This is a genomic window from Ralstonia sp. 22086 (assembly GCF_052045975.1).
GTDB lineage: Bacteria > Pseudomonadota > Gammaproteobacteria > Burkholderiales > Burkholderiaceae > Ralstonia > Ralstonia wenshanensis.
The window spans coordinates 512,072-569,742 of record NZ_JBQEPZ010000001.1 but is presented as its reverse complement, the minus strand read 5'-3'; the positions used below and the strand labels follow the sequence as shown (position 1 = coordinate 569,742).

The 57,671-nt window shown below is 62.9% G+C and carries 46 protein-coding genes (1 of these 46 cut by a window edge); 35 read left to right on the top strand and 11 right to left on the bottom strand.

What is annotated here, in order from left to right:
• Nucleotides 1-19: 19 nt before the first annotated feature.
• Nucleotides 20-1,219 carry a succinyldiaminopimelate transaminase gene (dapC, locus tag ACTJK6_RS02625; protein ID WP_440838288.1) on the bottom strand — a complete coding sequence of 400 codons (1,200 nt, stop codon included), beginning with the start codon at nucleotides 1,217-1,219 and terminating at the stop codon, nucleotides 20-22.
• A gap of 141 nt (nucleotides 1,220-1,360) precedes the next feature.
• Here dapC and ACTJK6_RS02620 point away from each other — a divergent pair, with 141 nt between their 5' ends.
• From ACTJK6_RS02620 to ACTJK6_RS02590, 7 genes are all read left to right on the top strand, one after another.
• The gene (locus ACTJK6_RS02620) at nucleotides 1,361-2,281 is read left to right on the top strand and encodes a DMT family transporter (RefSeq protein ID WP_440838287.1); all 921 of its coding nucleotides are present in this window, start codon (nucleotides 1,361-1,363) and stop codon (nucleotides 2,279-2,281) included.
• A gap of 37 nt (nucleotides 2,282-2,318) precedes the next feature.
• A complete protein-coding gene (locus ACTJK6_RS02615) occupies nucleotides 2,319-3,365 on the top strand; it encodes an alpha/beta fold hydrolase (RefSeq protein ID WP_440838286.1) in 1,047 nt (348 codons plus the stop codon).
• 250 nt (nucleotides 3,366-3,615) lie between these two features.
• Nucleotides 3,616-7,131: a chromosome segregation protein SMC gene (gene smc, locus ACTJK6_RS02610; RefSeq protein ID WP_440838285.1), complete on the top strand. Its 3,516-nt coding sequence runs from the start codon at nucleotides 3,616-3,618 to the stop codon at nucleotides 7,129-7,131.
• The gene (locus ACTJK6_RS02605) at nucleotides 7,132-8,346 is read left to right on the top strand and encodes a cell division protein ZipA C-terminal FtsZ-binding domain-containing protein (protein WP_232042710.1); all 1,215 of its coding nucleotides are present in this window, start codon (nucleotides 7,132-7,134) and stop codon (nucleotides 8,344-8,346) included.
• A gap of 10 nt (nucleotides 8,347-8,356) precedes the next feature.
• Nucleotides 8,357-10,798, top strand: a complete 2,442-nt coding sequence (ligA, locus tag ACTJK6_RS02600) for an NAD-dependent DNA ligase LigA (protein ID WP_440838284.1) — start codon at nucleotides 8,357-8,359, stop codon at nucleotides 10,796-10,798.
• A complete protein-coding gene (gene def / locus ACTJK6_RS02595) occupies nucleotides 10,795-11,328 on the top strand; it encodes a peptide deformylase (protein WP_045204116.1) in 534 nt (177 codons plus the stop codon). Before ligA ends, def begins: the two co-directional genes overlap by 4 nt.
• Before the next feature lie 68 nt (nucleotides 11,329-11,396).
• Complete coding sequence (locus tag ACTJK6_RS02590) at nucleotides 11,397-12,518, top strand: alpha/beta fold hydrolase (protein WP_322016639.1); 1,122 nt, start codon at nucleotides 11,397-11,399, stop codon at nucleotides 12,516-12,518.
• A gap of 76 nt (nucleotides 12,519-12,594) precedes the next feature.
• On the opposite strand, the gene ACTJK6_RS02585 is transcribed toward ACTJK6_RS02590, so the two are convergent.
• The 3 genes from ACTJK6_RS02585 to map all read right to left on the bottom strand — a co-directional run bounded on the left by ACTJK6_RS02585 (nucleotide 12,595) and on the right by map (nucleotide 18,131).
• Complete coding sequence (locus ACTJK6_RS02585) at nucleotides 12,595-14,616, bottom strand: pseudouridine synthase (protein WP_440838283.1); 2,022 nt, start codon at nucleotides 14,614-14,616, stop codon at nucleotides 12,595-12,597.
• Entirely contained in the window at nucleotides 14,600-17,188 is a 2,589-nt protein-coding gene (locus tag ACTJK6_RS02580; RefSeq protein WP_440838282.1) for a [protein-PII] uridylyltransferase, read from the bottom strand. Before ACTJK6_RS02580 ends, ACTJK6_RS02585 begins: the two co-directional genes overlap by 17 nt.
• Nucleotides 17,189-17,306: 118 nt before the next feature.
• Nucleotides 17,307-18,131, bottom strand: coding sequence for a type I methionyl aminopeptidase (gene map, locus ACTJK6_RS02575; protein WP_260802539.1), 825 nt, complete (start codon nucleotides 18,129-18,131; stop codon nucleotides 17,307-17,309).
• Nucleotides 18,132-18,435: 304 nt separating this feature from the next.
• Between map and rpsB the strand changes: the two genes are divergently transcribed.
• The 19 genes from rpsB (at nucleotide 18,436) to ACTJK6_RS02480 (ending at nucleotide 38,190) form a co-directional block, all read left to right on the top strand.
• A complete protein-coding gene (gene rpsB, locus ACTJK6_RS02570) occupies nucleotides 18,436-19,179 on the top strand; it encodes a 30S ribosomal protein S2 (RefSeq protein WP_004626667.1) in 744 nt (247 codons plus the stop codon).
• 250 nt (nucleotides 19,180-19,429) lie between these two features.
• A complete protein-coding gene (tsf, locus tag ACTJK6_RS02565; protein ID WP_024975795.1) occupies nucleotides 19,430-20,308 on the top strand; it encodes a translation elongation factor Ts in 879 nt (292 codons plus the stop codon).
• 291 nt (nucleotides 20,309-20,599) lie between these two features.
• Entirely contained in the window at nucleotides 20,600-21,310 is a 711-nt protein-coding gene (pyrH, locus tag ACTJK6_RS02560) for a UMP kinase (protein WP_009238238.1), read from the top strand.
• Between the two features lie 176 nt (nucleotides 21,311-21,486).
• Nucleotides 21,487-22,047: a ribosome recycling factor gene (gene frr, locus ACTJK6_RS02555; RefSeq protein WP_092970556.1), complete on the top strand. Its 561-nt coding sequence runs from the start codon at nucleotides 21,487-21,489 to the stop codon at nucleotides 22,045-22,047.
• A 52-nt stretch (nucleotides 22,048-22,099) separates the two neighbouring features.
• Entirely contained in the window at nucleotides 22,100-22,876 is a 777-nt protein-coding gene (gene uppS, locus ACTJK6_RS02550) for a polyprenyl diphosphate synthase (protein ID WP_316881217.1), read from the top strand.
• 3 nt (nucleotides 22,877-22,879) lie between these two features.
• Nucleotides 22,880-23,698: a phosphatidate cytidylyltransferase gene (locus tag ACTJK6_RS02545; RefSeq protein WP_440838281.1), complete on the top strand. Its 819-nt coding sequence runs from the start codon at nucleotides 22,880-22,882 to the stop codon at nucleotides 23,696-23,698.
• Between the two features lie 11 nt (nucleotides 23,699-23,709).
• Nucleotides 23,710-24,900, top strand: a complete 1,191-nt coding sequence (gene ispC / locus ACTJK6_RS02540; protein WP_440838280.1) for a 1-deoxy-D-xylulose-5-phosphate reductoisomerase — start codon at nucleotides 23,710-23,712, stop codon at nucleotides 24,898-24,900.
• A gap of 87 nt (nucleotides 24,901-24,987) precedes the next feature.
• Entirely contained in the window at nucleotides 24,988-26,376 is a 1,389-nt protein-coding gene (rseP, locus tag ACTJK6_RS02535; RefSeq protein WP_440838770.1) for an RIP metalloprotease RseP, read from the top strand.
• Between the two features lie 115 nt (nucleotides 26,377-26,491).
• Entirely contained in the window at nucleotides 26,492-28,789 is a 2,298-nt protein-coding gene (gene bamA / locus ACTJK6_RS02530; protein ID WP_232042719.1) for an outer membrane protein assembly factor BamA, read from the top strand.
• A complete protein-coding gene (locus ACTJK6_RS02525) occupies nucleotides 28,789-29,340 on the top strand; it encodes an OmpH family outer membrane protein (RefSeq protein WP_232042720.1) in 552 nt (183 codons plus the stop codon). Before bamA ends, ACTJK6_RS02525 begins: the two co-directional genes overlap by 1 nt.
• 10 nt (nucleotides 29,341-29,350) lie before the next feature.
• Nucleotides 29,351-30,424: a UDP-3-O-(3-hydroxymyristoyl)glucosamine N-acyltransferase gene (lpxD, locus tag ACTJK6_RS02520; RefSeq protein ID WP_440838279.1), complete on the top strand. Its 1,074-nt coding sequence runs from the start codon at nucleotides 29,351-29,353 to the stop codon at nucleotides 30,422-30,424.
• The gene (fabZ, locus tag ACTJK6_RS02515; RefSeq protein WP_232042722.1) at nucleotides 30,421-30,924 is read left to right on the top strand and encodes a 3-hydroxyacyl-ACP dehydratase FabZ; all 504 of its coding nucleotides are present in this window, start codon (nucleotides 30,421-30,423) and stop codon (nucleotides 30,922-30,924) included. The genes lpxD and fabZ overlap by 4 nt, the downstream gene beginning before the upstream one ends.
• Nucleotides 30,921-31,736, top strand: a complete 816-nt coding sequence (lpxA, locus tag ACTJK6_RS02510; RefSeq protein ID WP_232042723.1) for an acyl-ACP--UDP-N-acetylglucosamine O-acyltransferase — start codon at nucleotides 30,921-30,923, stop codon at nucleotides 31,734-31,736. The genes fabZ and lpxA overlap by 4 nt, the downstream gene beginning before the upstream one ends.
• Before the next feature lie 41 nt (nucleotides 31,737-31,777).
• The gene (gene lpxB / locus ACTJK6_RS02505; protein WP_232043001.1) at nucleotides 31,778-32,911 is read left to right on the top strand and encodes a lipid-A-disaccharide synthase; all 1,134 of its coding nucleotides are present in this window, start codon (nucleotides 31,778-31,780) and stop codon (nucleotides 32,909-32,911) included.
• A gap of 4 nt (nucleotides 32,912-32,915) precedes the next feature.
• The gene (gene rnhB / locus ACTJK6_RS02500; RefSeq protein ID WP_440838278.1) at nucleotides 32,916-33,614 is read left to right on the top strand and encodes a ribonuclease HII; all 699 of its coding nucleotides are present in this window, start codon (nucleotides 32,916-32,918) and stop codon (nucleotides 33,612-33,614) included.
• A 22-nt stretch (nucleotides 33,615-33,636) separates the two neighbouring features.
• Nucleotides 33,637-34,419 (top strand): TrmH family RNA methyltransferase, encoded by a 783-nt coding sequence (locus ACTJK6_RS02495; RefSeq protein ID WP_414560597.1) that lies wholly within the window; start codon nucleotides 33,637-33,639, stop codon nucleotides 34,417-34,419.
• A 142-nt stretch (nucleotides 34,420-34,561) separates the two neighbouring features.
• Nucleotides 34,562-35,437 (top strand): M24 family metallopeptidase, encoded by an 876-nt coding sequence (locus tag ACTJK6_RS02490; RefSeq protein ID WP_440838277.1) that lies wholly within the window; start codon nucleotides 34,562-34,564, stop codon nucleotides 35,435-35,437.
• Between the two features lie 17 nt (nucleotides 35,438-35,454).
• The gene (locus ACTJK6_RS02485; protein ID WP_440838276.1) at nucleotides 35,455-37,263 is read left to right on the top strand and encodes an SDR family oxidoreductase; all 1,809 of its coding nucleotides are present in this window, start codon (nucleotides 35,455-35,457) and stop codon (nucleotides 37,261-37,263) included.
• A gap of 30 nt (nucleotides 37,264-37,293) precedes the next feature.
• Nucleotides 37,294-38,190, top strand: coding sequence for a metal-dependent hydrolase (locus ACTJK6_RS02480; RefSeq protein ID WP_440838275.1), 897 nt, complete (start codon nucleotides 37,294-37,296; stop codon nucleotides 38,188-38,190).
• A 69-nt stretch (nucleotides 38,191-38,259) separates the two neighbouring features.
• Here ACTJK6_RS02480 and ppsR read toward each other — a convergent pair whose 3' ends face one another.
• On the bottom strand, nucleotides 38,260-39,111 hold the full coding sequence (gene ppsR, locus ACTJK6_RS02475; protein WP_232043002.1) for a posphoenolpyruvate synthetase regulatory kinase/phosphorylase PpsR: 852 nt from the start codon (nucleotides 39,109-39,111) through the stop codon (nucleotides 38,260-38,262).
• A gap of 230 nt (nucleotides 39,112-39,341) precedes the next feature.
• Between ppsR and ppsA the strand changes: the two genes are divergently transcribed.
• The 3 genes from ppsA to ACTJK6_RS02460 all read left to right on the top strand — a co-directional run bounded on the left by ppsA (nucleotide 39,342) and on the right by ACTJK6_RS02460 (nucleotide 43,296).
• Nucleotides 39,342-41,729: a phosphoenolpyruvate synthase gene (gene ppsA, locus ACTJK6_RS02470; protein ID WP_316868936.1), complete on the top strand. Its 2,388-nt coding sequence runs from the start codon at nucleotides 39,342-39,344 to the stop codon at nucleotides 41,727-41,729.
• A 165-nt stretch (nucleotides 41,730-41,894) separates the two neighbouring features.
• Nucleotides 41,895-42,320, top strand: a complete 426-nt coding sequence (locus ACTJK6_RS02465; RefSeq protein ID WP_260802531.1) for an NfeD family protein — start codon at nucleotides 41,895-41,897, stop codon at nucleotides 42,318-42,320.
• Between the two features lie 49 nt (nucleotides 42,321-42,369).
• Entirely contained in the window at nucleotides 42,370-43,296 is a 927-nt protein-coding gene (locus ACTJK6_RS02460) for an SPFH domain-containing protein (protein ID WP_232042731.1), read from the top strand.
• Nucleotides 43,297-43,317: 21 nt separating this feature from the next.
• On the opposite strand, the gene smpB is transcribed toward ACTJK6_RS02460, so the two are convergent.
• On the bottom strand, nucleotides 43,318-43,764 hold the full coding sequence (gene smpB / locus ACTJK6_RS02455; RefSeq protein ID WP_232042732.1) for an SsrA-binding protein SmpB: 447 nt from the start codon (nucleotides 43,762-43,764) through the stop codon (nucleotides 43,318-43,320).
• Nucleotides 43,765-43,889: 125 nt separating this feature from the next.
• Here smpB and ACTJK6_RS02450 point away from each other — a divergent pair, with 125 nt between their 5' ends.
• Nucleotides 43,890-44,327 carry a type II toxin-antitoxin system RatA family toxin gene (locus ACTJK6_RS02450; RefSeq protein WP_232042733.1) on the top strand — a complete coding sequence of 146 codons (438 nt, stop codon included), beginning with the start codon at nucleotides 43,890-43,892 and terminating at the stop codon, nucleotides 44,325-44,327.
• A complete protein-coding gene (locus ACTJK6_RS02445; protein ID WP_260802530.1) occupies nucleotides 44,314-44,679 on the top strand; it encodes an RnfH family protein in 366 nt (121 codons plus the stop codon). The genes ACTJK6_RS02450 and ACTJK6_RS02445 overlap by 14 nt, the downstream gene beginning before the upstream one ends.
• Nucleotides 44,680-44,686: 7 nt before the next feature.
• Here ACTJK6_RS02445 and ACTJK6_RS02440 read toward each other — a convergent pair whose 3' ends face one another.
• Together ACTJK6_RS02440 and ACTJK6_RS02435 are read right to left on the bottom strand one after the other, a co-directional pair.
• The gene (locus ACTJK6_RS02440) at nucleotides 44,687-45,226 is read right to left on the bottom strand and encodes a DUF4124 domain-containing protein (RefSeq protein WP_232042735.1); all 540 of its coding nucleotides are present in this window, start codon (nucleotides 45,224-45,226) and stop codon (nucleotides 44,687-44,689) included.
• Nucleotides 45,227-45,380: 154 nt separating this feature from the next.
• Entirely contained in the window at nucleotides 45,381-46,325 is a 945-nt protein-coding gene (locus ACTJK6_RS02435; RefSeq protein ID WP_316868940.1) for a DMT family transporter, read from the bottom strand.
• A gap of 154 nt (nucleotides 46,326-46,479) precedes the next feature.
• Between ACTJK6_RS02435 and guaB the strand changes: the two genes are divergently transcribed.
• The 4 genes from guaB to ACTJK6_RS02415 all read left to right on the top strand — a co-directional run bounded on the left by guaB (nucleotide 46,480) and on the right by ACTJK6_RS02415 (nucleotide 53,711).
• A complete protein-coding gene (gene guaB, locus ACTJK6_RS02430; RefSeq protein WP_232042737.1) occupies nucleotides 46,480-47,943 on the top strand; it encodes an IMP dehydrogenase in 1,464 nt (487 codons plus the stop codon).
• Nucleotides 47,944-48,066: 123 nt separating this feature from the next.
• Nucleotides 48,067-48,645: a hypothetical protein gene (locus ACTJK6_RS02425; protein ID WP_232043003.1), complete on the top strand. Its 579-nt coding sequence runs from the start codon at nucleotides 48,067-48,069 to the stop codon at nucleotides 48,643-48,645.
• Nucleotides 48,620-50,239 carry a glutamine-hydrolyzing GMP synthase gene (gene guaA / locus ACTJK6_RS02420; protein ID WP_343619697.1) on the top strand — a complete coding sequence of 540 codons (1,620 nt, stop codon included), beginning with the start codon at nucleotides 48,620-48,622 and terminating at the stop codon, nucleotides 50,237-50,239. The genes ACTJK6_RS02425 and guaA overlap by 26 nt, the downstream gene beginning before the upstream one ends.
• 466 nt (nucleotides 50,240-50,705) lie before the next feature.
• Nucleotides 50,706-53,711 (top strand): DUF927 domain-containing protein, encoded by a 3,006-nt coding sequence (locus ACTJK6_RS02415; protein WP_440838274.1) that lies wholly within the window; start codon nucleotides 50,706-50,708, stop codon nucleotides 53,709-53,711.
• 374 nt (nucleotides 53,712-54,085) lie between these two features.
• On the opposite strand, the gene ACTJK6_RS02410 is transcribed toward ACTJK6_RS02415, so the two are convergent.
• From ACTJK6_RS02410 to ACTJK6_RS02400, 3 genes are all read right to left on the bottom strand, one after another.
• A complete protein-coding gene (locus ACTJK6_RS02410; RefSeq protein WP_440838273.1) occupies nucleotides 54,086-54,697 on the bottom strand; it encodes a 3'-5' exonuclease in 612 nt (203 codons plus the stop codon).
• Between the two features lie 63 nt (nucleotides 54,698-54,760).
• On the bottom strand, nucleotides 54,761-55,489 hold the full coding sequence (locus ACTJK6_RS02405) for a M48 family metallopeptidase (protein ID WP_440838272.1): 729 nt from the start codon (nucleotides 55,487-55,489) through the stop codon (nucleotides 54,761-54,763).
• On the bottom strand, nucleotides 55,479-57,671 hold the 3' portion of the coding sequence (locus ACTJK6_RS02400) for a type I restriction endonuclease subunit R (protein WP_440838271.1). It continues 864 nt past the right edge of the window; the window shows 2,193 of its 3,057 coding nt (coding positions 865-3,057); its start codon lies off the right edge, out of view; it ends in the stop codon at nucleotides 55,479-55,481. Before ACTJK6_RS02400 ends, ACTJK6_RS02405 begins: the two co-directional genes overlap by 11 nt.

Genomic DNA, 57,671 nt, shown 5'->3' with positions numbered 1-57,671 from the left:
GGAAAAAAAGTAAGGGGAGTCAGCGCTGCTGGCAGAACTCGACGATGCGGCGTGCGCCTTCCAGGCATTCGTCCACGCCGGCCACCAGCGCGATGCGCACGTAGTCCTGGCCCGGATTCGTGCCGTGCGCCTCGCGCGCGAGGTAGCTGCCCGGCAGGACGGCGACGTTCTTTGCAGCCAGCAGCTGGCGTGCGAATTCGGTATCCGACAGCCCCGTGCGCTTGACGTTGGCCCACAGGTAGAAGGCCGCATCGGGCAGGGCCACGTCCAGCACCTGGGCCAGCATCGGCGTGACCTGCTGGAACTTCTTGACGTACTGCGCGCGGTTGTCACGCACGTGGGCCTCGTCGTTCCACGCAGCGATGCTAGCGGATTGCACCGACGGGCTCATCGCGCTGCCGTGATACGTGCGATACAGCAGGTAGGCCTTGAGCAGCTTGGCGTCGCCGGCCACGAAACCGGAGCGCATGCCGGGCACGTTAGAGCGCTTGGACAGGCTCGAGAACATCACCAGGCGATCAAAGCCGCGGCCCAGTTGGTGTGCGGCCTGCAGCGCGCCCAGCGGCGGGTTGGCCTCGTCGAAATAGATTTCGGAATAGCACTCGTCCGAGGCGATGATGAAGTCGTATTCGTCCGACAGCGCGAAGAGCTGCTTCCAGTCTTCGAGCGTGAGCACGGCGCCGGTCGGGTTGCCCGGGCTGCATACGAAGACGAGCTGCACGTTGCGCCATTCTTCGGGCGTGATCGCGGCAAAGTCGGGCGCGTAATTGCGCGCCGGGTTGCTATTGGCGAACAGCGGCGTGGCGCCGGCCAGCAGCGCCGAGCCTTCGTAGATCTGGTAGAACGGGTTCGGGCACAGCACGCGGGCGCCGGGCTTGCTGCCGTCAATCACGGTCTGCGCGAACGAGAACAGCGCCTCGCGCGAGCCGTTGACTGGGATGACTTCGGTGGCCGGATCGACCTTCGGCAAGCCGTAGCGGCGCTCCAGCCATGCGGCGATGCACTGTCGCAGTGCATCGGAGCCGAGCGTCGTGGGATAATTCGCCAGCCCGCCGAGCGCCGCCGTCAGCGCGTCTTTCACCAGGGCCGGCGTCGGATGCTTGGGCTCGCCGATGCCGAAGCTGATCGGCGTATGGACGGCGCTGGGCGTGACGTCCTTCACAAGCGCTTTCAGTTTCTCGAACGGATACGGCTGGAGGGCGGACAGACGCGGATTCACGGTGTTGGGCGGCGGTGTTGGGCTGGTCAGCGGGCAAGCTTGGCGCTTGCCGGGAAGCCCGAAATTATACGGCCAACGTGTGCTGGACGCCCCAAGACAATGCTGCATGCGGCGGATTTCCGCCGTTTTTTTATTGCTCAGATGACATCGATAGCCTCCTCGGCGGACGCGTCCGCTCACCACGAGCCGCAATGGGCGGCGGCACTCTTCATTCTCCTGGGCGCTTCGGTCTGGGGCATTTCCTGGTATCCGTACCGGCTGCTGGCCGGCTGGGGGCTCGGCAGCATGCTGGCTTCGTCGATGACGGGTGCCGCTGCGGCCGTGCTGGCCGCCGTAGTGCTGCGTCGTCACTTTTCGACGTTCCAGTGGTCGTGGCTGATCCCGGCGCTCGGGATCGCGGCGGGCATCACCAACGCGGGCTTCGTCTGGGGCACGGTGCACGGCACGGTCATGCGGGTGCTGCTGCTGTTCTATCTGACGCCCGTGTGGACGGCGCTGCTCGCGCGCCTGTGGCTGCACGAGCGGCTGGGCTGGCGTGGCGGCGTGCTGCTCGCGCTGGCGCTGTCGGGGGCGGTGATGATGCTGTGGTCGGGCGAGGCCGGCACGCCGTGGCCCGGTTCAGCGGCGGAATGGGCGGGGCTGATTGCAGGGCTGGCATTTGCGTGCAACAACGTGCTGTCACGCCTGGCGGGGCAGCGTCATCCGACCATGCGCCCGGAGATGCGGACCGTGGTCGTCTTCACCGGCTGCGCGTTGGTGGGTTTTCCGGCTGCGCTGATGCTCGATGGCGTGCGCACGGTGCCGGCGGCTTTTTCCCAGGGCAATACGTGGCTGCTGCTGGCGGGCATGGCCTGCGTACTGGTCGGCGGCAATGCGCTGGTGCAGCGCGGCCTGCAACGCTTGCCGGCCAATCGCGCAGCGCTGCTGATGCTGTTTGAAATCGTGGTGGCGGCCGTGTCGTCGGCGCTACTGACAGCGGAGCGCCTATCCCTCCAGGAGATGGCGGGTGGCGCCTGCATCATCCTGGCGGGCGCGCTGTCGGGGCTGTTGCGGCGCAAGTAGGCTGCAGGTGTTTCGCAAATCAACCGAGGGGTTGCCGATGTTGCTTCGTTCGATTGCCATCGCGCTGACGTTTGCGCTGTCGACAGCCGCTGCGGCCGTCGGCGCCGCTCCTGCAGAGACCGGCCCCGCGTATGGCCCGCGCCTGGAAGGCTTCGATTACCCGGCACCGGTCAAACTCTTCAAGTTCGAGTCGCAGGGCAATGCGCTGGAGATGGCGTATCTGGACGTCGCGCCCAAGCAGCCCAACGGTCAGGTGGCGGTGCTGCTGCACGGCAAGAATTTCTGCGCGGCCACCTGGGAAGGCACGATCGCAGCGCTCACGGGGGCCGGCTACCGCGTGATCGCCCCCGATCAGATCGGTTTCTGCAAATCGAGCAAGCCGCGCGCGTATCAGTACACGTTCCAGCAACTGGCGAGCAATACGCATGCGCTGCTGGCGTCGCTTGGAATCGAGCAAACCATCGTGATCGGCCATTCGACGGGCGGCATGCTGGCGACGCGCTACGCGCTGATGTATCCGAATGCGGTGTCGCGGCTGGTGATGATCAACCCGATCGGCCTGGAAGACTGGAAGGCCAAAGGCGTGCCGTCTCTCACCGTCGACCAGTGGTTCGCGCGTGAAAAGCAGACCACCGCCGAGCGCATCCGCGCCTACGAGCAATCCACGTACTACGCTGGCCAATGGCGCACGCAATACGAACCGTGGGTGCAGATGCTGGCTGGCATGTACCGAGGCCCGGGGCGCGATCTGGTCGCGTGGAATTCCGCGCTGCTGTACGACATGATCTACACGCAGCCCGTCGTCTATGAGTTCGGCCAGTTGCGCCCGCCGACGCTGCTGCTGATCGGCCAAAAAGACACCACCGCCATCGGCAAGGACACAGCCCCGCCCGAAGTACGCGCACAGCTGGGCCATTACCCCGAGCTGGGCCGGGCAGCCGCCAAGGCCATCCCGCGCGCGACGCTGGTGGAATTCCCGGATGCGGGCCATGCGCCACAAATCCAGGATCCTGATGCGCTGCACAATGCGCTGCTCGAGTGGCTCGCCGCCCCGGAACGCTCGCGCACGCGCCGTCCGGACTGACGCTATTTGTCATGAAGGTGAAACTGCTTACAAATCCGCAGCAATTTGCCTTCCCGCGCTGCAAATTTCGTCCATTTTTGTAGCGATTTGATTGGCGGGAGGCAGGGGTGCGAATGGTATGATGGCGCCATCCGCGCCCTTGGGGCGTGCCTTGCCACTTCACGTTTTACGGTGAAGATGTGACGATAAAGGCGCGTTCCTTGGGCGCCCGCTTTATCCCCTTTTCTGATCCCTTCGAGACGAACACAACGTGCGCCTCTCTTCGATCAAGCTCGCAGGCTTCAAGTCTTTCGTCGATCCGACCAATTTTCATGTTCCGGGCCAGCTTGTCGGCATCGTCGGCCCGAACGGTTGCGGTAAATCCAACATCATCGACGCCGTGCGCTGGGTGCTCGGCGAATCACGCGCCGCGGAACTCCGTGGCGAATCGATGCAGGACGTCATCTTCAACGGCTCGACCCAGCGCAAGCCGGCTGGCCGCGCCAGCGTCGAACTCGTCTTCGACAACGCGGAAGGCCGCGCCGCCGGCCAGTGGAGCCAATACGCCGAAGTGGCGGTCAAGCGCGTGCTCAGCCGCGACGGTACCTCCTCGTACTTCATCAACAACCAGGCGGTGCGCCGTCGCGACATCCAGGACATCTTCCTCGGCACGGGCCTCGGGCCGCGCGCCTACGCCATCATCGGGCAGGGGATGATCTCTCGCATCATTGAGGCCAAGCCCGATGACATGCGCATCTTCCTGGAAGAAGCCGCGGGGGTGTCGAAGTACAAGGAACGACGCCGCGAAACCGAAAACCGCCTCTCCGATACGCGCGAAAACCTCACGCGTGTGGAAGACATCCTGCGCGAACTGGGCACCAACCTCGAAAAGCTCGAGGGCCAGGCCGAAGTCGCGCAGCGCTTCCAGGCGCTGCAGGCCGACGGCGAAGAGAAGCAGCACCTGCTGTGGCTGCTGCGCAAGCGAGAAGCGCAAGCCGAGCAGGAACGGCATCAGCGCGCCATCGAACAGGCGCAGATCGACCTGGAAGCGCAGACCGCGCAGTTGCGCCACATCGAGGCCGAACTCGAAACGATGCGCGTTGCGCATTACGCCTCGTCCGATGCGATGCATGCCGCGCAGGGCGCGCTGTACGAAGCCAACTCCGAAGTCAGCCGCCTGGAAGCCGAGATCCGCTACGTGGTGGAATCGCGCAACCGCATCCAGCAGCAAATCGCCACGCTGACCGCGCAGCAGGAACAGTGGCATACGCAGGGCGAGCAGGCGCAGGAAGACCTGGCCGCGGCCGAGGAAGAGCTGGCCATGGCCGAGGAGCGTGCCGCGCAGGCCGCCGAGGACGTCGCGCGCAAAGCCGACGAACTGCCCGCCATGGAAGCGCAATGGCGTGATGCGCAGACTGCGCTGAACGACCAGCGCGCTGCGATCCTGCAATCGGAACAGGCGCTCAAGCTCGAAGCCGCGCACCAGCGCAATGCCGATCAGGCCGTGCTGCAGCTCGAGCAGCGCCGCGAACGTCTGACGCAGGAGTCCTCGGGCCTCGACAAGCCGGACGACGTGCAGCTCGAAACGCTGCGTGCCGAACTGGCGGAGCAGGAAGAGGTGCTGGCCGAAGCGCAAGCCGGGCTGGAAGACGCCGAGACGCAGGTGCCGCAGCTCGACGAGGCACGCCGTGCCGCGCAAGACCGTGTGCAATCCGAAGCCGCCGCCATCGCCAGCTTGGAAGCCCGCCTCGCCGCGCTCAAGCAGCTGCAGGAGAACGTACAGACCGACGGCAAGGTCCAGCCGTGGCTGGCCAAGCATGAACTGAGCGAGCTGCCGCGCTTCTGGAAGAAGCTGCAGATCGAGCAGGGTTGGGAGCCCGCACTCGAAGCCGTGCTGCGCGAAAAGCTCGGCGCGCTCGAAGTCTCCAACCTGGATTGGATCAAGGCGTTTTCGGCCGACGCACCGCCCGCCAAGCTCGCCTTCTATGCACCGCCGCCCGCAGCGCGTCCGGTGGAGGCGCCATCGGGGTTGCGTCCGCTGATGTCGCTGGTGCAAGTGACGGAGCCGGGCATTCGCGCCGTGCTGCAAGACTGGCTGGCCGACGTCTATATCGCCGACGACATGCAGGCTGCGCTCGCTGCGCGCCAGACGCTGCCGGAAGGCGGCACGTTTGTCGTCAAGGCTGGGCATTTGATCGGCCGGTCGTCGGTGCAGCTTTACGCGCCCGATTCCGAGCAGGCCGGCATGCTGGCGCGCGCGCAGGAAATCGAAAACCTGAACAAGCAGGTGCGTGCGCAGATGCTGTTGGCGGACGAAGCCAAGAGCGCCGCTGTTCGCGCCGACGCGGCGTACAGCCAGGCCAGCCAAAACCTCACGCAGGTGCGCGCCCGTGCCGAGCAGGCCACGCGCCGCGTCCACGTGTTGCAGATGGATGTGCTCAAACTGTCGCAGGCGATGGAGCGCTACAACGCGCGCAGCGGCCAGATCGACAGTGAGCTGGAAGAGATTCGCGCGCAGATCGAAGAGCAGCGTGCCATCCGTGCCGAGTCCGAAGCGACGTTCGAACAGCACGACGCGGCGCTCGCCGACATGCAGGCGCGTTTTGAAGACAGCCAGCAGGCGTTCGAAGCGCTGGAAGTTCGCCTGAGCGACGCGCGCAACGCCTTGCGCGATCAGGAGCGCGGCGCACAAGAGGCGCACTTTGCCGAGCGCAATCTGCAGAACCGCATTGCCGAACTGAAGCGCAACATCCAGGTGGCGAGCGATCAGGCGCAGCAGATCGTGCTGACGCTGGAGAACGCACGCGCCGAGCTGGAAACCATCAACGAGCAGACCGCTCACACCGGGCTGCAGGAAGCGCTGGAGCGCCGCGCCGAGAAGGAAGAAAAACTTGGGCAGGCGCGCATGGAACTGGATGCGCTGACCGCGCAACTGCGCACGCACGACGAGCAACGCCTGACTGCCGAACGCGCCCAGCAGCCGCTGCGCGATCGCATTACCGAGCTGCAGCTGAAGGAGCAGGCCGCGCGCCTGAACCAGGAGCAGTTCACCGAGCAGCTTACCGCTGCCAATGTGGACGAAGCCGCGCTGGCCGAACGCCTGACGGGCGACCTGAAACCTTCGTACCTGCAGGGTGAAGTCACGCGCATCAATAACGCCATCAACGCGCTCGGCCCGGTCAACATGGCCGCGCTCGATGAGCTGGCTGCGGCGCGCGAGCGCAAGGGCTTCCTTGATGCCCAATCGGCGGATTTGACCGACGCCATCACCACGCTCGAAGACGCCATCCGGAAGATCGATCAGGAAACGCGTGCGCTGCTCCAAGGCACGTTCGACCAGGTCAACTATCACTTTGGCGAACTGTTCCCGACGCTGTTCGGCGGCGGCCAGGCCAAGCTGATGATGACCGGCGAAGAGATTCTCGACGCGGGCGTGCAGGTGATGGCGCAGCCGCCGGGCAAGAAGAACTCGACGATTCACCTGCTGTCGGGCGGCGAGAAAGCGCTGACCGCCATAGCGCTGGTGTTTGCGATGTTCCAGTTGAACCCGGCCCCGTTCTGCTTGCTCGATGAGGTGGACGCGCCGCTGGACGACGCCAATACCGAGCGCTACGCCAACATGGTCAAGCGCATGTCCGACAAGACTCAATTCGTTTTTATTTCTCACAACAAGATTGCGATGGAAATGGCGCAACAGCTCATCGGTGTGACCATGCAGGAACAAGGTGTGTCCCGGATCGTGGCGGTGGATATGGATGCCGCACTGACCATGGCGGAGGCAGCATAAATGCAGGACAACAACCTGGTGATGGCCCTGCTGGGCGCCGGCGTGGTGTTTGTGCTGGTGATCGTTGTGTACAACCAGTGGCAGATCCGCAAGGCGCGCCGCCCCGAGGCGTACAACCCGCCCGCCGACGAGACCCCGCGCGGCGACGGTTGGACCGAGCGCGCCGAACCCGCCCTGGGTGGCGACCGTGACGACGCCAACCGCGTTGAACCGCGTCTTGAGCCCGGCTTCTCGGCGAAGGCGAACACGCCCGCCACGGGCAGTGCCGAAACCGAAGCCGGCGTGATCGGCGCTGAACTCACGCCTTCGGGAGACGACGCTGCGCTCGAAGCCGCCGAGACGGAAGAGGTTGCAGAACCGGCGCCGGGTTCGCTTGAGCCGGCAAATGGCGTGATCGATCCGCTGATCGATTGCATTGTGCCGCTGCATCCGGACCGCGAGGTGTCGGGCGATCGCCTGCTGCCGGCGCTGGGCAAGCTGCGCCGCGCAGGCACCAAGCAGATCCACGTGGAAGGTTTGAACCCCGCCGCCAATGCGTGGGAAACCATTCGCGCCGGTCAGCGCTACCTTGACGTGCAAGTGGCCGTGCAACTGGCCAACCGCACGGGCCCGCTGAATGCGTTGGAGTTCTCTGAATTCATCAACGCGATTGATCCGCTGTCGGAAGCGGCTGATGCCGTGCCCGAGCTTCCGGATATGAGCGAGACGATTTCCAATGCGCGCGAACTCGACGCCTTTGCCGCCGAGTGTGATGTGCAACTGGGCGTGAGTGTGATCTCCGATGGGGCGCCCTGGTCGGCGGCATACGTGCAGACGGTGGCCACGCAAGACGGCCTCGTGCTTTCGCGCGACGGCACGCGTTTCACACGCTTCCACGCGGGCGCTGACGGTGTGCAGCGCGCACTGTTCACGCTGCAGTTCGGCGATACCAATTTCCTGCGCGATGACCTGACCGTCAAGGCCGGCCGCCAGATCACGCTGTTGCTTGATGTGCCGGTGGCGGAAGAGGCAAGCAAGCCGTTCAAGCTGGTGTGCGAATACGCTTACACGCTGTCGCAGCGCATGGGTGCGCAGGTGGTGGATGACAACCTGCGTCCGCTGACGGAGCAATCGTTCGTCGCCATCCAGAAGCATCTGCGGGTGCTGTACGACAAGCTCGAATCGCGCGGCATCCCGGCCGGTTCCAGCACCGCGGTGCGCTTGTTCAGCCACTGACGGACGCACGATGAGCAAGACTGCGAAACCCGCGTCCGGCGCCACGCCCGAGGCGCGGGCAGCGTGGCTGCGCGCCGAGCTGAACCGCTACGCCCACGAGTACTACGTGCTCGATCAGCCTAGCGTGCCCGACGCTGAATATGACCGGCTCTATCGCGAGCTGGAAGCCCTCGAAGCCAAACATCCTGAGCTGAAGACGCCGGACTCGCCCACGCTGCGGGTCGGCGGGGCTGTCTTGCCCGAATTTGCGGCGGTCAGGCATGTCATTCCCATGCTGTCGATCCGCACCGAGACCGACACCACCGCCAACGGCGCGCGCGCATTCGACGCCAGCGTACGCCGCGAACTGGGCCTCGATGACACGGACCCGCCCGTCGAATATGCCGCTGAGCTGAAGTTCGATGGCCTGGCGATCAACCTGCGCTACGAGCGCGGTTATCTCGTGCAGGCCGCCACGCGCGGCGACGGCACCACCGGCGAAGACGTCACGCAGAACATCCGCACGATCCGCCAGATTCCACTCGGGCTGTCGCCTGTTGGCGGCCATGTGCCCGACGTGCTGGAAGTGCGCGGCGAGGTCTACATGCGCCGCGATGATTTCGAAAAGCTCAACGCCCGCCAGCGCGAGCGCGGCGACAAGACGTTCGTCAATCCGCGCAACACCGCGGCCGGCGCCGTCCGCCAGCTCGATCCGAAGATGGCGGCTGAGCGCCCGCTGTCTTTCTTCGCCTATGGCCTGGGCGAGGTCGTCGGCTGGCAGGGCATGCCCGACACGCATTCCGGCATGCTCGACGCGTTGCAGGCGTTTGGTTTTCCGGTCAGCACGGAGCGCGCTGCGGTGAAGGGAGGAGACGGGCTGGTCACGTTCCATGAGGCTGTCGGCGCCAAGCGCGACAGCTTGCCGTTCGATATCGACGGCGTGGTCTACAAGGTCAATTCACTCGCATTGCAGCGCGAACTCGGCTTTCGCACGCGTGAGCCGCGCTGGGCAGTCGCGCACAAATATCCGGCGCAGGAAGCGCTGACCACCGTCGAATCGATTGGCGTGCAGGTCGGTCGCACGGGCGCCATCACCCCGGTGGCGCGGCTTGTGCCGGTGTTCGTTGGCGGCGTGACGGTCACCAATGCGACGCTGCACAACGAAGACGAAGTGCGCCGCAAGGATGTGCGCGTTGGCGACACCGTGATCGTCCGGCGCGCCGGTGACGTGATCCCCGAGGTGGTGGGTGTGGTGCTTGATCGCCGGCCAATGGATGACGTACCGGGCAGCGATTTGTTCAGTCCGCAGCAGCGGCCGAAGTACCCGCCGTTCGAACTGCCGAAGACGTGCCCGGTGTGCGGTTCGCACGTCGTGCGCGAAGAGGGCGAGGCGGTGGCCCGCTGCTCAGGCGGGCTGTTCTGCTCGGCACAGCGTAAAGAGGCGATCCGCCACTTTGCCGGCCGCCGCATGATGGACATCGAAGGCCTGGGCGAGCGATACATCGACAACCTGGTCGAGCTGGACTACGTACACGGCATCGCGGACCTGTACAAACTCAAGCTCGAAGATTTCCTGGAAATGAAGCGCCGCGCAGATGAGCGCGATGGCGCGACACCGGAAACCGTCGCTGCCGGCAAGATCGCCACCAAGTGGGCTGAGAATCTGCTGGAAGGCATCCAGGCCAGCAAGACGCCGCCGCTGGCGCGTTTCCTGTTTGCGCTCGGCATTCGCCACGTGGGCGAATCGACCGCCAAGACGCTCGCGGACTGGCTCGGCAGTCTGGCCGTCATCCGGCGCGCGCCGGCGCCGCTGCTGCTGGCGCTGCCCGACGTGGGTGCCACGGTGGCCGAAGCCATCGCCGATTTCTTTGCCGAACAGAAGAACCAGCAGGCGCTCGATGCGCTGCTGGAAGCCGGTGTTGCACCGCAGGGCGAGCACGCGCCAAACGCGAAGCTGCGCGAGAAACTGGAGACAGCCGAGCTGTACGCCACGCTTGGCGTGCCCAAGCTGACAGCCGCGCGTGCCAAGCAATTGGCTGTGGCAGCGCCAACGCTTGCCCGGTTGGCCAGCGTGGAGTCCGATCAGTTGGCCGGGCTGCCGGCGGATGTGTCTGCATCGCTGCTCGAATGGCTGGGCTCGCACGACCATCGCACGCAGTTGGAGCGGCTCGACGCACTGCGCGACGAACTGCTTGCCGCCATGCCGGCTGAAGCCGCCGAAGAAGGCGTGCTGGCCGGCAAGACTGTCGTGTTGACCGGCACATTGCCCAACCTCACGCGCGATGAAGCCAAGGCCATGCTGGAAGCGGCGGGCGCCAAGGTATCGGGTTCGGTGTCGAAGAAGACCGACTATGTGGTCGCCGGAGAAGAAGCCGGCAGCAAGCTCGCCAAAGCCGAAGAATTGAACGTGAAGGTTCTGGACGAAGCGGGTATGCTCGCGCTGTTAAAAAAACCGGCGGGAGACCAGGCATGATCCGAAACATCCTCAAGATGGGCGACAGCCGTCTGCTGCGCGTCGCCAAGCCGGTCGAGCGTTTCCATACGCCCGAACTGACGGCCTTGATTGAAGACATGTTCGACACCATGGATGCGGCGCGGGGTGCTGGCCTGGCGGCGCCGCAGATCGGCGTGGATCTGCAAGTCGTCATCTTCGGGTTCGATCGCAACGACCGGTATCCGGATGCACCGGCGGTGCCGAAGACGGTGTTGATCAACCCCACCATCGAGCCGCTGTCGGACGAGATGGAAGACGGCTGGGAGGGCTGCCTCTCTGTGCCGGGCCTGCGTGGCGTCGTGCCGCGCCACACGCGCCTGCGCTACACCGGCTTCGATCAGCACGGTCATGCCATCGACCGCATAGCCGAGGGTTTCCACGCCCGTGTCGTGCAGCACGAATGCGATCACCTGCAGGGCGTGTTGTACCCGATGCGCGTGAAGGATTTCACCCGGTTCGGCTTTACCGAAGTGCTGTTCCCGGAATTGCCCGCCAATTACGACGACTGATCGAGACTGCGGGAGCGTCGCACCTGCGGGGGCGGGTGGGCGCGTGTTTCATCCACAACGGAGACGATATGAAGCGCGATGGTTTGAGGGGCTGGCGCGGGCTGGCGCTTGGGGTCGCCATGACGGCGATGCTGGGGTTGGCAGCGTGCGCGGGGCCGCAGGCACCTGAAACGACGGCGGCCGCACCGGTTGCCCAGAAGCCTCAGGGCCCGGTCTGGCAACGCGTGCATCTGGGCACGGATGCCGGGGCCTATGATTTTCCCGTCTACGCCAACCATCCGCTCGATGGTGATCTGAGCAGCATCCGCGAAGTCGTATTCGTGCAGCACGGTCTGCAGCGCAACGGCAACGATTACTACACCGCGGGCGCCGATCTGCTTGCGGCCAGCGGCCGCAACCCCGACGAAGTCCTTTTGATTGCCCCGAACTTTCCTGGCACGCCCGATGAGGGCAAGGGTTTCGACGGCATGCCGGTCTGGTCGGTGGATGGCTGGATCGGCGGCTTCAACGCCACCAACGCACCGTACACCGATCTGAGCTCGCTCAAGGTGCTTGATGACCTGATCGGGTACGTGACTGACCCGGCGCGTGCACCTAACGTCAAGCGCGTTACGGTGGCAGGTCACTCGGGCGGCGGCCAGATCGTGCAGCGCTACGCCGTGCTCAACAACATAGACGAAGCCATTCGCAAGCGCGGCATCGATCTGCAATACGTGGTCGCCAATCCGTCGTCGTATCTGTATTTCACGCCGGAGCGTCCGCGTGGCAAGGGCTTCGCGCGTTACAGCACCCGCGTCTGCCCGGACTACGATCACTACAAGTACGGCATGGTCGATATGGTCCCGTATGCAGCCGGCAAGACTGGCCGGCAGCTGTTCAACCGATATGCACAGCGCCACGTGACCTACCTCGCCGGCACCAGCGACAACGACCCGAACCACCGCGTGCTCGACAAGCTCTGCGGTGCCGAGGCGGAGGGCCCGACACGCCTGGATCGCGCACGCAACTACTGGCGCTACGAGCGGCACATGGCGGGGCGCAGGCGCATCAACCACCAAGCGCACGAAGTGGTTGGCGTGGGCCACGACCAGGCGAAGATGTTCGGCTCGCGTTGCGGTGCGCAAGCGGTGTTTGGCATGCCCGCATCGGCCAACACCACGGGGGCAGCCTGCCAGGCTCCGCGTCTGTGACCTAGACGGCAGGCATAAAAAAAACCGGTCAGCGCATTGCGCGCTGGCCGGTTTTTTCTTTGTGGCAGAGGCAGCCTCAGAACTTCTCGAACGGCCCCAGGAAGCGCCACTGACCGACCGGCAGGTCGCCCAGCACAATGCTGCCCATGCGGATGCGCTTGAGGCCCACCACCTCCAGTCCCACCTGTTCGCACATGCGGCGGATCTGGCGTTTCTTGCCTTCGCGCAGCACGAAACGCAACTGCTCTTCGTTCTGCCAGCTCACCTTCGCGGGCTTCAGTTCTTCGCCGTCGAGCGACAGGCCAAAGCGCAGCTTCTCCATCAACTCTTCCGGGAAAACCTTGGAGATATCGCGCTCAACCAGGCCGTTCGGCGAATCCCACACCACGCGCACCAGGTATTCCTTCTCGACCGTCGAATCCTCGCCGATCAGGTGGCGTGCCACGCGGCCGTCCTGCGTCAACACCAGCAAGCCGGTGGAATCGATATCCAGTCGGCCAGCCGGCGCCAACGCCCGACGCTGCCAGGGCGCGAAGCGCTTGCGCGTGGGGTCGCCTTCCCACTGGTTTTCCGGCACGAATAGCGAAACGGCAGGCTGATAGCCGTCCTCTGCCTGGCCCGACACGTAGCCGACCGGCTTGTGCATCAGCACGGTCACGCGCTCGCCTTGCTCGGAGCGCGCCGACTGATGGATCTCGATCATCGCATCCGGCTTGACGCGCGACCCCAGTTCGGTGACGGGCTCGCCGTCCACCAGAACCCAGCCGCGCGGAATCCATTCATCAGCCTCGCGGCGCGAGCACAGACCCAGTTCGGACATGCGCTTGGACAGGCGGACCAACCCGCTCGATTCGGTTTGCTGCGCCGGGCGCGGTGCCTGCTCCTCGGCGTGACGCGGAGCGCGTTCCTCACGCTCGCGCTCGGGCCGTTGCGGACGGGCCGGACGATCTTCGAAGCGGCGCGGCGGACGATCGTTGTCAAAACGACGCGGCGGGCGTTCGTCATCGAAACGACGCGGCGGGCGTTGGCCGCCATCACGACGAGGCGCGCGTTGATCGTCGCCATAGCGCCGCGGTGACCGTTGTTCATCGTCGAATCGGCGCGGCGGGCGTTGGTCGTCACCGTACCGGCGTGGCGGGCGCTCGTCGTCAAAGCGTCGCGGAGGACGTTGGTCACCATCACGGCGGGGCGCGCGTTGATCGTCGCCGTAGCGGCGCGGACGTTCGTCATCGAAGCGACGGGGCGGACGTTGGTCGTCGCTGAACCGGCGCGGCGGCCGCTCGTCATCGAAGCGGCGCGGGGGCCGGTCCTCGTCAAAGCGACGCGGCGGGCGATCCTCAAACCGGCGTGGAGGACGCTCGTCGTCGAACCGACGCGGTGGACGCTGTTCGTCATTGAACCGGCGTGGCGGGCGCTCATCGTCAAAGCGTCGTGGAGGGCGTTGATCGCCGTCACGGCGCGGCGCGCGTTGATCGTCGCCATAGCGGCGCGGGCGGTCTTCATCGAAACGACGGGGCGGGCGCTGATCGTCGTTGAACCGGCGCGGCGGACGGTCATCGTCGAAACGTCGGGGAGGGCGGTCGTTGTCGAAACGACGCGGCGGACGTTCGTCGTCGAAGCGGCGAGGCGGCCGATCTTCGAAGCGGCGCGGAGGTCGCTCATCGTCAGCGCGACGGGGCGGGCGTTGCTCGTCATTGAATCGACGCGGAGGACGCTCGTCATCAAAGCGTCGCGGTGGGCGATCGCCTTGCGCGCGGCGCGGCTTGGCGTCGCGCGTCTGGCCGTCGTCGTCGCGGCGCGGAGGACGTGCGGGGCGCGGCGGCTTACCGGCGCCTTCTTCCGGCTTGGGGCGGCGCTGCGATGGACGCAGCGGCTGGCGCTCGCGGTTCAGGTCAGACGAGCGCAGCGGCTTGCCCGTGGAACGTACGGCATTGCCTTCGTCGTCGCGGCGCACGCCGAGCGTGGCGCGCTTGCCCGGGCGGGTAGCGCGCTGAGTCGGGTCGCTGGCGCCGCGCTTGTCGTCGTCGCCGGGGAAATCATCGGAATCGGTAGTCATGAATCTAGACCGGTAAGGCTGGCGCTCAGATGGCGAGCGCATCAAGCAGCTCGCTTTCAAGCTCGAGCTGCAGTTTGTTGTCCTGGGTCAGGCGAGTGCCATCGACCAGGAAGATGTCTTCCACGCGCTCGCCGAGCGTGTTGATACGCGCGGTGTGCACCGACACGCGACGGTGCGCGAGCACGCGGGCAATGGCGTAGAGCAGACCGGTGCGGTCCGTGGCAGAAATGGAGAGCAGGTAATACTGGCCGCGCTCGTCCGCGCGCAGGTCGACGCGCGGCTTGATCGGGAAGCTGCGCGACTGGCGCGAGATGCGCCCACGCGGCGGCTCGGGCAGGGCGGTTTCGCGCGAGATCTGCTCGGCCAGCTCGTGCTCGACCAGCGTGATGATGTCGCGGTAATGCCCGGGTTCTACCAGGCCGCTGCTGGGGTCGGCCACCTGGAAGGTGTCGAGCGCGTAGCCGTGTTTGGTAGTGTGGATCTTCGCGTCCAGAATCGTCAGGCTCTTGCGCTCGAAGTAGCCGCAGATGCGTGCGAAAAGATCGGGCCGGTCCGGCGAATACACCGCCACCTGCAGGCCGACGCCCGCCGGTGAAGTGCGTGCACGCACGATCGGGATCGTCGTGTCGACGCGGTTGTAGAAGTGCCGCGTGAACCAGGCAATGTCGCGCGCGTCGTGACGCAGGAACACGCCCACGTCGAGCTGCTTCCACAAGGCCTCGTGCGCGCTGTCGTCGAGTGCGGCCAGGCGCAGCAGCGCGCGCGCTTCTTCCTTGCGGCCTTCGAGCACGGCGTGCGGGTCGGTGGTGGCGCCGCCCAGCACACGCAGCGTCATGCGATAAAGATCTTCCAGCAGCTTGCCCTTCCAGGCGTTCCACACCTTCGGGCTGGTGCCACGGATGTCGGCAACGGTCAGCAGATACAGCGCGGTCAACCGACGCTCAGTGCCGACCAGATCGGCAAATTGGCGGATGACGTCCGGGTCGCCCAGGTCCTGCTTCTGCGCGACCTGGCTCATGGTCAGATGGTGTTCGACCAGCCAGACGATCAGGTCGGCATCTTCCTTGGCGATGCCGTGTTCCTTGCAGAAGCGCCGCGCGTCGGACATGCCGAGCACGGAGTGGTCACCGCCGCGTCCTTTCGCAATGTCATGGAACAGCGCGGCCACGGTCAACACCCACGGCTTGTCGAAGTTCGCCATCAACTGGCTGCAGAACGGGAACTCGTGCGTGTGCTCGACGATGGCGAAGCGGCGGATGTTGCGCACCACCATCAGGATGTGCTGATCGACCGTGTAGACGTGAAACAGGTCGTGCTGCATCTGCCCGACGATGCGGCGGAAGTTGACCAGGTAGCGGCCGAGCACGCTGGTCTGGTTCATCAGGCGCAGCGCGTGTGTGATGCCCTGCGGCTGCTGCAGGATCGACAGGAACAGCGCGCGATTGGCCGGATCCTTGCGCCATTTGGCATCCATCAACGTCCGCGCGTTGTAGAGCGCGCGCATCGTGCTGGCTGCCAATCCCTTGATGCCTCGCGTCTGCTCGTACAGCAGGAACGTTTCAAGAATGGCCGTCGGCTCGCGCTGGTAGAGATCGGCGTCGGCAATTTCGAGCATGCCTTGCCGCTCGACAAAACGATCGTTGATCTTGCGCGTGATACCCAGCTCGCTCGGGAACAGCTTCGCTTCGATGTTCTGCAGCACCACGGTATTGAGCTGCGTGACGGCCTTGGCGACCCAGTAATAGCGGCGCATGAGCTGTTCGCTCGCGCGCTTGGCGGTGGTCGGGCGGTAGCCGAACGATTCGGCCAGTTGCGTCTGCAGGTCGAACACCAGCACGTCTTGCCGACGCCCGGCAAGCAGGTGCAGACGCGCACGCACGGTTTTGAGCAGGCGCTCATTGCTTGCCAGCTCCTGCGCTTCGCGGCGCGTGAGCAGGCCGTTGGCCAGCAGCTCGTTCCAGCTCGAACCGAACCCTGCTGCGCGCGTCATCCACAGAATGACTTGCAGATCGCGCAGGCCGCCGGGGCTTTCCTTGCAGTTCGGTTCAAGCGAATAGGGCGTGTCCTGGTACTTGGCATGCCGCTGGCGCATTTCCAGCAGTTTCGACTGGAAGAAATCTGCCGCGTCGAGGTGGCCTTGATAGTGCGTCTCAAACGTGCGGTACAAGCCTTCGTCGCCGGTCAGCAGGCGCGCTTCCAGCAAGGACGTGCGTACCGTTACGTCTTGTGCGGCCTCACTGATGCATTCGTCGACCGTGCGCACCGACGAGCCGATGTCCAATCCCATGTCCCAACAGCGGCCGATGAAGGCCTCCAGCCGGGCCTCCAATGCCTTGTCTGCGGTGCCTGGCAGCAACAGGAGGATGTCCACATCAGAATGCGGAAACAGCTCGCCGCGCCCGTAGCCGCCCACGGCAATCAGCGCGCAGTCGCCAGGCATCTGCTCTTCCTGCCAGAGCCGTACGAGCGCACGGTCGACCGCCCGCGCCAGCTTGGTCACGAGCTGCTGAACATTGGCGTGCTGGTCGAACTGCGCGAACAGGTGCGCGCGCTCAGCTTTCAGGGCGTCGCGCGGATGGGCGTCTTCGGCAGGGGCGGCGGCAGCGGAGGGCATGAGCGGAGCGTGAATGAAACAGCGACCGGAACGAGCCGGTCGCTGCAAGAGTTGAGCCGGTGCGAGGCGAGATCAGCGTGACGGTGCTGCCGCTGACGGTGCGGCTCGCCCGCGAGGATCAGGCCGTTGCCGGCGCGCCTTCGTGTACGAATTCCGGTGCCGGGGGCGTCAATGCCGACACGGTTAGCACTTCGTGGCCGGTTTCCGTCACCAGAAGCGTATGTTCCCACTGCGCCGACAGGCTGCGGTCGCGCGTCTTGACGGTCCACTGGTCAGGCATCGTGCGGATGTCGCGCTTGCCCGCGTTGATCATCGGTTCGATAGTGAAGATCATGCCCGCCTTCAGCTCCATCCCCGTGCCGGGGCGGCCGTAGTGCAGGATCTGCGGATCTTCGTGGAATTTCTTGCCGATGCCGTGGCCGCAATATTCGCGCACCACGCTATAGCCGGCGGCTTCAGCATGTTGCTGGATCACGTGGCCGATGTCGCCCAAGCGTGCGCCCGGGCGCACCGCGGCGATGCCCTTCCACATGCATTCGAACGTCACCTGCGTCAGGCGCTTGGCCAAGATTGACCCTTCGCCAACAACGAAGGTGCGGCTGGTATCGCCGTAATAGCCTTCCTTGGTAATGACCGTGATGTCGAGGTTGACGATGTCGCCGCTCTTGAGCACCTTGTCGCCCGGAATGCCGTGGCAAATCACATCGTTGACCGACGTGCAGATCGATGCCGGGAAGGGGGGGTAGCCCGGCGGCGCATAGTTCAGCGGTGCCGGCACGGTGCCTTGCACGTCACGCATGTAGGCATGGCAAAGTTGGTCCAGCTTGCCCGTGGTCACGCCGGGCACGACGAACGGGGTGATGTAGTCCAAAACTTCGGACGCAAGCCGGCAGGCTACGCGCATGTGCGCAATGTCTTCGGCGGTGTGAATGGTAACGGCCATGCTGTGACTCTTTCTGCACGCAGGCGCGCGAAGCGCCGCGTCGTGGCTAAAGTGTGAATTATCGCACCAAAGCGCCCCGGCCGGGGTTTTCGGGCGCTGGGCGCCAGCCTCAGCTCGTTCGTTGCGAATGCTTGGAAGGTCTTGAGTCGATTGGGTTTTTGCCGCTATAATCGCTGGCTAAGCAGTCGCTGGCCGTGTGGCCGGTGGCGCTTGAAATCGCGAGCCGCTTCACCGCGGGTGTTTTTCGTATCGCATGCGAAAGATGTCTGAGGCGGCTTTAGACCTAACCCGACTGGAGAATTTCATGTCCGTGACCATGCGCGAAATGCTGGAAGCCGGTGTCCACTTTGGCCACCAGACCCGCTTCTGGAACCCCAAGATGGCCCCCTTCATCTTCGGCCATCGCAACAAGATTCACATCATCAACCTGGAAAAGACGCTGCCGATGTACCAGGACGCACTGAAGTACGTGCGCCAACTGGCAGCCAACCGGGGCACCATCCTGTTCGTCGGCACGAAGCGTCAATCGCGCGAGATCCTGGCTGAGGAAGCTGCTCGCGCAGGTATGCCGTTTGTCGACAGCCGCTGGCTTGGCGGCATGCTGACCAACTTCAAGACGGTCAAGACCTCGATCAAGCGCCTGAAGGACATGGAAGTCGCCAAGGAAGCCGGCGCGACCGAAACCATGAGCAAGAAGGAAGCGCTGATGTTCGAGCGCGAAATGGACAAGCTGGTGAAGTCCATTGGCGGCATCAAGGACATGGGCGGCATTCCGGACGCCATCTTCGTGGTGGACGTTGGTTACCACAAGATTGCCGTGACCGAAGCTGCGAAGCTGGGTATTCCGGTGATCGGCGTGGTGGACACGAACCACTCGCCGGAAGGCATCGACTACGTCATCCCGGGTAACGACGACTCGAGCAAGGCTGTTGCACTGTACGTGCGCGGCGTGGCCGACGCGATTCTGGAAGGCCGCGCCAACGCGGTCCAGGAAGTGGTTGAAGCCGCTCGCGGTGGTGACGACTTCGTCGAAGTCCAAGAAGGCTAAAGACAAGAAGGCGTGCGCCCGCGGCTTGATTGCGCGGGACGCGTGCCAGGCCGCACCCGGTGCAAAGCATCGGGCCTAAGGCCGGACAGGGGCGCGTAACAAACGCCCCTTTTTTTTGAAATTTGTCATTCGGATGCCCCGCGCGCGTCGTATTTCGTGGGGGCGGCCGGATGGAAACCGGACGACAGGCCGGCGCGAAGCGAAGAATCCGCTTGCGACCGGACGACGATCTGAAACAAGGAGCATGAGAATGGCGGCAATTACCGCAAGCATGGTTGCAGAGCTGCGCGCGAAGACCGACGCGCCGATGATGGAGTGCAAGAAGGCCCTGACCGAAGCCGAAGGCAACCTGGAAAAGGCCGAAGAGATCCTGCGCGTGAAGCTGGGCAACAAGGCCGGCAAGGCTTCGAGCCGCGTCACCGCTGAAGGCGTGGTCGCCGCGTTCGTCGAGGGCACTACGGGCGCTCTGGTCGAAGTGAACTGCGAAACCGACTTCGTCTCGAAGAACGACGATTTCCTGGCCTTCACCAACGATGTTGCCAAGCTGATCGCTCAGAAGAACCCGGCTGACGTGGCGGCCCTGTCGGCCCTGTCGATCGGCGACGAGACGGTGGAAGCCGTGCGTACCCGCCTGATCGGCAAGATCGGCGAAAACATGACGATCCGCCGCTTCCAGCGTTTCGAAGGCACCCAGCTGACTTCGTATCTGCACGGCACCCGCATTGGCGTGATGGTGGCATTCGAAGGCAACGAAGTGGCGGCCAAGGACGCAGCAATGCAGGCTGCCGCCATGAAGCCCGTGTCGCTGTCGGCCGACGACGTGCCGGCCGAGCTGGTCGCCAAGGAGCGCAGCGTTGCTGAGCAGAAGGCGGCGGAATCGGGCAAGCCGGCGGAAATCGTTGCCAAGATGGTGGAAGGCAGCGTGCAGAAGTACCTGAAGGAAGTCTCGCTGCTGAACCAGCCGTTCGTGAAGAACGACAAGCAAACCGTTGAGCAGATGCTCAAGGCTGCCAACACGACCGTGAAGGCTTTCACGCTGTACGTGGTGGGCGAGGGTATCGAGAAGAAGCAGGACGACTTCGCTGCTGAAGTGGCTGCCCAGGTGGCCGCTGCCAAGCAACAGGCGTAATGCTGCGACGGCCGTTTCCAATGGTGCGGCGATTCGCCTTCCGGCGCAGGCCGGGAGGCGTCGTTTCCACCATCGGCGCAGCCGTATAATGCCGAACAAACAGGGCACCGAAAGGTGCCCTGTTTGCAGGTGCAGCCTGCTTGCGCGGGCATCGTTGGGGGATTTCCTGACGGCTTCCGCGCAAGAAGGTTGCGGGATGTGCGAAGTCCCCGCTTTGCCCATCGTTGTCATATCCGCAGCGTCATTTCCCCTTTCCTGTTTCCCGTACCAGGAATCGTCACGAGGATCTCCATGCCTGCCTATAAGCGCGTTCTACTCAAACTTTCCGGCGAAGCCCTGATGGGCGACGATGCCTTTGGCATCAACCGCAGCACCATCGAGGGGATGGTCAACGACATCGCTGAAATCGTGAAGCTGGGCGTGCAAGTGGCAGTGGTGATCGGCGGTGGCAACATTTTCCGCGGTGTTGCGGGCGGAGCTGCCGGCATGGACCGCGCCACGGCCGACTACATGGGCATGCTGGCCACCATGATGAACGCGCTGGCCCTGCAGGACGCCATGCGCCACGCCAACCTCGAAGGTCGCGTGCAATCGGCGCTGCGCCTGGACCAAGTAGTCGAGCCGTACATCCGTCCCCGGGCGATCCGCCAGTTGGAGGAGGGGAAGATCGTGATTTTCGCGGCCGGCACCGGCAATCCGTTCTTCACGACCGACACCGCAGCCGCGCTGCGCGGCTCGGAAATCGGCGCCGAGATCGTCCTCAAGGCCACCAAGGTGGACGGCGTCTACACCGCTGATCCGAAGAAGGATCCGAGCGCTACCCGCTACACCACCATCACGTTCGACGAGGCTATCTCGCGCAACCTGCAGGTGATGGATGCGACCGCTTTTGCGCTGTGCCGCGACCAGAAGCTGCCGATCAAAGTGTTCTCGATTCAGAAGCCGGGCGCGCTCAAGCGTGTGATCCTGGGTGAAGACGAAGGCACGCTGGTGCACGTCTAAAGCTGGCGGCAAGCCTGGTTGCGGGCACCTTTTTTACCGTTCGCTGCCCCAGCGTAAATGGCGTTGGCGAGCGGCTTCCATGTAAAATCGCCTATTGTCTTTTTGGTCTTGCCGGTGCCCTGTGTCGTTTTCCGGGGCACAAGTTCGGCAGACCGCCGTTATCGTTCGGAGGAAGTATGAGCGTCGCCGATGTCAAAAAGAATGCCGAGCAGAAGATGCAGAAGTCGATCGAGGCTCTGAAGACGGATCTGGCCAAGATCCGTACTGGCCGTGCCCACACCGGTCTGCTCGATCACGTGCAGGTCGACTACTACGGCTCGATGGTGCCGATCAGCCAGGTTGCCAACGTGACGCTGGTGGACGCACGCACGATCGGCGTGCAGCCGTGGGAAAAGAAGATGGTGCAAGCCGTCGAAAAGGCCATCCGTGAAGCGGACCTCGGCCTGAACCCCGCCACCATGGGTGACATCATTCGCGTGCCGACCCCCGCACTGACCGAAGAGCGCCGCAAGGAGCTGACCAAGGTTGTGAAGGGCGAGGGCGAAGATGCCAAGGTCGCCGTGCGCAACCTGCGTCGCGATGCCAACGAACAGCTCAAGAAGCTGGTGAAGGACAAGGCCATCTCCGAAGATGACGAGCGTCGCGGCGGAGACGACGTTCAGAAGCTGACCGACAAGTTCGTCGCCGAGATCGACAAGCTGGTCGCCGAGAAAGACAAGGAAATCATGACGGTGTAAGGCCGTCTCCCGCCGTCGGCGCATTGGGCGCATGCGGTGGGAAGCCCGATTCATGCATATCAGTTCCACACTGGCGGTGCCCGACACCGCCGATACGCCGCGTCACGTTGCCGTCATCATGGATGGTAACGGCCGCTGGGCTACCGAACGGCGCCTGCCGCGCGTGGCCGGGCATAGCCGCGGCCTCGATGCCGTCCGAGCAACCGTTGAAGCGGCGGCACGCCGTGGTGTCGGTTACCTGACGCTGTTTGCCTTCAGCTCCGAAAACTGGCGTCGTCCTGCCGAGGAAGTCACCTTCCTCATGAAGCTGTTCATGACGGCGCTGCGCCGCGAAGTGAGCAAGCTGCACGACAACGGCATCCGCCTGCGCGTGGTGGGCGATCTGTCTGCGTTCAGCCCGCGCATCCAGCTTTTGATTCGCGAAGCTGAGGCCAAGACGGCTGCCAACCCCGGTTTGACCGTCACGATCCTCGCCAACTACGGCGGGCGCTGGGACATCCTGCAGGCCATGCGCGCCTTGTTGGCGGCGCAGCCCGGCATTGCGCCCGATGCCATCACGGAAGAGATGCTTGCGCCGTACATGGCGCTGTCTTACGCGCCGGAGCCGGATCTCTTCATCCGCACCGGTGGCGAGCAGCGCATCAGCAACTTCCTGTTGTGGCAGCTTGCCTATTCCGAACTGTATTTCACCGATCGCTACTGGCCCGACTTCGATGCCGCAGAACTCGATCGCGCCTTTGCGTGGTATCGCAACCGTGAGCGCCGCTTCGGCCGTACCAGCGCGCAGCTCGAGCCCGATGTTCCCCCCGCGCTATCTGCCGGAGCCTGACACATGCTGCTGACTCGCGTCATTACCGCTGTCTGCCTGCTGATTGTCATCCTGCCCATTCTGTTTTTCGCGCCGCCCGCCGGACTGGCCGGGCTCGTGACGGTGTTTGCAGCCCTCGCCGCGTGGGAGTGGGGGCGTCTCGTGCGCCTGCCGGGCTGGTGGGGGCCGATTCTCTATGCGGTCCTTGTCGTCATGCTGACGATCGCCTGGCATGACATTCCGGTTCGGGGTGATGTGCAGCCGCTGTTCCATGGTGCGGTGATCGCGTGGGTGATCGCCTGGGGGCTGCTCGCGGGCGGCGTGCGCGAATTGCATGGCACGCGTCGCGTCGTGTTCACGCTATTGGGCTTGGTGATGCTGCCGGCGTTCGTGCATGGCGCCGTTGAATTGCGCACGCACGGTGTCGCCTTTTTGCTCTCGGTGGCGTTGCTCGTGTGGGCGGCCGATGTGGGGGCCTATTTTGTCGGCAAGGCCATTGGTCGCCGCAAGCTTGCTCCGACCATCAGCCCCGGCAAATCGTGGGAAGGTGCAATCGGCGGTGCCGTGCTGGTTGTGGTGATTGCCGCCGTGGCTGGCATCACGCATTGGTTTGCCCCGACGTGGTTCTCTCACGAGTTCGACCAGCGCGGCGCGGTCACCGCCCTTGGGCTGACCATCTTGCTGGTAGCCGCGAGCGTCGGTGGTGATTTGTTTGAATCCCTGCTCAAGCGTCAAGTCGGCATGAAAGACAGCAGCCGTCTGTTGCCCGGCCACGGCGGCGTGCTCGATCGTATCGACGCGTTGCTGCCGGTGTTTCCGCTGGCTGCGCTGCTGATTTCCTGAGGCGTCCGAACATGATGCGTTTGACCGTTCTTGGCGCCACTGGCTCGATTGGCGACAGCACGCTCGACGTGGTGCGCCGTCATCCCGACAAGTACAGCGTTTTTGCGCTGACCGCCAATGCGCAGGCCGACAAGCTCGCGGTGCTCTGCCGCGAGTTCCGCCCGAAGATGGCGGTGCTCGGTTCGGCAGCAGCAGTGGATGCATTGCGAGACCAACTGGGCGCAGATGCTGCCGGCATCGAAATCCGTTCTGGCACTGAAGCGTTGGAAGAGGCGGCCGCCCACCCCGACTGCGATGCCGTGATGGCGGCCATCGTTGGCGCGGCAGGTTTGCGCCCGACGCTTGCCGCCGTGCACGCCGGCAAGCGCGTGCTGCTTGCCAACAAGGAGGCGCTGGTGATGTCCGGCGCGCTCTTCATGGATTCCGTGCGTCAGCATGGCGCCACCGTGCTCCCGATCGACAGCGAGCACAACGCCATCTTCCAATGCTTGCCGCAGCAAGTTCCGCAGTTCGCGCGTGGTGTGTCGCGCATCGTGCTGACAGCATCGGGTGGTCCGTTCCGCACGCGCGCGGTGGATTCTCTTGCGGATGTCACGCCAGACCAGGCTTGCGCGCATCCGAACTGGGTGATGGGGCGCAAGATCTCTGTCGATTCCGCCACCATGATGAACAAGGGGCTGGAGGTGATCGAGGCGCACTGGCTGTTTGGTGTGCCGGTCGAGCATCTCGAAGTCCTGATCCATCCGCAGAGTGTTATCCATTCGATGGTCGGCTACGACGATGGCTCGGTGCTGGCACAGCTCGGCAACCCCGACATGCGCACGCCGATTGCCTACGGGTTGGCGTATCCCGAGCGCATCGAAGCCGGTGTTCCGCTGCTCGATCTCGTCACCACGGGCGCGCTGACGTTCGAGGCGCCGGACCTGCGTCGCTTCCCGTGCCTGGCGCTGGCTTTTGATGCATTGCGCGCCGGTGGTACGGCGCCTGCTGCACTGAACGCAGCCAACGAGGTGGCTGTTGAAGCATTCTTGCAGCGCCGCATCCGGTTCACAGAGATTGCTGCCGTGGTGGACGATACGCTCGCGCGCACTTCCATCGTGCCCGCCGACTCGCTCGACACCGTTTTTGCGGCCGACGCCGAAGCACGTCAGCAGGCCGCACGCTATATCGCGACCGTATGCGCGCAACTGCCGACCGCGTGAAAGCGCCCCGTCAGAGCAAGCGGGTAACATAGCGGCTTCGCGCGGGGCCAGCCCCGCACGTGCCCTTCAGTGCATCCGGAGAAGGTTTTGCAGACCGTTTTAGCGTTTGTCTTTGCGATCGCGGTACTGATCGTCATTCATGAACTGGGCCACTACAGCGTCGCGCGTCTGTGCGGCGTGAAAGTGCTCCGGTTTTCCGTTGGCTTTGGCAAGGTGCTGTTCCGCCGTGTCGGCCGTGGGCCCGACCACACCGAATGGACGATCTGCGCCATTCCGCTGGGCGGCTACGTCAAGATGCTGGGCGAGGGTTCCCGGGATCCGGAGAAAGACCCGCCCATCCTCCCCGAAGATCTCCCGCGTACCTTCGATCATCAGCCGGTCTACAAGCGATTCGCCATCGTGGCGGCTGGCCCGATCGCCAATTTCTTGCTGGCAATTGCGCTCTATGCGCTGCTGGCATGGGTCGGAGCAATCGAGCCGTTGCCTATCCTCGGCGCGCCGCCGCCGGGCAGCATTGCCGCTCAGGCCGACCTGCGTGCCAGGGACCGGGTGATCGCCATCGGTACGGACGATGAAACACCTGCGCCCGTGCGCAGCTGGAGCGATGTCCGCATGCGCTTGTATTCGGCTGGCATCGCAGGGCGCGACGCGCTTGTGCAAGTGCGCGGCACTGACGGAGTCGAGCGTACCGTCCGCCTGCAGGGCTTGCCGAGTGCCGCCCGTACGCCGCAGGCCGACGTGATTGACCAGATTGGTTTGCGCCTGCTTGGCGGTCCGGTCACCATCGTCGACGTACTGCCTGGCAGTGCGGCGGCACGTGCCGGGTTGCGGGCCGGCGATCAGATCGTTCGCTTCGCGGGTCAGCCCGCCGATCAGGCAATGGACCTCATCCGCCAGATCCGCGCCATGCCGGAGCAGAACGCGTCGATCGATATCCTGCGCAACGATCAGCCCATGACGTTGCCGGTTCGGCCCGATGCAGACACCGTTGCCAAGAACCCCACTGGCCCGAAGATCGGCAAGCTCGGCGCGCAGCTCAACCAGAAGGTGGAAACGGCGATGATCCGGGATGAGCCGGTCGCCGCCCTGGGCCATGCCGTGAGCGAGGTCTGGCGGACTTCGGTGCTGTCGCTGCAGGTGCTGGGCAAGATGATCATTGGCCAGGCGTCGCTGCAAAACCTGAGTGGACCGATCACGGTGGCTGACTTTGCGGGCAAGGCGGCAAGCCTTGGCTGGCAGACGTTTGTGAGCTTTCTCGCGTTGATCAGCGTGAGTCTCGGCGTACTGAACTTATTGCCCGTTCCGGTATTGGATGGGGGGCATTTGCTGTATTATTGCGTGGAATTTTTGACTGGCCGACCCGTGCCGGAATCCTGGCAAACAGTCCTTCAGAAGATCGGCGTCGCCTGCATCCTGCTTCTCACTTCGCTCGCCCTGTACAACGATTTGAGTCGGTTGTTTCTGACTCGAGGCTAGACCGTATTCAAGTGAGTTCGGTAAGCCGCATCGTTGCCACCGGCGTGAGCGGGCAACTCAGGGTTTTGAAAACACTCAGAAGTGGATTCCGATTGAATCCAACTAGGGGATTAGATTGATCAGACAACATCGCTTCCCGCTCAGCGTGCTGGCGGCTTCCGTGCTGACCGTTACTGCCGGTCAGGCTCATGCAGTGGAGCCGTTCGTCGTCAAGGACATTCGCGTGGAGGGGGTGCAGCGCGTCGAGCCGGGCACCGTGTTCGGCTATCTGCCCGTGAAGGTGGGTGAGACCTTCACCGACGAGAAGGGCGCCGAATCGATTCGCGCGCTCTACAACACCGGCTTCTTCAAGGACGTCCAGATCCGCTCCGAAGGCAACGTGCTGGTGGTGCGCGTGGAAGAGCGTCCGGCGATCTCGCAGCTCGAGTTCATCGGCTTCAAGGAGTTCGACAAGGAAGCGCTGCGTCGTACGCTGCGCGGCGTGGGCGTGGCTGAGGCCCGTTACTACGACAAGTCGCTCATCGACCGCGCCGAGCAGGAAATTAAGCGCCAGTATGTTTCGCGCGGCTACTATGCGGCCGAGGTGACGACCACCGTCACGCCGGTCGATGCCAACCGTGTGTCGATCACGTTCACGGTGGACGAAGGCCCCACCGCCAAGATTCGCCAGATCAATATCGTCGGCAACAAGGCCTTCAAGGAAGGCGACCTGCGCGACGAGATGCAACTGTCCACGCCGAACTGGCTGTCGTGGTACACCAAGAACGATCTGTACTCCAAGCAGAAGCTCACGGCTGACCTGGAAGCGCTGCGCTCGTTCTATCTGGACCGCGGCTACCTGGAATTCGCCATTGAGTCGACCCAGGTGTCGATTACGCCCGACAAGAAGGACATCTACCTGACGCTGAACATCCACGAGGGTGAGCAGTACAAGGTATCGGACATCAAGCTGACCGGCGAGCTGCTGGGCAAGCAGGCCGAGATGGAGAAGCTCATCAAGCTCAAGCAGGGCGATGTGTTTTCTTCGGCCAAACTGTCGTCGACGACCAAGTCGATTACCGATCTGCTGGGCACGTACGGCTACGCTTTTGCCACCATCAACCCGCAGCCGCAGATCAACCAGAAGGACCGCACGGTTGCGCTCACGCTGGTGGTCGATCCGGGCCGCCGCGTGTACGTGCGGCGCGTGAACGTTGTCGGCAACAGCAAGACCCGCGACGAAGTCGTGCGCCGCGAAATGCGCCAGATGGAAGCCTCGTGGTTCGACGGCGAGAAGCTGCAGCTTTCGCAGAACCGCGTGAACCGCACAGGCTACTTCACCGATGCGAACATCACGACGGAAGACGTGCCGGGTACGACCGACCAGGTCGATGTGAACGTCAATGTGACCGAAAAGCCGACCGGCCAGATCAACCTGGGCGTGGGCTTCTCGTCGACCGACAAGCTGGTGCTGTCGGCGGGTATCCGTCAGGACAACGTGTTCGGCTCGGGCACGAGCCTCGGGCTGGATGTGAACACGTCCAAGTCGAACCGCACCATTGCCGTGACGCAGTTCGATCCGTACTTCACGGTGGATGGCATCAGCCGTTCAACCGAGCTGTACTACCGCACGTACCGCCCGCTGTACTACACGGGTGACCAGGACTATCGTGTCGTGCAACAGGGTGGCAACGTCAAGTTCGGCGTGCCGTTCTCGGAAACCGACACCGTCTTCTTCGGCATCGGCTACGAGCGCACGACCATCGACGTGACGGCCAACACGCCGCTGGCCTACCAGAACTACGTCGCGAAGAACGGCCGTATCACCAACAACTTCCCAATCACCATCGGCTGGTCTAAGGATCAGCGTGACAGCGCTCTGGTGCCGACGCGTGGTCGCTATCAGCAGGCCAACCTGGAGTTCGGTATTCCGGGCGGCGATCTGCAGTACTTCCGCGCGTACTATCAGCACCAGTATTTCTATCCGCTGTCGAAGTCGTTCACGATGGCGTTCAACAACGAAATCGGGTACGGCCACGGTTACGGCGGCAAGGACTTCCCGGTCTTCAAGAACTACTACGCCGGCGGTATCGGTTCGGTGCGCGGTTACGAAACCAGCACGCTGGGCCCGCGCGACGCCAATGGCGTGGCCATCGGCGGTGCCAGCAAGTTCGTTGGCAATGTGGAATTCATTTTCCCGCTGCCGGGTTCGGGCGTGGACCGCACGGTTCGCCTGTTCACGTTCTTTGACTACGGTAACGTGTTCGCCGAAGGCCAGCCGTACAAGCTGGGCGACATGCGCTACTCGACTGGTTTCGGTCTGTCGTGGCTGTCGCCGATCGGCCCGCTCAAGATCAGCATGGGCTTCCCGATCAAGCGCAAGACCGAAGATCAAACGCAACGCTTCCAGTTCCAGATCGGGACTGCATTCTAATGACTGCATTCATCATGAAATCCACGCGCCTCACGTTGTCCCGCATGGGCGTGTCCGCTGCTTTCGCCGCACTTGCCGCAGCCAGCTTTGCGCTGCCGGCCACGGCGCAGGAAGCGCGCATCGCTGCTGTCAATTCCGAGCGCATCTTGCGCGATTCTCAGCCCGCCAAGGCCGCACAGGCCAAGCTGGAAACCGAGTTCGCCAAGCGCGACCGCGAACTGCAGGACATGGCCGCCAAGCTCAAGGGCATGTCCGACAAGCTGGACAAGGATTCGGCCGTGCTGGCCGATTCCGACCGCACCCGCCGTCAGCGTGAACTGTCGGATCTGGATCGTGACTTCCAGCGTAAGCAACGCGAATTCCGCGAAGATCTGAACCAGCGCCGCAATGAAGAGCTGGCCCAGGTGCTCGAGCGCGCCAACCGCGTGATCCGCTCGATTGCTGAGCAGCGCAAGTACGACCTGATCGTGCAGGAGGCCGTGTACGTGAACCCGCGCATCGACATCACGGACGAAGTGCTCAAGGCGCTGAATTCGCAATCGGCCAAATGAGGTTGTTCGCATGTCGTTTTCGCTTGGTGAACTTGCTGCGTCGCTCGGCGCGACCGTCCAGGGTGACGCAGGCCTGATCGTCAAGTCGATCGCGCCGCTGGATCAAGCGGGCGCCGATCAGCTCGCTTTTCTTTCCAATCCGCTGTACCTCAATCAGGCTGTGAGTTCCGGTGCGGGGGCGATCATCGTGTCGCCCCGTGATCTGGAAACGCTCGAAAGCCAGGGCCACGCTGCTGGCCGGAACTGGCTCATCGCTGCCAACCCCTATGCTGCGTTTGCTCGTGTCGCCCAGCGCTTTGTTGCGCTGGCGGCGCGCCCCGTTGTGCCCGGCATTCACCGGACGGCCAGCGTAGAAGAGGGCGCAACGGTGCCGGCGTCGTGCTCCATTGGCCCGAACGTGACCATCGAAGCTGGCGCGGTGCTCGGCGAGCGTGTGCGCATCACCGGCAACAGTTTCGTTGGCGCCGGTGCCCGCATTGGCGATGACACGTTGCTCTACGCAAACGTGTCGATCTACCACGGCTGCGTGGTCGGTGCACGCTGCATTGTGCATAGCGGCGTCGTGATCGGCGCGGATGGCTTCGGTTTTGCACCCGACTTCGGTCCGCAGGGCGGCGAATGGGTGAAGATTCCGCAGGTCGGCCGGGCCGTGATTGGCAACGACGTGGAGATCGGCGCGAACACCGCCATCGACCGCGGTGCGATGGCCGATACGGTGGTCGAGCAAGGCTGCAAGATCGACAACCAGGTGCAGATCGCGCACAACGTGCACGTGGGTGCCTATACCGTGATCGCCGGCTGCGCTGCCATTTCCGGCAGCACGAAGATCGGGCGCTACTGCATCATCGGCGGCGCGGCCAATTTTGCCGGCCACCTGACCATTGCTGATCGTGTGACCGTCTCGGGCGGCACCTCCATTACCAAATCCATCACCAAGCCCGGTGGCCATTTCACCAGCGTTTTCCCATTTATGCCGCATGGCGACTGGGAGCGTAACGCGGCCATCGTCCGAGGCCTGACGCGCATGCGCGAACGGTTGCAACAACTCGAACAGCGGGTCAAAGACCTGCAGCAACAATCATGACCGAAGCAACGAATGCGACGAGCGCGACCCCCGGCGTCGTCAGCGATTTCAATATCAAAAAGATTCTCGACCTGCTGCCGCATCGCTACCCGATGCTGCTGGTTGACCGCGTGATCTCGCTGGAGCCGCGCAAGTCGATTACGGCGATCAAGAACGTGACGTTCAACGAGCCGTTCTTCAACGGGCACTTCCCTGGCCACCCCGTGATGCCAGGCGTGTTGATGCTCGAGGCGCTGGCGCAAACCGCTGCGCTGCTGACCTTCGGCGAGGCCGATCACGAGCGCAAGGAAAACCAGCTCTACCTGTTCGTGAGCATTGATGGTGCGCGCTTCAAGCGGCAGGTGATCCCGGGCGACCAGCTTGTGATGACGGCTGAGCTTTTGCGCTCGAAGAGCGGTATGTGGAAGTTCAAGGTGTACGGCAAGGTTGACGGCGAAGTCGCCGTGGAAGCCGAAATCATGTGTGCCGTGCGCGAAGACAAGTCCAAGGGCGAGGCATGACGCAAGCACAGAAGATCCACCCGACCGCGCAGATCGATCCGAAGGCCGAACTCGATTCGAGCGTCGAGATCGGAGCGTTTACGGTCGTGGGCCCGAACGTGCGGATGGGTGCAGGCACGCGCGTCGGCCACCACACGGTGATCGAGGGCTACACGACACTGGGCCGTGACAACAGCATCGGCCACTTCGCATCGGTGGGCGGCCGCCCACAGGATATGAAGTATCGCGATGAGCCGACGCAGCTGATCGTCGGCGATCGCAATACCATCCGCGAGTTCACCACGATCCACACCGGCACTGCGCAGGATGCCGGCATCACGTCCATCGGCGACGACAACTGGATCATGGCCTACGTGCATATCGCGCACGATTGCCGCGTGGGCAACCACACGGTGTTCTCGAGCAATGCGCAGATCGCGGGGCACGTGGAAGTGGGCGACTGGGCGATCCTCGGCGGCATGTCGGGCGTGCACCAGTTCGTGCGCATCGGCGCGCATGCCATGCTGGGCGGCGCATCCGCGCTGGTGCAAGATGTACCGCCGTTCGTGATTGCCGCCAGCGACAAGGGCGGCAACAAGGCCGCACCTCACGGCATCAATGTGGAAGGCCTGCGCCGCCGCGGCTTTACTGCCGAGCAGATCACCGGTCTGCGCCAGGCGTACAAGCTGCTCTACAAGAGCGATCTGAGCTTTGATCAGGCCAAGACGGAAATCGCCGCGCAGATCGCTCAGACGGATGACGCCCCCACGCGCGAGGTGTTGACCGCATTTGCTGATTTCATTGCCGCCACCAAGCGCGGCATCGTGCGTTGAGCGAGCAGCCTCAGAACACCACGCCGGTGCGCCGCATCGGCATGGTGGCCGGCGAGGCTTCCGGCGATTTGCTGGCCTCGCTGCTGCTCAAGGGGTTGCACGCACAACTGCCTGCCGACATTGCCTACAACGGCATCGGCGGGGCCCGCATGACGGAGCAGGGTTTCCAGTCGAACTGGCCGATGCACAAGCTGTCGGTCAACGGCTATGTTGAGGTGCTCGGCCAACTGCGTGAGATTCTCTCGATCCGCAAGGAGCTGAAGCAAGATCTGCTGGAGAAGCCGCCGCTGGCTTTCATCGGGGTCGATGCGCCCGACTTCAACTTCAACGTCGAGATCGCCATGCGGCAGGCGGGTGTGCCGGTGGTGCATTTCGTGAGCCCATCGATCTGGGCGTGGCGAGCCGGCCGTATCAAGACGATCGCCCGCGCCGTCGACCATATCCTCTGCCTGTTCCCGTTCGAGCCTGAGATTTACGCCAAGGCCGGCATTCCGGCCACGTACGTTGGGCATCCGCTGGCGGACGAGATTCCTCTGGTCCCGGACGTGGAGGGCGCTCGCACGCGCCTGGGGCTGCCGCTGGGCCGCAAGGTCGTGGCGGTGCTGCCGGGCAGCCGCAATTCCGAGGTGAAGCATCTCGGGCCCACGCTGTTTGCGGCGATGTCGCGCATGCAGGCGGTCGAACCGGATCTGGCTTTCGTGCTGCCGGCGGCCAATGCGACGCTGCGCGAACGCATTGATGCGATGCGCGCGGAGCACCCAGGCCTGCATCTGTGGGTCGTCGATGGCCAGTCGCACGCCGCCATGGAAGCGGCTGACGTCATCCTGCTTGCCAGCGGTACGGCCACGCTGGAAGCAGCGTTGTACAAGAAGCCGATGGTCATCACCTACAAGGTGCCCTGGCTGACGGCGCAGATCATGAAGCGCAAGGGCTATCTGCCGTACGTGGGGCTGCCGAACATCCTGTCCGGCCGCTTTGTCGTGCCGGAGCTGCTGCAAGATGACGCGACGCCTGAGGCACTCGCACGCGAGACGCTGCTGCAACTGAGCGACCATGGCAACGCCATGTTCCTGCGTGAACACTTCACGCAGATGCACCTGACGCTCAAGCAGAACATGGCGGAGATCGGCGCGAAAGTCGTGGTCGATCTGCTGCGCGGTCGCGGTAAGCTTTGAATCCATGGCTTCCCGCAAACCCAATCCCGATCAGCTAGGCCTGCTGCTCTCGCAAGAGCCGGCGGCCAAGCGTGCGCGTCGCATCCTCTGTGGTGTGGACGAGGCTGGTCGCGGGCCTTTGGCCGGACCAGTGACGGCTGCGGCGGTCGTTCTCAATCCGCGCAAGCCGATCAAGGGCTTGGCCGACTCCAAGATCCTGACTGCCAGGAAGCGTGAAGCGCTCTACGAGGAGATCGTCGAAAAGGCGCTCGCCTGGCATGTCGCGGAAGCTACCGTCGAGGAAATTGACCGCATCAACATCCTGCACGCGACCATGCTCGCCATGCAGCGTGCGGTGCACGGCGTGGCCGCATTGGGCACGCTGCCTGATCTCGTGCAGGTGGACGGCAATCGGTGCCCCCAGGTGGCGTTTGCGGTGGAGGCCATCGTCAAGGGCGATGCGCTGGTGCCGGCCATTTCGGCGGCATCCATCCTGGCGAAGGTGACGCGCGATCGCCAATTGGCCGCGCTGCATACCGAGTTTCCGCTCTACGGTTTTGACGTCCATGCCGGCTATGGCACGCCGCAGCATCTCGCCGCGATCGACCAGCATGGCGTGACGCCGCATCATCGCCGTTCGTTCGCGCCCGTGCGTCGTGCGCTGGAGGGGATGAGCGCGATCAGCACCGACACCACCGCTGCAGGCAGCGCCTGGGACGACTGACCTTTTTCTGCTGGGCCCATTCGTGAAGCACATCACTTCCCGCGACAACGCGGTGTTCAAGCATCTCAAGGCGCTTTCGGGCTCAACCCAGCATCGTCGGCGTGCAGGGCAGTCCGTGCTCGACGGCGTGCATCTGGTTGTGGCGTATCTGGATGCAGGCCACACGCCAGCGCAATGCCTGGTGTCGGAGCGCCATATCCGGCACCCGGAAGTGGCTGCGGTGCTGGATCGTGTCGATCCGGACACCGTCATCCTGCTGGCCGACAACCTGTTTGGCCAACTGACCACCGTCGTCAACGGCATTGATCTGATGGCCCTGGTTGAAACGCCGGAAGGCAAGTTGCCGCAAACCATTGATGCGGACTGCGTGATTCTTGATGGCATTCAGGATGCTGGCAACGTCGGGTCTATCCTTCGCTGTGCGGCTGCTGCCGGCGTGCGTGATGTGTTCATGACGCCGGGCTGCGCGTTCGCGTGGTCGGCCAAGACGTTGCGCGCCGCCATGGGCGCGCATTTCCACCTGAACATCGTTGAACACTGCACGTTCGAGAGCGTGCATTCGCGCCTTCAGGTGCCGCTGTTGGCGACGTCGTCGCACGCCAAGCAGGCTGTATTTGACGTGCCGCTCAAGGCGCCCGTCGGCTGGGTGTTCGGAAACGAGGGTGCGGGCGTGTCAGAAGAATGGCTTTCTGCCGTGACGACGCCTGTGACGATTCCGCAACCGGGCGGCATGGAATCGCTCAATGTGGCTGCCGCAGCAGCCATCTGTCTGTTTGAGGCTGTGCGACAACGCCGCGCGGGCTAAACCTCTCCGTTTGCTGTCGATTACCGGTCACATGGTGTTTTCAAACGCCAGAAAAGTCCCGCATTGACTTTGCCATTGAGTAATGGAACATTGGGCGCGGTGCCATTGAGCACCCTCGATACCCACACTCAAGGAGACCGGCATGCCGAACCCCACCCTGGCGCGCGTCCATGTCGACGAACTCGCCCAGTTTCGCGAAATCCAGCAACTCGCCTACGCGTGCGTCGAAGCCGTCGGCGGCATGCTTCGCCCGGGTATGACCGAGAAGGACGCAGCCAAGCTGCTCTCTGAGTGGCTCGGCGATCGTGGCGTGCACGACTGGCTGCACAAGCCGTTCGCCTGGTTTGGCGATCGCACGGCATTCCAGGGCTTTTCAGGCCTCACGCACATGGCCGGCTTCAACCTGGCGTTCTTTCCGTCGTCGCGGCGGCTGGAGGAGAACATGCCGGTCATCCTCGACGTGGCGCCCGTGCGCAATGGCGTGATCGCCGATGTGGGCTATGCCATGTGCCTCGGCGAAAACGCCATCCTCAACCAGCTGCAGGACGACCTGATGGCGCATCGTGAGCTGATCGTGCGCCTGATTCGCGAGCGTCGGTCGATGGCGGATGTGGCCCGTGCGGTGGACCAGCTTTGCATGAAGCAGGGCGTGGAGCCACGCCACAAGGCGTATCCATTCAAAGTACTGGCGCATCGTGTGGCCAAGCTCGACAGCCCATCCAAGCCGCGTTTCGTTGCGCGGTTCGGGTTGAATGCCACGCGCAATCTGATCCTCGACCAGGTGCGTAGCGGCAAGCAGGAAGGATGGTCGCCGCTGTGGTCGATCGATCGTCGATCGGAACACGCACCGGTGCCGGGCCTGTGGGCCGTTGAGCCGCACCTGGGTTTCCATGGCGTCGGTGCCAAGTTCGAAGAGCTGCTCGTCATCACCGAAGACGACGCCTACTGGCTCGACGACGATCTGCCGCACGTGCGCCGCTGGCAGCAACGCCAGCTTGCGCAGCAGCGCGCCGCCTGATGCGCGAGGAGGCTCACATGAAGACGCTTCTTGAAGAGGCTCCGCTGGCATTGTTCGAGCCGGCTGCAGCGTTTCCGACCAAGGAATACGCCGAGCGCACCGTGCAATCCGGCAGCGTCTCACTCGCCGCCAAGACCTGGGGCGACCCGGCGCATCCGACCGTCGTACTCGTGCACGGCTACCCCGACAACAGCGAGGTCTGGCACGAGATGGCACCGCTGCTCGCGCGCGATTACTACGTCATTGCCTACGACGTGCGCGGCGCCGGCAAGTCGAGTTCGCCCAAGGGAATGCGCAACTACACCTTCGCGCGATTGACCGACGACTTCATCGCCGTGATCGATGCACTGAGCCCAGGCAAACCCGTGCACCTGATCGCGCACGACTGGGGTTCGATCCAGTCGTGGGAGTTCGTGACGGAAGCGCGCCTGCGTGGACGCATCGCGTCATACACGTCGTGCTCGGGCCCATGCCTGGACCACGTCGGGCACTGGATGCGCGCGCGGCTGTTGCGGCCGACACCGTCGTCGCTGGGCAAGATGCTGGGGCAGCTCGTGCGCTCGTGGTACGTGCTGCTGTTCCATTTGCCGATCGTGCCGGAGCTCAGCTGGCGCCTGTGGCTCGGGCGCGCGTGGCCGCGTGTGCTGCGTCGCGTGGAGAAGACCGCCATCGTGCCGCGCGCCACGCAGACGGCCGATGGCGTGCGCGGTGTCTCGCTGTATCGTGCCAATTTCATCCGCAGCCTGTTCACGCCGCGCAACCGTGTCGCACACGCGCCCGTGCAGGTGATCGTGCCGACCCTCGACAAGTACGTCAGCCCAGCGTTGTCTGAAGATCTCTCGCGCTGGGTGCCGCAGTATTGGCGCCGCGAAGTGGTAGCGCGGCACTGGCTGCCCGTCACGCATGCCGCACGCATGGCGGAAATGGCGCGCGAGCTGATCGAGCATGCCGAGGGCAAGCCGGAATCCGAAGCACTGCAACGCGCGCGTCAGCAGGGCGGTCGCAAGCCGTTCTCCGGCAAGCTGGCCGTCATCACGGGGGCTGGCAGCGGCATTGGCCGTTGCGCGGCGTTGGAATTCGCGGAGCAGGGTGCGGCGATCGTGGCTGTCGATATCCGCGCCGAAGATGCCGAACGCACGGCCACACTCATCCGTCTCTCCGGCGGCAAGGCGTGGGCGCGTACCGTCGACGTCGGCAACGGCGAGCAGATGGAAGCGCTGGTCGATTGGGTCGGCAAGGAGTTGGGTGGCGCCGACATCGTCGTCAACAACGCGGGCATCGGCATGGCGGGTGGCATTGTCGACACGTCCGAGCGCGATTGGCAACGCATCCTGCACGTGAACGTGTGGGGCGTGATCCATGGCGCCCGGCTGTTTGCCAAGCAGATGGTGGCGCGCGGGCAGGGCGGGCACATCCTGAACACTGCATCGGCGGCGGCCTTTGCACCATCGCGCGATCTTGCCGCCTATGCAACGACAAAGGCCGCGGTGCTGATGCTGTCCGAATGCATGCGTGGCGAGCTTGCCGGGCAGGGCATCGGCGTGTCGGCCATCTGCCCCGGTTTTGCCGAGACTGGAATCATGGCCTCCACCGTCTACACCGGCACGACCGAGGCGCAACAGGCCCAACTGCGCGCCCGCGCGACCAAGCTCTACCAGCTGCGCGGCCTCAAGCCCCAGACCGTCGCGAAAGCCATGTTCAGGGCGGTTCAGCGCAACAAGCCTGTTGTCACGATCGGCATCGAGGCGCATTCGTCGCGCTTCATCTCGCGCTATGCGCAGTGGCTCAGCCGGTTGATCGCGCGCGTGAGCATGGCGGGGCATTGAGCCCGCAGACAAGAACATCAGGAGACCACCATGACCGCGCCCGATTACTTCATCAAGGCCCGCCACGTCCGTTTCGACTGGAAGGACACGCCCATCCAATGGATTCCCGGCGATCCGTCCAGCACGCACATCATCAACATCCTGAACCTGCTGTTTCCCGCCGGCGAACTGTGGTTCTGCCGCGTTTACAACAAGGCGCTGCCGCTGATTACCGACACGAAGCTGCGCGCCGACGCGGAGGGCTTTCTGCGCCAGGAGGCGGTCCATTCGCGCTCGCATGGCGGCGTGCTGACGCATTACTACAAAGACCACGGTATCGACACCCAGCCCTTCACCAAGCGCCTCGATTGGCTCTTCTCCAAGGTGCTCGGCGAACAGCCGCTGGGCCTGAAGATTGGCCACACGCGCTTCTGGCTGCGGCAGCAACTGGGCATCATCGCCGCGCTTGAGCACTTTTTCGGCTATCTGGGCAACTGGGTGCTCAACGCAAAGGGGCTGGATGCCGCCCGCGCCGATCCCGTCATGCTCGACCTGCTGCGCTGGCACGGCGCAGAAGAGGTCGAGCACCGCACCGTCGCGTTCGACATCTTCCGGCACATGGGCGGCACGTATCTCGAACGTTGCTTCCACATGCTGACCACGATCCTGTTGCTGCTGTACTTCCTGGTGACGGGCTTTCGCTTCATGTACAAGCGGGATCCGGGCGCGGGCAAGTTCCCTGGCTTTGTCCGTGGCTGGTGGCACGGCTCGCGGCGCAACTGCCTGCCATCGTTCTGGAAAATGCTGGGGGCCGCGTTGCGTTATTTCCGGCCCAGTTATACGCCGCATCACGAGGGATCGACCGAGCAGGCGCTGGCCTACCTGGAAACATCGCCAGCAGCGCAAGCCGCGGCGCATGGTGGCAACTGGGTGCGCGATCGCGCCTGACTGGGCCGCAGAAAAGCAAAACGGCCGGTGCAAGGCCGGCCGTTGTGTCTGAGGTCTGAGCGTGCTCGCTCAGTAGTTGTTGTGATCCATCTTGATGTCCTGCAGGATCGTCGTGGCAATTTCCTCGATCGACTTGTGCGTCGACGATAGCCACTTGACGCCCTCGCGCCGCATCATCGATTCGGCTTCGTTGACTTCATACCGGCAATTTTCCAGCGCGGCATATTTGCTGCCTGGGCGACGTTCATTGCGGATTTCCGACAGGCGCTGTGGATCGATCGACAAGCCGAAAATCTTGTTCTTGTAGTCGTACAGCACCGTGGGCAGCTTGCCGCGCTCGAAATCGTCCGGAATGAGCGGGTAATTGGCCGATTTCACGCCGTATTGCATTGCCAGGTACAGGCTGGTCGGCGTCTTGCCGCTACGCGATACCCCCACCAGGATCACATCCGCCTCGGCCAGGTTCTTGTGTGACTGGCCGTCATCGTGGGCAAGTGAAAAATTGATCGCTTCGATGCGGTTCTTGTACGCCTCGGTGTCGGCGTTCTGGTGAAACCGGCCGATGGCGTGGGTGGACTTGAGGTTCAGCTCCCTCTCGAGCGGCTCGATGAAGGTCTGGAACATGTCCAGGATGGTGGCCTTGGCCCGATGGACGATCTCGTTTGCCTCGGCATCCACCAACGTGGTGAAGACGATCGGCCTCACCCCTTCGACGTGAAAGGCCTCGTTGATCTTTGCGACTGCAACGTGCGCCTTGTCGATCGTGTCGACAAACGGGATCCGCACCTGGCGGAATTTCATCTCAAACTGCGCCAGGATCGAGTGACTGAAGGTTTCTGCGGTGATCCCGGTGCCATCCGACACGATGAAAACGGTGCGGAACGGTGTGCGGTTGGGAGATGCGGTGGCGAGGTCGGTCATCGAAAACGAGGGGTTTTTCCAGCACGCCGGCAGGAAATCGTGCTGCGGCACGGTAGAATAGCGGCGATCGTTTAGCTAAGCAATTCGGGCCAATCGCCTGCCAGGCAATGCCACCGCGGCAGTCCTGGCAGGGCTTCCGGATGATTTAGCCAAGCGATTCGCGCGGCCAGACGACAAGAAGAAAGCCCCGTGCGCATCCGACCGGTTTTTCACTTAGTTTAGGGGCTTGTATGACTAACCTGTCGCAAGACGGCGCCTATGTGCTGCCGTTCGAGCAATTGCGGATGACCGATGTCGAGGTTGTCGGCGGTAAAAACGCTTCGCTGGGCGAGATGATCTCCCAGCTGGATGGCGCCGGCGTGCGCGTTCCGGGCGGTTTTGCCACCACGGCACTGGCATTCCGCGATTTCCTTGCACACAACAATCTGACGGAACGCATCTCGCAGCGTCTGGCCAGCCTCGACGTCGACGACGTCAAGGCGCTGGCTGCCGCCGGCAAGGAGATCCGCGAGTGGGTCGCCACCGCACCGTTCCAGCCGCGTCTGGAGCAGGAGATTCGCGAGTCGTACGCTCGCGTGGCCGCCCGCGAAGGCGCCGAGGCATCGTTCGCGGTCCGTTCTTCGGCCACGGCAGAAGACCTCCCGGACGCTTCGTTCGCCGGTCAGCAAGAGAGCTATCTCAACGTGCTCGGCATCGACGACGTGCTCGATAAGATCAAGCACGTGTTTGCCTCCCTGTACAACGACCGCGCGATTTCGTACCGCGTGCACAAGGGCTTCGCCCATGACGTGGTGGCCCTGTCGGCCGGCATCCAGCGCATGGTGCGCTCGGACTGCGGCGCCTCGGGCGTGATGTTCACGATCGATACCGAATCGGGCTTCCAGGATGTCGTCTTCATCACCTCCAGCTACGGCCTGGGCGAAACGGTGGTGCAGGGCGCTGTGAACCCGGACGAGTTCTACGTCTTCAAGCCGACGCTGGCCGCCGGCAAGTACCCGATCATCCGTCGCTCGATCGGTTCCAAGCTGATCAAGATGGAATTCACCGCGCCGGGCGAAGAAGGCCGCGTGAAGACCGTCGACGTGCCGGGCGAACTCCGCAACCGCTACTCCATCAACGATGCCGACGTGGCAGAGCTGGCGAAGTACGCCGTCATCATTGAAAAGCACTACGGCCGCCCGATGGATATCGAGTGGGGCAAGGACGGCAAGGACGGCAAGATCTACATCCTGCAGGCCCGCCCGGAGACGGTGAAGAGCCAGGCGCACGGCAAGGTCGAGCAGCGCTTCCGCCTGAAGGGCTCGGCGCCGGTGCTGACCACCGGTCGCGCTATCGGCCAGAAGATCGGTACGGGCCCGGTGCGTGTCATCAACGACCCGGCTGAAATGGAGCGCGTGCAGCCAGGTGACGTGCTGGTTGCCGACATGACCGACCCGAACTGGGAACCGGTGATGAAGCGTGCCTCGGCCATCGTCACCAATCGTGGCGGCCGTACCTGCCACGCAGCCATCATCGCGCGTGAACTGGGTGTGCCGGCGGTCGTTGGCTGCGGCGATGCAACCGACCTGCTGAAGGACGGCACGCTGGTGACGGTCTCGTGCGCCGAAGGCGACGAAGGCAAGATCTACGACGGCCTGCTGGAAACCGAAATCACGGAAGTCCAGCGCGGCGAAATGCCGACGATCAGCACCAAGATCATGATGAACGTTGGCAACCCGCAACTGGCGTTTGACTTCTGCCAGATTCCGAACGGCGGCGTGGGCCTGGCGCGTCTGGAATTCATCATCAACAACAACATCGGCGTTCACCCGAAGGCAATCCTCGACTACCCGCAGGTCGACAGCGACCTGAAGAAGGCCGTGGAAAGCGTGGCCCGCGGCCATGCGAGCCCGCGCGCGTTCTACGTCGACAAGCTGGCCGAAGGCATTGCCACCATCGCAGCGGCGTTCTATCCGAAGCCCGTAATCGTGCGCCTGTCGGACTTCAAGTCCAACGAGTACAAGAAGCTGATCGGCGGTTCGCGCTACGAGCCGGACGAAGAAAACCCGATGCTGGGCTTCCGTGGCGCCTCGCGCTACATCGCTGAGGACTTTGCCGAAGCCTTCGAGATGGAATGCCGCGCCATGAAGCGCGTGCGCGACGAGATGGGCCTGACCAACGTCGAAGTGATGGTGCCGTTCGTGCGCACGCTCGGCCAGGCCGAGAAGGTTGTCGAGCTGCTGGCCAAGTACGGCCTGAAGCGCGGCGAGAACGGGCTGCGTCTGATCATGATGTGCGAAGTGCCGTCCAATGCGATCCTGGCCGAGCAGTTCCTGCAGCATTTCGACGGTTTCTCGATCGGTTCGAACGACCTGACGCAGCTCACGCTGGGTCTGGACCGCGACTCCGGCATGGAGCTGCTGGCCAAGGACTTCGACGAGCGCGATCCGGCGGTCAAGTTCATGCTGCAGCGTGCCATTTCCACGGCCCTGTCGATGAACAAGTACGTCGGTATCTGCGGTCAAGGCCCGTCCGATCACCCGGATTTTGCCGAATGGCTGGCCAAGGAAGGCATCTCGTCGATCTCGCTGAACCCGGATTCGGTGATCGACACGTGGCAGAAGCTCGGTTCGGTTTAATGCCGGCCTAGAGTGTCGTAAGACACGGCGCGTATCCTGACGGGTATGCGCCAACAAGAACGCGAAGTGCCCGGTGGCGTCCAACGCTGGCGGGGGCCGAGCGACATGCCCCCGCAGACGTGCAGCGTCGCGGGGGTTTTTTTATGGGATTTCGGGAGAGGGAGTATGTCGGCTCAGACCGTCTGGTTTTCTCTGGCCGTGCTGCTCGTCATCGGCGAGCTAATGACGGGGACGTTCTATCTGCTGATGGTGGCCATCGGCTTGGTCGCCGGCGGACTTGGCGCGCTGATCGGCCTTACGTTTCCCGCCCAGGCCATCGTGGCCGCGATTGTGGCGGTGTTCGGCATCGTCGGGCTGCGGCGCACGCGCTACGGGCGGACCACGCGCGAGAATGCCGCCCGCAATCGCAACGTCAATCTGGATATCGGCGAGACTTTGCGTGTCGATGCCTGGTCGCCAGAGCGCCGCGCGCGCGTGCAGTATCGCGGCGCCGCGTGGGATGTCGAACTGGCACCGCATGCGCCGGCCACCGCTGGCGAATTCCGCATCGTCGAAGTGCGCGGCAACGTGCTCGTCGTCGCTCCCAAATAGCACGCAAATAGCATCCAAAACAACCAACAAGCTCAACCACGGAGGTTCTATGTTCGAGCTGGGGACTCTCGCGATCATCATCCTGTTTGCCGCCATTGTGCTGATCGCACAAGGCATCAAGATCGTGCCGCAACAGCACGCCTGGATTCTGGAGCGGCTGGGCAAATATCACGCGACGCTTTCGCCCGGGCTCAATATCGTGCTGCCCTTTGTCGATCGGGTGGCCTACAAGCATGTACTCAAGGAAATCCCGCTTGATGTGCCGAGCCAGATCTGCATCACCAAGGACAACACGCAGCTGCAGGTGGACGGCATTCTGTACTTCCAGGTGACCGATCCGATGCGGGCCTCGTATGGCTCGAGCAATTTCGTGATCGCCATTACCCAGTTGGCGCAGACGACGCTGCGCTCGGTGGTCGGCAAACTGGAACTGGACAAGACGTTTGAAGAGCGCGACTTCATCAACCACAGCGTGGTCAATGCGTTGGATGAGGCGGCATCGAACTGGGGCGTGAAGGTGCTGCGCTACGAGATCAAGGATCTAACGCCGCCGAAGGAAATCCTGCACGCCATGCAGGCGCAGATCACGGCAGAGCGCGAAAAGCGTGCGCTGATCGCCGCATCCGAAGGCAAGCGCCAAGAGCAGATCAACCTGGCATCCGGTGCGCGCGAGGCGGCCATCCAGAAATCGGAGGGGGAAAAGCAGGCCGCCATCAACAAGGCGCAGGGCGAAGCGGCGGCAATTCTGGCGGTGGCCGAAGCCAACGCCCAAGCGATCCAGAAGATCGGTCAGGCTATTCGCACCGAGGGCGGTGTCGATGCCGTCAACCTGAAAGTGGCGGAAGAGTATGTGAGTGCGTTCGGCAACCTGGCCAAGCAGGGCAACACGCTCATCGTGCCGGGCAACATGGGCGACCTGAGCACGATGATTGCGTCAGCGTTGACGATTGTGAAGCAGCAGCGGCCGAGCGCGTAAAAGCTCGGCGAGCGAAAGGGCTCAAGCCTTCTCGCGCATGAGGCGGGCTTTTTCGCGCTGCCAGTCGCGGTTCTTTTCGGTTTCGCGCTTGTCGAACTGCTTCTTGCCTTTGGCGAGACCGATTTCGCACTTCACGCGGCCGCGCGTGTAGTGCAGGTTGAGCGGCACGAGCGTGTAGCCGCGCTGCTCCACCTTGCCGATGAGCTTCTTGATCTCTTCGGCGTGCAGCAGCAGCTTGCGGGTGCGCACGGGGTCTGGATGGACATGCGTGGAGGCCGATTGCAGCGGGCTGATATGGGCCCCGATCAGGAACAGCTCGGCGTTACGGATGACGACGTAGCCTTCCTTGATCTGCGCACGGTTGGCCCGGATGGCTTTCACCTCCCAGCCCTCGAGAGCCATGCCTGCCTCGTAGCGCTCTTCGATGAAGTAATCGAAAAAGGCCTTCTTGTTGTCGGCGATGGTCATACGTTGGAATATGCGGTGCGCGCCTTGGGGTGACGATCCCTGCATGCGCTGCGATAAAATGGCGAGTTTAACAAATCCGCCGCAATCCAAACCGGGACGCGGCGCGCAAAGCTTTCGGATGACGCATGGCAGACGTTGAAAAAACCGTGTTGATTGGCTACTCGGCCGAACAGATGTTCGACCTGGTCACCGACGTCAAGGACTATCCGAACTTCCTGCCGTGGTGCGGCGGCGTGGAAATCTACGAGCAGACCGAAACGTCACTCGACGCGCGCGTGGATATTGCCTTCAAGGGCATCCACCAGTTCTTTCGCACGCGTAACGTGCAAACGCGGCCCACCCGCATTGATATGACGTTCGCAGACGGGCCTTTCAAGTCGTTTACCGGTTTCTGGGTCTTCACGCCGCTGCGCGCGGACGCCTGCAAGATCAACTTCCACCTGCATTACGAATTTTCCAGCGTGATTCTGGAAAAGCTGATCGGGCCGGTGTTCAGCATGATTGCCAACACCTTCGTCGATTCGTTCGTCAAACGCGCTGAGACGGTGTATGGCGAATCCTGAGTCCGACAACGTGATCGACGTGATGGTCTGCCTGGCGACGGTCACGCCGCCGCGGCTTGTCAACGTGCAGGTGGCGGCGCAGGCGACGGTGGCTGACGCTGTGCGTGCCTCTGGCCTGCTCGATGGCTTGGAGCTGACGATCGATACCTGCCGCCTGGGGATCTACGGCAAGCGCAAGACGCCCGATGCACCGTTGCACGCACGTGACCGGATAGAAATACTGGGACCGCTGATCGCCGATCCAAAAACCGCACGCCGGCGGCGCGTGCAGAAGGTGCGAGCCACTGGCACGCGCGAGGGGCTGAAGTGGCTGCGCAACGAGGCGCCGCCCAAAGACGACGTCCTCGAGTAACGGGCAATCAGTTGCAGTTGGCGCTCAGGGCAGCCTGGTTGCGCTGGACGGCTGCGGCGCGCTGGTTGTCATCCATATAGGCGATCGAGCCGTCGGCCTGCACTGAGCCGACGCGGCGGCCATCCTGCATATACGTGGTTTCGTTGCGCAGGCGTGCGCATTCGGCTTGTTTGCGCTGGGCAGCCTCTGCCTGCCTGGCTTCGTCCTGTTCTTTCTTGGCGCGATCGGACAGACGTTTGCGCAGCTCTTCATCGGGGTTGGATGCCGCGACGCCCGAGGCTGGCTGGCCGGGTTTGGCTGCCCCGTTCGCGTCCACCGCTTTAACGCCAGAGGCCGGTGCAGAAAGGGCTTCATACGCAGTAGCCGTACGGCTGTTCGGGTTGCGGATGATGCGGCTGGGCGGCACTGACGGCGGCGGTGCGGCGTCGCTGTAGACCATGTGGCCCTTGTCATCGCGCCATTGCCAGGCCCATTGCGCCTGGGCAACCGGGCAGGCAAGGGCGATCAGGGCAGCGGTGGCAGGTAACAGGACGTGCAGTCGTTTCATGAAGTTCTCGTTCGTGGACTGCCGACGGCGCGCTGGCCGACCCGACGACGGCCCCTCGACGCGCACGGGAGCCCGGTGGCGTGATCGCCACTCGCCAATTTAGGCCGACGGCCTGGCTTGGCCTGTCGACTCGCCCCCCGGCAAGGCGCCCAGTTTATGCAGACTTGTCGTTGGCGTGCAAGCGGACCGACCAGCCGACACCCGCAATCAGCAAGGCGATTGCGGCGATCTCAAGCGGACGCGGCCAGCGGCCGTCGTACACGAAGCCATATGCCAGCGCGAACAGCGTCTCGAACACGATCATCTGGCCGGACAGCGTGAGCGGTAGCCGTCGGGAGGCGATGTTCCACAGGTTGTTGCCGATCAGCGACGCGCCGAGTGCCACGGCGGCATTGACCGCCCAGAACGTGCCCCAGACGCGCCCGCCGGCATGCATCCAGCTCGTACCAACCGCGAGCAGGGCCACCAAGGTCAAGGCCGCCGACAGAATGCCGCTGGAAATGCCGTACAACGCAGACCATTCGTTGCTGGAGAAATGCGGATTGCGCTGCAGGTAGCGGGCATTGTCCACGGCGTACCAGGTCCAGCTGCAAAGCGCGCCCACGGCACAAGCGATGCCGGCAATGCGTTGCCAGACCGGCCGGGCGTTGGTGGCTGTCGTTACCGATTCATGGCCGAACAGGTCGACGTTGATGCAGGCGATGCCCGCAGCGACAACCAGTAGCGGCCAGATCAGCCGGGAGAGCGGCACGGCGCCGTGATCGCGCCGGCCAAGCATCGTCACTGTGATGGGCAGGATGCCGACGATGAGGGAGGTGGGTGCAACGCCAGCCAGTTGCACGCCAAACGCCACGAAAACGAAGTAAACCAGATTGCCGCTGCAGGATTGCATGACCAGCGCCAGGCAATCGGCGCGGGTAATCTTGCGGGCAATGCGGGGAAGGATCGGGGCAGCGGCAACGGCTGCGATGACGCCGTAGGCGAGATAGCGGCCGAGGGTCAGTTCCCACGGTGAAAACGCGGGCAGCGCGCGGGGCGCAATAAACACCATGCCCCACATCGCCCCGGCCAGCAGGGCGCACAATACGCCAATCCCCATTCGAACACTCGCGAGGCTGATTCTGCGCGGCTGCTGGCGGCGCAGGGCGCTGGAGGTGCGTGCGCGAAGAAAAATTTATCGAGCATAGCACGGGTCTCTACAACCGTGGGGCGAATTCCCGTATAATCCGATTTTGCGCCTAGAGGAAATTGCTATGCGTCTTGTCCAGAAAGCACTCACGTTCGATGATGTGCTGCTCGTCCCGGCCTATTCGGCCGTCCTGCCCCGCGATACGTCCCTTCGCACCAAGCTTACCCGTTCGATCGAACTCGCCATTCCGCTCGTCTCCGCCGCCATGGATACGGTTACGGAAGCGCGGCTCGCCATCGCCATGGCGCAGCAAGGTGGCATCGGTATCGTCCACAAGAATCTGAAGCCCGAAGAACAGGCGCGCGAAGTCGCCAAGGTCAAGCGCTTTGAATCGGGCGTGCTGCGCGACCCGATCACCATTGGTCCGGACATGAAGGTCCGCGACGTGATGGCGCTGTCGGCACAGCATGGCATCTCGGGTTTCCCGGTGCTGGAAGGCAAGAAGGTGGTGGGCATCATCACCAACCGCGACCTGCGTTTCGAAGAAGAACTGGACGCCCCGGTGCGCGCCAAGATGACGCCGCGTGAGAAGCTCGTCACCGTCAAGGAAGGCGCCACGCTGGAAGAGGCCAAGCGCCTGATGAACAAGCACCGCCTGGAGCGTGTGCTGGTGGTGGGCGAGGCCTTCGAGCTGCGCGGCCTGATCACCGTCAAGGATATTCAGAAGGCTACCGAATACCCGCTGGCCTCGAAGGACGAACGCGGTTCGCTGCGCGTGGGTGCGGCGGTGGGCGTGGGCCCGGATAACGATCTGCGTATCGATCTGCTGGTCAAGGCCGGCGTGGACGTGATCGTGGTCGACACCGCGCACGGCCACAGCCAGGGCGTGCTGAGCCGTGTGCGCTGGATCAAGGACAACTACCCGCAAGTGCAGGTGATCGGCGGCAACATCGCCACGGGCGACGCAGCCAGGGCGCTGGTCGACCACGGCGCGGACGGCGTCAAGGTTGGCATTGGCCCGGGCTCGATCTGCACGACGCGGATCGTCGCAGGCGTGGGCGTGCCGCAAATCTTTGCCGTGTCGAATGTGGCCGAGGCCCTGAAGGGCACCGGCGTTCCGCTCATCGCTGACGGCGGTATCCGTTACTCGGGCGATGTCGCCAAGGCCCTGGCTGCCGGCGCACACACCGTGATGATGGGCGGCATGTTCGCCGGTACGGACGAATCTCCGGGTGAGGTGTTCCTGTTCCAGGGTCGCTCGTACAAGAGTTACCGCGGCATGGGCTCGGTGGGCGCGATGAAGGACGGCGCTGCCGATCGTTACTTCCAGGAAGACAACACCGCCAACGTCGACAAGCTGGTGCCGGAAGGTATCGAGGGCCGTGTGCCGTACAAGGGCTCAGCGTTGCCGATCGTGCATCAGCTCACGGGCGGCGTCCGCTCGTCGATGGGCTACTGCGGTTGCGCCTCGATTGCCGAATGGCACGAGAAGGCGCAGTTCGTCGAGATCACCGCCGCTGGCATGAACGAATCGCACGTGCACGACGTGCAGATCACGAAGGAAGCGCCGAACTATCACCGCGACTGATCGGTTGTTGATCAGCACAAACAAGATAGAAGGCAAGCAGTACTGCCGCCGGGGTGCGCGGGCGCTCCGGCTGAATCAACCGGCGGCCGAAGCACGGGCGGCCGCCCGCAACTGGAGACGATGATGAAAGCGCTTTTGCGACTCGTTCTGTTTCTGGATGCGGCTGTCGCACTGTGCGTCGGTCTCGTCCTGCTGGCTTCACCGATGACGTCCATCTTTGGCGCGCTGCAATTGCCGCAGCCGGAGCCGGCGATGTACGGCCAACTGCTCGGCGTCACGCTGATTGGCGTCGCCTGGCTGCTGTGGCACGCCACCGTCAACGGCCAACTGACCACCGCCGTGGCACAGGTGGTCGGTCACGTGAACCTGGCTGTCGCCGTGCTGGTGATTGCCTGGCTGCTGTTTTTCCACTTGCCGGTGGACGGCGCCGGCCGCATCTGGCTGCCGACGTTTGCTGCGGTGCTGGCGGCGTTTTCTGCCGTGCAGATTCCCGCGTCGCGCCGCGTGCGCACCAACGAGCGCGTGCGCGCACAGAAGGCCCGTGAAGACGCCGCGGCCGCGCGCGAACGCGAACGCGCAGAAAAGGTGCAACGCAAAGAACCTGGCTACATGCCGCCCCCGGGCTACGGCCCTGGCACTGAAGTCGACACGATTGCCGATTCCATTCCTCCACAACATGCACGACAAAGTCCTCATCCTTGATTTCGGCTCGCAGGTCACGCAACTGATTGCGCGGCGCGTGCGTGAAGCACACGTCTACTGCGAGATTCACCCGAACGACGTGTCCGACGCCTTCGTGCGCGAGTTCGCGCCCAAGGCGATCATCCTGTCCGGCAGCCACGCCAGCACGTACGAAGACCACCAGCTGCGCGCCCCGCAGGCCGTGTGGGACCTGGGCGTGCCGGTGCTCGGCATCTGCTACGGCATGCAGACCATGGCCGTGCAACTGGGCGGCAAGGTGGAGTGGAGCGACCACCGCGAATTCGGTTACGCCGAAGTGCGCGCGCATGGTCACACCCGCCTGCTCAAGGACATCCAGGACTTCGCCACGCCGGAAGGCCACGGCATGCTCAAGGTCTGGATGAGCCACGGCGACAAGGTCACGGAACTGCCGCCCGGCTTCAAGCTGATGGCGTCGACGCCGAGCTGCCCGGTTGCCGGCATGGCCGATGAGGCGCGCGGCTATTACGCCGTGCAGTTCCACCCGGAAGTCACGCATACCGTGCAGGGCCGCGCGCTGCTCGAGCGCTTTGTGCTGGAAATTGCCGGTGCCAAGGCCGACTGGGTCATGCGCGACCACATCGACGAAGCCGTCAAAGCCATCCGCGAGCAGGTGGGCGATGAGGAGGTGATCCTCGGCCTGTCGGGCGGTGTTGATTCGTCGGTGGCAGCGGCGCTGATCCACCGCGCTATTGGCGATCAGCTGACCTGCGTGTTTGTCGACCACGGCCTGCTGCGCCTGGACGAAGGCAAGATGGTCATGGACATGTTCGCCGGCCGCCTGCACGCCAAGGTCGTGCACGTGGACGCGTCGGAGCAGTTCCTCGGCCATCTGGCTGGCGTGACGGACCCGGAGGCCAAGCGCAAGATCATCGGCCGCGAGTTCGTTGAGGTGTTCCAGGCCGAAGCCAAGAAGCTCAGCAATGCCAAGTGGTTGGCGCAGGGCACGATCTACCCGGACGTGGTGGAATCGGGCGGCACCAAGACCAAGAAGGCAACCACGATCAAGAGCCACCACAACGTGGGCGGCCTGCCGGAGACGCTGGGGCTGAAGTTGCTCGAGCCGCTGCGCGACTTGTTCAAGGATGAAGTCCGCGAGCTGGGCGTGGCGCTGGGCCTGCCGCACGAAATGGTGTATCGCCATCCGTTCCCGGGCCCGGGTCTGGGCGTGCGTATCCTGGGCGAGGTCAAGCGAGAATACGCAGACCTGCTGCGCCGTGCCGATGCGATCTTCATCGAGGAATTGCGCGGCACCAAGGCCACGGCACAGGACGCCGCTGCCGGCCTTTGCGCCGAGGGCGACGTTGGCAAGAGCTGGTACGACCTGACCAGCCAGGCGTTTGCGGTGTTCCTGCCGATCAAGTCCGTCGGCGTGATGGGTGATGGCCGCACATACGACTACGTGACGGCGCTGCGTGCCGTGCAGACCACTGACTTCATGACCGCACATTGGGCGCATCTGCCGTACACGCTGCTCGGCCGCGTGTCGAACCGCATCATCAACGAGGTGCGTGGTTTGAGCCGTGTCGTGTATGACGTGTCGGGCAAGCCGCCTGCGACGATCGAGTGGGAGTGAAAACTCCGATAAATCAATGGGTTAAGCCACCCGTCTAGCCCAACATCCGGTGGCGCCCCAATCGCCCGGCACAGGGTTTTCGGTTCAGTTCGTCCTCTGTCCAAGCTCAAATTTGGACAAGATTTGGACAAGAACGGCTTGGTGATTGCCAAGCCGTTTTTGCATTCTAAGGTTTTTGTCGGCTCCGCATAGCCTGCGTGGATGAGGCTGTCGAGGACATATCCAACGTCGCAGCCGGCAGTGGAGGGGAGTGTCACTCGGTACCAGCGCCCCCCTTGCATTGAGGGTGCCGTCTCATCTACACTCCCTGCTGAGCACTGAAGCACCCCTGCGAGGTCGGCAAACAACCTTCCTTGTCACGTGTGGAGTTCACTTTTGACAACTTTTGTTGCCAAAGGAACTTCGCACACGTGTACTGCACAGGGCAGTGCCTTGTCAGCCAGGTTCCCGAGGCAAAGGAACCGGCATGACTATTAATGATGTATCTATCGAGCCCAATCATGTGGCTCCTGCAGTAACGGCGCTGACCGCCTTCAGCAATTCCCCCACCTCCCGCAGCTTGAGCGATGCCGCTAGCGTCGCCCCGCAACCGCAAAGTTCGGCCAAAGAACTGCTTGTCCTCATCGAAGGGACGAGCGGTCTGCCGCCGTTTGCGCATGTCGCCAGCTTGGCACTTGACCACTTTGATGAGGTCATGGATATCCTTGGCCTAGAGGGGGAACAACGGGGAAGGGAGTTCGTTGCATACAACCCGAAGCGGGATGACAGCTGCCTTGGTTCGTTCAGCATCAACAGCGAAACCGGCGCCTTCGGGGATTTCGCCACTGACGATTGCGCAGGCGGGGATCTGATCGCCTTGGCGGCGTACTGCTGGGGATGTGGCAATGCGACTGCGGCAAGACGCTTGGTCGAAGAACTGGCCAAGCTCGATCTCGACCGCCCACAGGTTCGCCCGCCTTCTCCGCTGCAGCGCAAAGTGGCGAACGTCAGTCGAACCGTTGTGGCAGGTCTCGTGCAACCCATTCCGACGCATGCCCCCGAACTGAAGCCGGAGCAATTTGTGTATCGGGGTGAGACGCTGGAAGACCGCTACGACTACCGGGACCGAGATGGCAGTCTGTGCTTCTCGGTCCTTCGTATTCGGACGGCGGATGGCAACAAGACCTTTCGCCCCCTCAGCGTGTCATTGAATGCGGCGGGCAAAGCCAGCTGGCGGGCAACGATGCCGGAAGGACAGCGCCCGCTGTTCGGCCTACCTTCGCTGACCGAAGCCACGAACACGACCAAGGTCTTCGTCGTCGAGGGGGAAAAAGCTGCGCTGGCATTGCGGAAGATGCTCCCTGAATCGCCTGTCCTTACGTCGGTGAACGGGTCAAAGTCTGCGAGTAAGTCCGATTGGTCTCCGCTTGCTGGGTGCGATGTCGTCATCTGGCCAGACAACGACGAGCCTGGAGCCAAGTACCTGCAAGACGTGCGCCGACTTATCCGTGACAACGATCCTGCGACGCCAATCTCGGTTGTTGATGTCGAGGCATTACTTCGAGCCGTTTGCGGCTTGAAGGGGTGGGTCTATGAGGAGAAGGCCGTGGAGTTCAAGGGCTGGGATGCTGCAAACGTGGCTGCACTGGGTCTTGAGTCCGAGGTGCTCGCCGCGCTGATCGACAAGGCGATTGAACCAGCTGAGCAAACCTCCGAGCCAGCCGTGAGCACGGATGACCGAGATGTTTGGCCCATCACAGATGTGGAGTGGGAATCCGGCAAGCTGTATCGAAAAACCGCTAACGCCGTTGAGGTCTACAAGCCAAAGGAGGAGTTCTGGGCAAAGGTTTGTTCCATGCTGGAGATCGTGCGCCAACTTCGAGACGCCGAGGGCACTGGCTGGAGTTTGGAGCTCAGTCTTAGGTCACCAGACGGGGCTACGAAAACCATCGTTCTGCAAAGGGCGTGGCTAACGGATGCCCAGCGACTGAAAGCGCTCCTCCTCGATAACGGGGTTGTGATCTACAACTGGTTGGAGCTTCACGACTACATCGCCCATGCGATCCCGTCCGAGACGCATACACTCGTCCGCCGTGTCGGCTGGCATGGTGATGATTACGTTCGCTCGGGCGTCATCTATGGAGCTACGGAGGAACCGCTTGCTCTCGATGGGGCCGCTCCTGCCTGCACCGCATTTGGACAACAAGGCACGCTCGAAAACTGGAACTTGCAGATCGGGCGGCTGTGCTCAGGCAACTCCCGGCTCATGGTTGCCGTGTGTGCTGCACTTGCTGGGCCGTTGCTGCGTCCGCTCGGCGTAGAGAACGGTGGCTTTCACCTTGTTGGACCGAGTAGCGTTGGGAAAACGACCGCCCTGAGAGTGGCTGCGTCCGTCTATGGGCCGCCGGACAAGTTCATTCGTTCGTGGCGCTCCACGTCGAACGGCTTGGAGTCGGTAGCCGCTGGCCATAACGACTGTGTCTTGCTAATGGACGAAATGAACCAGGCAGCACCGCACGAAGTAGGCGAGGTTGTCTACATGCTTGGCAATGGTCAAGGCAAGGCCCGCATGACCAAGTTGGGCGTGGGGGCACGGCTGCTAGAGTGGAAGCTCTTGTTCGTTTCCACGGGTGAAATCCCGCTTCAACAACACGTGGAGTCGGTTGGTAAGGCGGTCCGTGCCGGTATGGAGGTCCGATTGTTGAACCTGCCGGCCGATGCTGGGGCGGGGCGTGGCATGTTCGAAACGCTGCATGGGTTCGAAAAAAGCCAGGCACTCGCCGAGCACCTTAGGACAGTAACCGGGGATGTGCACGGTGTTGCGGGAGATGCATGGCTACGCTATCTAGCCCACCAGATGAAGATTGGCGGACATGAGGCGTTTGCCGAACGCTACAGCGCACGGCTCTCTGCAATCGAGGCGCATTTTGCTCTTCCGGGGGCAGATGGCCAAGTTTCAAGAGCCTCGAAGCGATTTGCCCTGTTGGCCTTGGCGGGAGAGATGGCCGCCGAAGCGGGTATTGGTGGCTGGGCTCCTGGGGAGGCAGAGACCGCCATGCAGCGATGCTTCGAGGCATGGGTAACGGAGCGTGGTGGAGTGCGTGCCGGCGAAGAAGCACAGGCGCTCAGGCAAGTGCAAAGGTTCTTCGAACAGCACGGTCAAGCTCGTTTTCAGCGCATCGAGAATATGCCCGTGTATGGGGACGAGTCTGTCAACGAAGTTCGCACGATTCAACAGCGAGCAGGCTACTACCGTCCCTCGGTGGATGAGTTTTATGTGCTACCGGAACCGTTCAAGCGTCAAGTGTGTGAGGGGCTGGATGCGAGGCTAGTGACGAGGGTCTTGCGAGAGAAGGGGTTGCTACTAGCCGAAGGCTCCTGCACCGTGAGAGTGCCAGGGCTTGCCAATCCAATTCGGGCTTACCGCATCAGCGGCCGGATAGTTGGATATGATCCCGAGGACCATGTGCGCAACCCTCCGACAGTCTTGTAAGCCCTGCCAGCAAGCCTAACCGTGACGGAGGTAACGGGGCTGTGACAGCAAATGAAATGTAGGAAATCCTTGCTGGCATTGGCTTGTGACGATGTGGCGGACGTAACAGAACAGATTGCACCGTTCGGTCAACTCGTGAAGCTATCATCAGAGTATCGCCGGGGGTGCTGTCGGCTACCCGGTGTTCCCTTCCGGGGCTGCCACAATCGCTACAACGTCACAGGCCTGTAGGCAGAGGAATTCGTACCGTCACACTAAACTCATTGGGTTGTCACGGTTGCACAGTCGTAGCAAGCATCCAGTCGGATGCGTGGGAAGCACTATATGCGCCCGATGCAAATCTCGTCCCCTTTCTCCGACCATGCTGAAGCCCGCTAACGCCTTGCAAACGAGCGCAGGAACCTCGGAACCTGAGCTTTGCTGGTGACCTGTACACGGGCCATGAGGTCGTGATCGACCCGACTCACTCCGTAGGTCTGAGCGATATCTTGCTGCAGTCGGCACCACAGATGGCTGGTCACCTCAGCATCGGCCATTGCCCGGTGAGCACGCCCGGCCTTGGGCAGCTGCAACATGTCTGCCAGCGTCGAAAGCCGGTGGTTCTGGGCATGCGGATAGATACGCCTCGACGCGAGCAGCGTACAGGCAAAAGACTGGTCTGCGGAGATACCCAGCAGGGCAAGCTCAGATCGCCAAAACTGTCGGTCAAACGAGGCGTTGTGCGCCACCACCGGATGCTTGCCGACAAACTGGGCCGCTTCTCGCATCACCGTCGATACTGCAGGCGCAGATGCAATCATCTCGTTCGTGATGCCAGTCAGGCCAACGACGTTCGATGGGATACGCCGGCCGGCATTCATCAAACTTTGATAGCGATCGACGATCTGCCCGTCACGGAGCAGGATGACGGCAATTTCCGTAGCTCGATCACCCTGGCTCGGTGACAGCCCTGTGGTTTCAAAGTCCAGAACAGCGACCGTCTGCATACTGCTTTTCCTGTCTTCTTCAGAAACGTTCAACTCGTGGGCGCAGTTTTGCCCTCTCGACGGTCAACGAAACCAGTCCTCGTGGGCCAACGGCGCCCGGTTTAGCTCTTCCCGGTGCATGCGCCAGTGAGGGAGGTGTTGGTCCATCAGCGCAGCGAACCGCTCGTTGTGGTGCCGCTCCGTCAAATGGGTTAATTCATGGACAACGATGTACTCCAGGCACTGGACAGGCTTCTTCGCCAGCTCCAGATTCAGCCAGATACGCCGGGCGTCGATGTTGCAACTACCCCACTTGGTCTTCATCTTCTTGATACCCCACTGGGCGACTTCAACGCCCAGCAAAGGCTGCCACTTCTCCAGCAACACGGGGACCATCGCCCTTAGCTGTTCCCGATACCAACGCTCAACGATAGCCAGGCGCTGCTCGGCACTTGTTTCCTGCCGAACCCTGACCTCCATCGTGCTCCTGTTGCGCAATACGACCGCCGCAGAGCCATCATGGAGCACAACACGAAGCCTGTATCGCCGCCCTTGAAAGTAGTGGCTCTCGCCGCTGACCATTTCTCGTTTTGACTGGCGGGGCTGCGTCTCGAACTTTTCACACTGCCGTCGTATCCAGCCGAGCTTCCCGATCACCGCCAGACGAACGGCATCGTCACTCACGGAAAAAGGTGCTGCGACACGAACCCGTCCGTTGGGTGGGTAGACACCAAGGTGTAGATTCTTGATGTCCTTCCTGACCACGTCCACCGACAAGCCGCTGACCTTGATGTGCCGGACCTCAGTACTCATGCTGGTTCTTCACGAGCTCAAGGATTGGCTCAATACGAGCGTCGCCGTCTCCCAGAACAGCTTTGATGGCGTTCTTCACCATCAGGATCTTCATGCGGTTGCTACGCCAATCGTCCTGACGGGCAGCACGAATCGCCGCATCGAGACTTACCGCCACTGTTTCATCTTTGCCGAGATTGTCATACAGAGCACGCTTTGCACCAGTATTCAGTGAGACAGGATACGTTGCACCCGTGGCAGGATTCTTCGCTTGTTTTGCCAAGGCCACGATCTCAGCAAGGTACTCTTCGTAGGCCAGCGCATCAGCCTTCCGCTTCTCAATCAGGGCGTCAAGCAACTCCGACATCTTCTCGTAGTACTTGGGGTTGATCGGATGTTCATCGATGATCAGCTTGCGGACGTTGTTCTCGATGGTCTCGGCGACAGCCTCCTTGCTTTCACGGATATCCTTCGGCAGCGCATCGATTGCGCCCGCACCACGCTCGACGATCAGTTGGATCAGCGACAGATCATCGAATGCCGAAATGACCTCACTGTCCTCGGCACGGATATAGGTGTCGATCAGGTGGCGCATCGCCGGCTCGTACATCTTCAGATCGATGTAGTCGCCGCTACTCAGCTTGACCTCGTTGCGAACCTTGTCGAAGTGACTGGCTTCCTCCTTCAGTGCAGCGATTTCTGCTGGCGTATAGCCTGCCTCTTCGAGTTCGTTGGCGATGCTGGCGAAGGCACGGATGAACGCTGCAGTGAACTTGTATAAGGCCAGGCGCTTGGGCTCGTTTGCCTTCAGTTGCTCTGCATTGCCGGAGTCTTTTGCACAAAAATAGCGCAGGTATGCTTCAGTGTCTTTCGGAGCTTCAACGGGCTCACAGAGGGCCTTGATCGCCTCTCGGTCCTCTTCCAGATGCTCACGTCCCTTGGCGAGACGATCCTCCAGCAGCCCGGCGACATCCTCCTTGTCGTAACCGTCCAGTGCACCAGACGTGTAGTCGTGGATGGCACTTCCCAGGCTCTTGAACAGATCCTTGTAGTCAATGACGTAGCCGTATTCCTTGTCGTCACCGTCGAGCCGGTTCACCCGGCAGATCGCCTGGAAAAGACCATGGTCACGCATCTGCTTGTCGATATACAGGTACGTGGCCGATGGGGCATCAAAGCCGGTCAATAGCTTGTCCACGACGATCAGCAGCTTCATCTGCCCAGGCTCATTGACAAACTTCTTCTTGACGTCTTTCTCGAACGTATCCGGGTCCTGGCCGTTGAGCATCTTGTTATAGATGTCGTACTGACGCAGCTTCTCGGTCAACCCCTCTGCGCTCTCGCCTTTGATATCAGCCGGAGACGGCCTGTAGCTGGTGACGATCGCACACTTGCCAGCAAGGTCCGTCTTGTCGAACAGCTCATAGAACTTGCACGCCTGGTAGATGCTGCCTGAGACGAGCATGGCGTTGCCGTGGCCGCTCATCAGCCGGTCCCGGGTCTCCATGTCCAGCAGGATGTCGGCAACGATCTTCTCAAGCCTCGACTGGCTGGAGAGAACCCGTTGCATGGTCCCCCATTTCTGCTTGAGCTGAGCCTTGGCCAAGTCGGTCAGCCCCTTGGTCTTGGCCTCGAACCATTGATCGATCTTCTTCTGCGAGGTGATGTTCTGGTCGATGTCCCGAGCCTCGTAGCGCAGGTCGAGCACCACTCCATCCCGGACCGCCTCATCGAACTTGTAAGTGTGGATGTATCGCCCGAAGACTTCGAGGCTCGTGGCCTTGTCTGCCTTGAGTAGAGGGGTGCCGGTAAAGCCAATGAACATCGCGTTTGGCAGGATGGCCTTCATCGCCTTGTGCAGTTCACCGGACTGGGTGCGGTGGCACTCATCCACAAACACGTAGACATCACCCTTGGCTCGAAAGTCAGCCGGCAGCGCTCGCTTCAGTTCTTCGAGATAGCTGGCAACGTCGGCGTTCGAATCGCTGTCTTCCTTTCCGCCGAACTTGTGAATTAGCGAACACAGCAACCAGGGTGTCGTTGCGTTCAGCCGGGTGATCAGATCAGCGCCGCTTTGGGTCCGGTAGATCTCCTCGTTGACGCCCTTGAAGACTTTCTCTATCTGTTCATCCAGCTCTGTACGGTCTGTGATGATGAGGACCCGAGCATCCTTGATGTTCTCTCGAATCCATTTGGTGAGCCA

Excerpts from the sequence above, each read along its gene's own strand:
- ACTJK6_RS02485 (WP_440838276.1), top strand. The coding sequence starts at position 35,455 with ATGAAGACGCTTCTTGAAGAGGCTCCGCTGGCATTGTTCGAGCCGGCT.
- ACTJK6_RS02580 (WP_440838282.1), bottom strand. The coding sequence starts at position 17,188 with ATGCCCTCCGCTGCCGCCGCCCCTGCCGAAGACGCCCATCCGCGCGAC.
- ACTJK6_RS02460 (WP_232042731.1), top strand. The coding sequence starts at position 42,370 with ATGTTCGAGCTGGGGACTCTCGCGATCATCATCCTGTTTGCCGCCATT.
- uppS (WP_316881217.1), top strand. The coding sequence starts at position 22,100 with ATGCATATCAGTTCCACACTGGCGGTGCCCGACACCGCCGATACGCCG.
- ACTJK6_RS02525 (WP_232042720.1), top strand. The coding sequence starts at position 28,789 with ATGACTGCATTCATCATGAAATCCACGCGCCTCACGTTGTCCCGCATG.
- ACTJK6_RS02605 (WP_232042710.1), top strand. The coding sequence starts at position 7,132 with ATGCAGGACAACAACCTGGTGATGGCCCTGCTGGGCGCCGGCGTGGTG.
- guaB (WP_232042737.1), top strand. The coding sequence starts at position 46,480 with ATGCGTCTTGTCCAGAAAGCACTCACGTTCGATGATGTGCTGCTCGTC.
- guaA (WP_343619697.1), top strand. The coding sequence starts at position 48,620 with ATGCACGACAAAGTCCTCATCCTTGATTTCGGCTCGCAGGTCACGCAA.
- ppsA (WP_316868936.1), top strand. The coding sequence starts at position 39,342 with ATGACTAACCTGTCGCAAGACGGCGCCTATGTGCTGCCGTTCGAGCAA.
- ACTJK6_RS02435 (WP_316868940.1), bottom strand. The coding sequence starts at position 46,325 with ATGGGGATTGGCGTATTGTGCGCCCTGCTGGCCGGGGCGATGTGGGGC.
- ACTJK6_RS02585 (WP_440838283.1), bottom strand. The coding sequence starts at position 14,616 with ATGCGCTCGCCATCTGAGCGCCAGCCTTACCGGTCTAGATTCATGACT.
- ispC (WP_440838280.1), top strand. The coding sequence starts at position 23,710 with ATGATGCGTTTGACCGTTCTTGGCGCCACTGGCTCGATTGGCGACAGC.
- lpxA (WP_232042723.1), top strand. The coding sequence starts at position 30,921 with ATGACGCAAGCACAGAAGATCCACCCGACCGCGCAGATCGATCCGAAG.
- fabZ (WP_232042722.1), top strand. The coding sequence starts at position 30,421 with ATGACCGAAGCAACGAATGCGACGAGCGCGACCCCCGGCGTCGTCAGC.
- pyrH (WP_009238238.1), top strand. The coding sequence starts at position 20,600 with ATGCCTGCCTATAAGCGCGTTCTACTCAAACTTTCCGGCGAAGCCCTG.
- ACTJK6_RS02425 (WP_232043003.1), top strand. The coding sequence starts at position 48,067 with ATGAAAGCGCTTTTGCGACTCGTTCTGTTTCTGGATGCGGCTGTCGCA.
- ligA (WP_440838284.1), top strand. The coding sequence starts at position 8,357 with ATGAGCAAGACTGCGAAACCCGCGTCCGGCGCCACGCCCGAGGCGCGG.
- ppsR (WP_232043002.1), bottom strand. The coding sequence starts at position 39,111 with ATGACCGACCTCGCCACCGCATCTCCCAACCGCACACCGTTCCGCACC.
- map (WP_260802539.1), bottom strand. The coding sequence starts at position 18,131 with ATGGCCGTTACCATTCACACCGCCGAAGACATTGCGCACATGCGCGTA.
- tsf (WP_024975795.1), top strand. The coding sequence starts at position 19,430 with ATGGCGGCAATTACCGCAAGCATGGTTGCAGAGCTGCGCGCGAAGACC.
- ACTJK6_RS02410 (WP_440838273.1), bottom strand. The coding sequence starts at position 54,697 with ATGCAGACGGTCGCTGTTCTGGACTTTGAAACCACAGGGCTGTCACCG.
- ACTJK6_RS02615 (WP_440838286.1), top strand. The coding sequence starts at position 2,319 with ATGTTGCTTCGTTCGATTGCCATCGCGCTGACGTTTGCGCTGTCGACA.
- ACTJK6_RS02480 (WP_440838275.1), top strand. The coding sequence starts at position 37,294 with ATGACCGCGCCCGATTACTTCATCAAGGCCCGCCACGTCCGTTTCGAC.
- ACTJK6_RS02405 (WP_440838272.1), bottom strand. The coding sequence starts at position 55,489 with ATGAGTACTGAGGTCCGGCACATCAAGGTCAGCGGCTTGTCGGTGGAC.
- ACTJK6_RS02440 (WP_232042735.1), bottom strand. The coding sequence starts at position 45,226 with ATGAAACGACTGCACGTCCTGTTACCTGCCACCGCTGCCCTGATCGCC.
- ACTJK6_RS02620 (WP_440838287.1), top strand. The coding sequence starts at position 1,361 with ATGACATCGATAGCCTCCTCGGCGGACGCGTCCGCTCACCACGAGCCG.
- ACTJK6_RS02545 (WP_440838281.1), top strand. The coding sequence starts at position 22,880 with ATGCTGCTGACTCGCGTCATTACCGCTGTCTGCCTGCTGATTGTCATC.
- def (WP_045204116.1), top strand. The coding sequence starts at position 10,795 with ATGATCCGAAACATCCTCAAGATGGGCGACAGCCGTCTGCTGCGCGTC.
- ACTJK6_RS02465 (WP_260802531.1), top strand. The coding sequence starts at position 41,895 with ATGTCGGCTCAGACCGTCTGGTTTTCTCTGGCCGTGCTGCTCGTCATC.
- ACTJK6_RS02415 (WP_440838274.1), top strand. The coding sequence starts at position 50,706 with ATGACTATTAATGATGTATCTATCGAGCCCAATCATGTGGCTCCTGCA.
- ACTJK6_RS02490 (WP_440838277.1), top strand. The coding sequence starts at position 34,562 with ATGCCGAACCCCACCCTGGCGCGCGTCCATGTCGACGAACTCGCCCAG.
- frr (WP_092970556.1), top strand. The coding sequence starts at position 21,487 with ATGAGCGTCGCCGATGTCAAAAAGAATGCCGAGCAGAAGATGCAGAAG.
- ACTJK6_RS02450 (WP_232042733.1), top strand. The coding sequence starts at position 43,890 with ATGGCAGACGTTGAAAAAACCGTGTTGATTGGCTACTCGGCCGAACAG.
- smpB (WP_232042732.1), bottom strand. The coding sequence starts at position 43,764 with ATGACCATCGCCGACAACAAGAAGGCCTTTTTCGATTACTTCATCGAA.
- rnhB (WP_440838278.1), top strand. The coding sequence starts at position 32,916 with ATGGCTTCCCGCAAACCCAATCCCGATCAGCTAGGCCTGCTGCTCTCG.
- lpxD (WP_440838279.1), top strand. The coding sequence starts at position 29,351 with ATGTCGTTTTCGCTTGGTGAACTTGCTGCGTCGCTCGGCGCGACCGTC.
- lpxB (WP_232043001.1), top strand. The coding sequence starts at position 31,778 with ATGGTGGCCGGCGAGGCTTCCGGCGATTTGCTGGCCTCGCTGCTGCTC.
- ACTJK6_RS02445 (WP_260802530.1), top strand. The coding sequence starts at position 44,314 with ATGGCGAATCCTGAGTCCGACAACGTGATCGACGTGATGGTCTGCCTG.
- rpsB (WP_004626667.1), top strand. The coding sequence starts at position 18,436 with ATGTCCGTGACCATGCGCGAAATGCTGGAAGCCGGTGTCCACTTTGGC.
- ACTJK6_RS02590 (WP_322016639.1), top strand. The coding sequence starts at position 11,397 with ATGAAGCGCGATGGTTTGAGGGGCTGGCGCGGGCTGGCGCTTGGGGTC.